57 protein-coding genes and 2 pseudogenes (1 of these 59 cut by a window edge) are annotated in these 55,876 nt (G+C 65.4%); 36 read left to right on the top strand and 23 right to left on the bottom strand.

Going from position 1 to position 55,876, the window contains the following annotated elements; translation table 11 throughout:
• Both Q0L89_RS06410 and Q0L89_RS06405 read right to left on the bottom strand, forming a co-directional pair.
• Positions 1-56, bottom strand: partial view of an ATP-binding protein gene (locus tag Q0L89_RS06410; RefSeq protein ID WP_296763320.1) — the start only. The gene continues 448 nt to the left of window position 1, outside the view; the window shows 56 of its 504 coding nt (coding positions 1-56); it begins with the start codon at positions 54-56; its stop codon lies beyond the left edge, outside the window.
• Positions 46-384, bottom strand: a complete 339-nt coding sequence (locus Q0L89_RS06405) for an STAS domain-containing protein (protein ID WP_296763319.1) — start codon at positions 382-384, stop codon at positions 46-48. The genes Q0L89_RS06410 and Q0L89_RS06405 overlap by 11 nt, the downstream gene beginning before the upstream one ends.
• A 90-nt stretch (positions 385-474) precedes the next feature.
• Between Q0L89_RS06405 and Q0L89_RS06400 the strand changes: the two genes are divergently transcribed.
• From Q0L89_RS06400 to Q0L89_RS06390, 3 genes are all read left to right on the top strand, one after another.
• A complete protein-coding gene (locus tag Q0L89_RS06400; protein ID WP_296763318.1) occupies positions 475-1,647 on the top strand; it encodes an acetyl-CoA C-acyltransferase in 1,173 nt (390 codons plus the stop codon).
• A 322-nt stretch (positions 1,648-1,969) separates the two neighbouring features.
• Complete coding sequence (locus tag Q0L89_RS06395; RefSeq protein ID WP_296763317.1) at positions 1,970-2,428, top strand: GAF domain-containing protein; 459 nt, start codon at positions 1,970-1,972, stop codon at positions 2,426-2,428.
• A gap of 55 nt (positions 2,429-2,483) precedes the next feature.
• On the top strand, positions 2,484-3,131 hold the full coding sequence (locus Q0L89_RS06390; RefSeq protein WP_296763316.1) for an RluA family pseudouridine synthase: 648 nt from the start codon (positions 2,484-2,486) through the stop codon (positions 3,129-3,131).
• A 14-nt stretch (positions 3,132-3,145) separates the two neighbouring features.
• Here Q0L89_RS06390 and Q0L89_RS06385 read toward each other — a convergent pair whose 3' ends face one another.
• Both Q0L89_RS06385 and Q0L89_RS06380 read right to left on the bottom strand, forming a co-directional pair.
• On the bottom strand, positions 3,146-4,204 hold the full coding sequence (locus Q0L89_RS06385) for a serine/threonine protein kinase (RefSeq protein ID WP_296763315.1): 1,059 nt from the start codon (positions 4,202-4,204) through the stop codon (positions 3,146-3,148).
• Between the two features lie 81 nt (positions 4,205-4,285).
• Positions 4,286-5,725 (bottom strand): aldehyde dehydrogenase family protein, encoded by a 1,440-nt coding sequence (locus Q0L89_RS06380; RefSeq protein ID WP_296763314.1) that lies wholly within the window; start codon positions 5,723-5,725, stop codon positions 4,286-4,288.
• 202 nt (positions 5,726-5,927) lie between these two features.
• Here Q0L89_RS06380 and Q0L89_RS06375 point away from each other — a divergent pair, with 202 nt between their 5' ends.
• The 4 genes from Q0L89_RS06375 (at position 5,928) to Q0L89_RS06360 (ending at position 9,208) form a co-directional block, all read left to right on the top strand.
• Positions 5,928-6,581, top strand: a complete 654-nt coding sequence (locus Q0L89_RS06375) for a peroxiredoxin (protein ID WP_296763313.1) — start codon at positions 5,928-5,930, stop codon at positions 6,579-6,581.
• Between the two features lie 161 nt (positions 6,582-6,742).
• On the top strand, positions 6,743-7,246 hold the full coding sequence (locus tag Q0L89_RS06370) for a RimK/LysX family protein (protein ID WP_296763312.1): 504 nt from the start codon (positions 6,743-6,745) through the stop codon (positions 7,244-7,246).
• A gap of 13 nt (positions 7,247-7,259) precedes the next feature.
• On the top strand, positions 7,260-8,165 hold the full coding sequence (gene rimK / locus Q0L89_RS06365) for a 30S ribosomal protein S6--L-glutamate ligase (protein WP_296763311.1): 906 nt from the start codon (positions 7,260-7,262) through the stop codon (positions 8,163-8,165).
• Complete coding sequence (locus Q0L89_RS06360; protein ID WP_296763310.1) at positions 8,165-9,208, top strand: succinylglutamate desuccinylase/aspartoacylase family protein; 1,044 nt, start codon at positions 8,165-8,167, stop codon at positions 9,206-9,208. The genes rimK and Q0L89_RS06360 overlap by 1 nt, the downstream gene beginning before the upstream one ends.
• 10 nt (positions 9,209-9,218) lie before the next feature.
• On the opposite strand, the gene Q0L89_RS06355 is transcribed toward Q0L89_RS06360, so the two are convergent.
• From Q0L89_RS06355 to Q0L89_RS06300, 12 genes are all read right to left on the bottom strand, one after another.
• A complete protein-coding gene (locus Q0L89_RS06355) occupies positions 9,219-9,683 on the bottom strand; it encodes an MAPEG family protein (protein WP_296763309.1) in 465 nt (154 codons plus the stop codon).
• 151 nt (positions 9,684-9,834) lie between these two features.
• Positions 9,835-11,964 carry a polyribonucleotide nucleotidyltransferase gene (gene pnp / locus Q0L89_RS06350; protein ID WP_296763308.1) on the bottom strand — a complete coding sequence of 710 codons (2,130 nt, stop codon included), beginning with the start codon at positions 11,962-11,964 and terminating at the stop codon, positions 9,835-9,837.
• A 558-nt stretch (positions 11,965-12,522) separates the two neighbouring features.
• The gene (rpsO, locus tag Q0L89_RS06345) at positions 12,523-12,792 is read right to left on the bottom strand and encodes a 30S ribosomal protein S15 (protein ID WP_296763307.1); all 270 of its coding nucleotides are present in this window, start codon (positions 12,790-12,792) and stop codon (positions 12,523-12,525) included.
• A 153-nt stretch (positions 12,793-12,945) separates the two neighbouring features.
• A complete protein-coding gene (locus Q0L89_RS06340; protein ID WP_296763306.1) occupies positions 12,946-13,962 on the bottom strand; it encodes a calcium-binding protein in 1,017 nt (338 codons plus the stop codon).
• Positions 13,963-14,020: 58 nt separating this feature from the next.
• Complete coding sequence (locus Q0L89_RS06335) at positions 14,021-14,167, bottom strand: hypothetical protein (protein WP_296763305.1); 147 nt, start codon at positions 14,165-14,167, stop codon at positions 14,021-14,023.
• Positions 14,164-14,712: a DUF1643 domain-containing protein gene (locus tag Q0L89_RS06330; RefSeq protein ID WP_296763304.1), complete on the bottom strand. Its 549-nt coding sequence runs from the start codon at positions 14,710-14,712 to the stop codon at positions 14,164-14,166. Before Q0L89_RS06330 ends, Q0L89_RS06335 begins: the two co-directional genes overlap by 4 nt.
• 46 nt (positions 14,713-14,758) lie before the next feature.
• Positions 14,759-15,667 (bottom strand): tRNA pseudouridine(55) synthase TruB, encoded by a 909-nt coding sequence (truB, locus tag Q0L89_RS06325; RefSeq protein WP_296763303.1) that lies wholly within the window; start codon positions 15,665-15,667, stop codon positions 14,759-14,761.
• A 90-nt stretch (positions 15,668-15,757) separates the two neighbouring features.
• Positions 15,758-17,092 carry an FAD-binding oxidoreductase gene (locus Q0L89_RS06320; RefSeq protein ID WP_296763302.1) on the bottom strand — a complete coding sequence of 445 codons (1,335 nt, stop codon included), beginning with the start codon at positions 17,090-17,092 and terminating at the stop codon, positions 15,758-15,760.
• Entirely contained in the window at positions 17,089-17,907 is an 819-nt protein-coding gene (locus Q0L89_RS06315; protein ID WP_296763301.1) for an ABC transporter permease, read from the bottom strand. The genes Q0L89_RS06320 and Q0L89_RS06315 overlap by 4 nt, the downstream gene beginning before the upstream one ends.
• Positions 17,904-18,794 (bottom strand): ABC transporter permease subunit, encoded by an 891-nt coding sequence (locus Q0L89_RS06310; protein WP_296763353.1) that lies wholly within the window; start codon positions 18,792-18,794, stop codon positions 17,904-17,906. The genes Q0L89_RS06315 and Q0L89_RS06310 overlap by 4 nt, the downstream gene beginning before the upstream one ends.
• A 2-nt stretch (positions 18,795-18,796) precedes the next feature.
• Positions 18,797-19,921, bottom strand: a complete 1,125-nt coding sequence (locus tag Q0L89_RS06305) for an ABC transporter ATP-binding protein (protein ID WP_296763300.1) — start codon at positions 19,919-19,921, stop codon at positions 18,797-18,799.
• Between the two features lie 67 nt (positions 19,922-19,988).
• A complete protein-coding gene (locus Q0L89_RS06300) occupies positions 19,989-21,074 on the bottom strand; it encodes a polyamine ABC transporter substrate-binding protein (RefSeq protein WP_296763299.1) in 1,086 nt (361 codons plus the stop codon).
• A 149-nt stretch (positions 21,075-21,223) separates the two neighbouring features.
• Here Q0L89_RS06300 and Q0L89_RS06295 point away from each other — a divergent pair, with 149 nt between their 5' ends.
• The 3 genes from Q0L89_RS06295 to Q0L89_RS06285 all read left to right on the top strand — a co-directional run bounded on the left by Q0L89_RS06295 (position 21,224) and on the right by Q0L89_RS06285 (position 24,534).
• A complete protein-coding gene (locus tag Q0L89_RS06295; RefSeq protein ID WP_296763352.1) occupies positions 21,224-21,916 on the top strand; it encodes a GntR family transcriptional regulator in 693 nt (230 codons plus the stop codon).
• A gap of 101 nt (positions 21,917-22,017) precedes the next feature.
• Positions 22,018-23,415, top strand: coding sequence for an aspartate aminotransferase family protein (locus Q0L89_RS06290; RefSeq protein WP_296763298.1), 1,398 nt, complete (start codon positions 22,018-22,020; stop codon positions 23,413-23,415).
• Positions 23,416-23,451: 36 nt separating this feature from the next.
• Complete coding sequence (locus tag Q0L89_RS06285) at positions 23,452-24,534, top strand: SMP-30/gluconolactonase/LRE family protein (RefSeq protein WP_296763297.1); 1,083 nt, start codon at positions 23,452-23,454, stop codon at positions 24,532-24,534.
• 85 nt (positions 24,535-24,619) lie between these two features.
• Here the strand turns inward: Q0L89_RS06285 and Q0L89_RS06280 are convergent, their stop codons facing one another.
• Genes Q0L89_RS06280 through Q0L89_RS06270 form a run of 3 tightly spaced genes read right to left on the bottom strand, consistent with a single transcriptional unit; the run spans position 24,620 to position 27,633 of the window.
• Positions 24,620-25,279 (bottom strand): GntR family transcriptional regulator, encoded by a 660-nt coding sequence (locus tag Q0L89_RS06280; protein WP_296763296.1) that lies wholly within the window; start codon positions 25,277-25,279, stop codon positions 24,620-24,622.
• Positions 25,272-26,441 (bottom strand): acetylornithine deacetylase, encoded by a 1,170-nt coding sequence (argE, locus tag Q0L89_RS06275; protein ID WP_296763295.1) that lies wholly within the window; start codon positions 26,439-26,441, stop codon positions 25,272-25,274. Before argE ends, Q0L89_RS06280 begins: the two co-directional genes overlap by 8 nt.
• 7 nt (positions 26,442-26,448) lie before the next feature.
• Positions 26,449-27,633, bottom strand: a complete 1,185-nt coding sequence (locus tag Q0L89_RS06270) for a M24 family metallopeptidase (protein WP_296763294.1) — start codon at positions 27,631-27,633, stop codon at positions 26,449-26,451.
• A gap of 185 nt (positions 27,634-27,818) precedes the next feature.
• Here Q0L89_RS06270 and eutB point away from each other — a divergent pair, with 185 nt between their 5' ends.
• The 9 genes and pseudogenes from eutB to Q0L89_RS06225 form a co-directional block, all read left to right on the top strand.
• Positions 27,819-28,829 carry a hydroxyectoine utilization dehydratase EutB gene (gene eutB, locus Q0L89_RS06265; RefSeq protein ID WP_296763293.1) on the top strand — a complete coding sequence of 337 codons (1,011 nt, stop codon included), beginning with the start codon at positions 27,819-27,821 and terminating at the stop codon, positions 28,827-28,829.
• Positions 28,819-29,811 carry a cyclodeaminase gene (locus Q0L89_RS06260; protein WP_296763292.1) on the top strand — a complete coding sequence of 331 codons (993 nt, stop codon included), beginning with the start codon at positions 28,819-28,821 and terminating at the stop codon, positions 29,809-29,811. The genes eutB and Q0L89_RS06260 overlap by 11 nt, the downstream gene beginning before the upstream one ends.
• 5 nt (positions 29,812-29,816) lie before the next feature.
• Positions 29,817-30,305 (top strand): Lrp/AsnC family transcriptional regulator, encoded by a 489-nt coding sequence (locus Q0L89_RS06255; RefSeq protein ID WP_296763351.1) that lies wholly within the window; start codon positions 29,817-29,819, stop codon positions 30,303-30,305.
• 126 nt (positions 30,306-30,431) lie between these two features.
• A complete protein-coding gene (locus tag Q0L89_RS06250) occupies positions 30,432-31,919 on the top strand; it encodes an NAD-dependent succinate-semialdehyde dehydrogenase (RefSeq protein WP_296763291.1) in 1,488 nt (495 codons plus the stop codon).
• 79 nt (positions 31,920-31,998) lie between these two features.
• Positions 31,999-33,369 (top strand): aspartate aminotransferase family protein, encoded by a 1,371-nt coding sequence (locus Q0L89_RS06245; RefSeq protein ID WP_296763290.1) that lies wholly within the window; start codon positions 31,999-32,001, stop codon positions 33,367-33,369.
• 242 nt (positions 33,370-33,611) lie between these two features.
• Complete coding sequence (locus tag Q0L89_RS06240; RefSeq protein ID WP_296763289.1) at positions 33,612-34,712, top strand: ABC transporter ATP-binding protein; 1,101 nt, start codon at positions 33,612-33,614, stop codon at positions 34,710-34,712.
• Between the two features lie 91 nt (positions 34,713-34,803).
• Complete coding sequence (locus Q0L89_RS06235) at positions 34,804-35,913, top strand: extracellular solute-binding protein (protein WP_296763288.1); 1,110 nt, start codon at positions 34,804-34,806, stop codon at positions 35,911-35,913.
• Positions 35,914-36,057: 144 nt separating this feature from the next.
• Positions 36,058-37,338: an ABC transporter permease gene (locus Q0L89_RS06230; protein WP_296763287.1), complete on the top strand. Its 1,281-nt coding sequence runs from the start codon at positions 36,058-36,060 to the stop codon at positions 37,336-37,338.
• A gap of 26 nt (positions 37,339-37,364) precedes the next feature.
• A pseudogene (locus Q0L89_RS06225) lies at positions 37,365-38,210 on the top strand (ABC transporter permease); the annotation flags it as partial.
• Between the two features lie 200 nt (positions 38,211-38,410).
• On the opposite strand, the gene Q0L89_RS06220 reads toward Q0L89_RS06225, so the two are convergent.
• A complete protein-coding gene (locus tag Q0L89_RS06220) occupies positions 38,411-39,277 on the bottom strand; it encodes a branched-chain amino acid aminotransferase (protein WP_296763286.1) in 867 nt (288 codons plus the stop codon).
• A 165-nt stretch (positions 39,278-39,442) separates the two neighbouring features.
• On the opposite strand from Q0L89_RS06220, the gene Q0L89_RS06215 reads away from it, so the two are divergent.
• The 6 genes from Q0L89_RS06215 to dxs all read left to right on the top strand — a co-directional run bounded on the left by Q0L89_RS06215 (position 39,443) and on the right by dxs (position 44,736).
• On the top strand, positions 39,443-39,940 hold the full coding sequence (locus tag Q0L89_RS06215) for a MarR family transcriptional regulator (RefSeq protein ID WP_296763285.1): 498 nt from the start codon (positions 39,443-39,445) through the stop codon (positions 39,938-39,940).
• The gene (locus Q0L89_RS06210; protein WP_296763284.1) at positions 39,937-40,653 is read left to right on the top strand and encodes a response regulator; all 717 of its coding nucleotides are present in this window, start codon (positions 39,937-39,939) and stop codon (positions 40,651-40,653) included. Before Q0L89_RS06215 ends, Q0L89_RS06210 begins: the two co-directional genes overlap by 4 nt.
• Before the next feature lie 79 nt (positions 40,654-40,732).
• A complete protein-coding gene (locus tag Q0L89_RS06205; RefSeq protein ID WP_296763283.1) occupies positions 40,733-41,659 on the top strand; it encodes a histone deacetylase family protein in 927 nt (308 codons plus the stop codon).
• On the top strand, positions 41,656-41,898 hold the full coding sequence (locus Q0L89_RS06200) for an exodeoxyribonuclease VII small subunit (RefSeq protein WP_296763282.1): 243 nt from the start codon (positions 41,656-41,658) through the stop codon (positions 41,896-41,898). Before Q0L89_RS06205 ends, Q0L89_RS06200 begins: the two co-directional genes overlap by 4 nt.
• Positions 41,899-42,765: a polyprenyl synthetase family protein gene (locus tag Q0L89_RS06195; protein WP_296763281.1), complete on the top strand. Its 867-nt coding sequence runs from the start codon at positions 41,899-41,901 to the stop codon at positions 42,763-42,765. It begins immediately after the preceding gene.
• 21 nt (positions 42,766-42,786) lie between these two features.
• Positions 42,787-44,736, top strand: coding sequence for a 1-deoxy-D-xylulose-5-phosphate synthase (dxs, locus tag Q0L89_RS06190; RefSeq protein WP_296763280.1), 1,950 nt, complete (start codon positions 42,787-42,789; stop codon positions 44,734-44,736).
• Positions 44,737-44,779: 43 nt separating this feature from the next.
• Here the strand turns inward: dxs and Q0L89_RS06185 are convergent, their stop codons facing one another.
• Positions 44,780-45,625, bottom strand: a complete 846-nt coding sequence (locus Q0L89_RS06185) for an SDR family oxidoreductase (RefSeq protein WP_296763279.1) — start codon at positions 45,623-45,625, stop codon at positions 44,780-44,782.
• Between the two features lie 104 nt (positions 45,626-45,729).
• Here Q0L89_RS06185 and paaA point away from each other — a divergent pair, with 104 nt between their 5' ends.
• From paaA to Q0L89_RS06160, 5 genes are all read left to right on the top strand, one after another.
• Positions 45,730-46,713 (top strand): 1,2-phenylacetyl-CoA epoxidase subunit PaaA, encoded by a 984-nt coding sequence (gene paaA, locus Q0L89_RS06180; protein ID WP_296763278.1) that lies wholly within the window; start codon positions 45,730-45,732, stop codon positions 46,711-46,713.
• Between the two features lie 155 nt (positions 46,714-46,868).
• Positions 46,869-47,153: a 1,2-phenylacetyl-CoA epoxidase subunit PaaB gene (gene paaB / locus Q0L89_RS06175; protein ID WP_296763277.1), complete on the top strand. Its 285-nt coding sequence runs from the start codon at positions 46,869-46,871 to the stop codon at positions 47,151-47,153.
• A complete protein-coding gene (gene paaC, locus Q0L89_RS06170) occupies positions 47,153-47,899 on the top strand; it encodes a 1,2-phenylacetyl-CoA epoxidase subunit PaaC (protein ID WP_296763276.1) in 747 nt (248 codons plus the stop codon). Before paaB ends, paaC begins: the two co-directional genes overlap by 1 nt.
• Positions 47,899-48,396, top strand: coding sequence for a 1,2-phenylacetyl-CoA epoxidase subunit PaaD (gene paaD, locus Q0L89_RS06165; protein WP_296763275.1), 498 nt, complete (start codon positions 47,899-47,901; stop codon positions 48,394-48,396). Before paaC ends, paaD begins: the two co-directional genes overlap by 1 nt.
• A gap of 12 nt (positions 48,397-48,408) precedes the next feature.
• Positions 48,409-49,458, top strand: a complete 1,050-nt coding sequence (locus tag Q0L89_RS06160) for a 2Fe-2S iron-sulfur cluster-binding protein (RefSeq protein ID WP_296763274.1) — start codon at positions 48,409-48,411, stop codon at positions 49,456-49,458.
• A 12-nt stretch (positions 49,459-49,470) separates the two neighbouring features.
• Here the strand turns inward: Q0L89_RS06160 and Q0L89_RS06155 are convergent, their stop codons facing one another.
• A complete protein-coding gene (locus Q0L89_RS06155; protein ID WP_296763273.1) occupies positions 49,471-49,917 on the bottom strand; it encodes a VOC family protein in 447 nt (148 codons plus the stop codon).
• Positions 49,918-50,021: 104 nt separating this feature from the next.
• Between Q0L89_RS06155 and Q0L89_RS06150 the strand changes: the two genes are divergently transcribed.
• The 6 genes and pseudogenes from Q0L89_RS06150 to Q0L89_RS06125 all read left to right on the top strand — a co-directional run bounded on the left by Q0L89_RS06150 (position 50,022) and on the right by Q0L89_RS06125 (position 55,182).
• Positions 50,022-51,506: an AMP nucleosidase gene (locus Q0L89_RS06150; RefSeq protein ID WP_296763272.1), complete on the top strand. Its 1,485-nt coding sequence runs from the start codon at positions 50,022-50,024 to the stop codon at positions 51,504-51,506.
• A 138-nt stretch (positions 51,507-51,644) separates the two neighbouring features.
• A complete protein-coding gene (locus Q0L89_RS06145) occupies positions 51,645-51,932 on the top strand; it encodes an HU family DNA-binding protein (protein ID WP_296763271.1) in 288 nt (95 codons plus the stop codon).
• Between the two features lie 82 nt (positions 51,933-52,014).
• Positions 52,015-52,941: a DMT family transporter gene (locus Q0L89_RS06140; RefSeq protein ID WP_296763350.1), complete on the top strand. Its 927-nt coding sequence runs from the start codon at positions 52,015-52,017 to the stop codon at positions 52,939-52,941.
• Between the two features lie 385 nt (positions 52,942-53,326).
• Positions 53,327-53,572 (top strand): hypothetical protein, encoded by a 246-nt coding sequence (locus Q0L89_RS06135; RefSeq protein ID WP_296763270.1) that lies wholly within the window; start codon positions 53,327-53,329, stop codon positions 53,570-53,572.
• A 96-nt stretch (positions 53,573-53,668) separates the two neighbouring features.
• Positions 53,669-54,099, top strand: a pseudogene (locus Q0L89_RS06130) (hypothetical protein); the annotation flags it as partial.
• Positions 54,100-54,435: 336 nt separating this feature from the next.
• Positions 54,436-55,182 carry a hypothetical protein gene (locus tag Q0L89_RS06125; protein ID WP_296763269.1) on the top strand — a complete coding sequence of 249 codons (747 nt, stop codon included), beginning with the start codon at positions 54,436-54,438 and terminating at the stop codon, positions 55,180-55,182.
• A gap of 43 nt (positions 55,183-55,225) precedes the next feature.
• Here Q0L89_RS06125 and Q0L89_RS06120 read toward each other — a convergent pair whose 3' ends face one another.
• Positions 55,226-55,447 (bottom strand): hypothetical protein, encoded by a 222-nt coding sequence (locus Q0L89_RS06120; RefSeq protein ID WP_296763268.1) that lies wholly within the window; start codon positions 55,445-55,447, stop codon positions 55,226-55,228.
• Positions 55,448-55,876 lie beyond the last annotated feature (429 nt).

The raw sequence follows: 55,876 nt of genomic DNA, 5'->3' as shown, positions 1-55,876 counted from the left end.
CGTTGCGTGAAAGGTGCGGACGATGCGTCACCGCCCGGCCCGCCGTCAGCCGCCATTTGCCGCGCGCCCTTCTTCCGGCATGTCGAGAATCGCGAATACCTTGTCCATCCGCGTCAGCCGGAACACCCGCGCCACGTTGGGGGTCAGCCCGGCCAGTTGCATCTTGCGGTCGCTGCCCAACTGCTTCATCGCCGCCACGATCGAGCCGAGACCGCTGGAATCGATGAACGAGACGTCAGACAAATCAAGGATCACGGTTTCCGGTGCGCCATCGCTCAGCGCGCGCATGCGATCCTTGAAGGCGATGGCGACGGCGGCATCAATCCGGTCTGCGGCGACATGCAGCAGCCGGATATCGCCTTCGTCACGACAATGGATTTCCATCTGGTCCCCTCACAGGCTATGCGTAGAACTACAAACTAGACCCGGATCCTTACCATTCGGTATTCGGGAACCGTGAAAGAGGGGGAAGCTATGAGCAAGGTTGTTATCGCCGGAGCGTCGCGCACGCCGATGGGCGGCTTTCAGGGTGTTTTCAACGGTGTCGAAGCATCGGCGCTCGGCGCGGCGGCGATTCGCGCCGCGCTGGACGGGGCCGGCGCCAAAACCGTCGACGAGGTGGTGATGGGCTGCGTTCTGCCCGCGGGCCAGGGCCAGGCGCCGGCGCGGCAGGCGGGCTTCGCCGCCGGGCTAGGCGAAGAGGTGCCCGCCACCACGCTCAACAAGATGTGCGGATCGGGGATGAAGGCGGCGATGGTGGCCTTCGACCAGATCGCGCTTGGCCAGGTCGGCACCATGGTCGCGGGGGGCATGGAGAGCATGTCGAACGCGCCCTACCTGCTGCCCAAGATGCGCGGCGGCGCCCGGCTGGGTCACGCGCAGGTCATCGACCACATGTTTCTCGACGGGCTGGAAGACGCCTATGACAAGGGCCGCCTGATGGGCACCTTCGCCGAGGACTGCGCCGAGAAGTTCCAGTTCACCCGCGAAGCGCAGGACGAATATGCCCTGCGATCGCTGTCGAGCGCGCTGGAGGCCGAGAAGACCGGCGCTTTCGCCGACGAAATCACCCAGGTCGTCCTGCCTTCACGCAAGGGCGAGGTGGTGATCTCCGCCGATGAGCAACCGGCCAAGGCCCGCCCCGAGAAGATCCCGCAGCTCAAACCCGCATTCCGCGATGGCGGCACGGTGACGGCGGCGAATTCGTCGTCGATCTCGGATGGCGCGGCGGCGCTTGTCCTGGCGTCGGAGGAGGCCGCCAGGGAACAGGGCCTGAACGTGCGCGCACGCATCGTTGGCCACGCCAGCCATGCCCAGGCGCCGGGCTGGTTCACCACCGCGCCGGTGCCGGCGGCGCGCAAGCTGCTGGAGGGGATCGGCTGGGAAGCGGACAGCGTCGATCTGTGGGAGGTCAACGAAGCCTTCGCCGTGGTGCCGATGGCCTTCATGCACGAGGTGAACATCCCGCGCGAAAAGGTCAACGTAAACGGCGGCGCTTGCGCCCTCGGCCACCCGATCGGCGCCTCTGGCGCGCGGATCATGGTCACCTTGCTCAACGCCCTGGAAAAGCACGACCTCAAGCGAGGCATCGCGGCGATCTGCATCGGTGGCGGCGAAGGTACGGCGATCGCCATCGAACGGGTTTGATCCGGCAACGCCGTTTTCACATTCCGCGGGTGGGGAGGGGCGCTGCCCCTCTTGGTCCGTGCCGGGCCAATTCACCCCGGGATACTTATCGGCCAGAAGAAGCAACGGTTTCTTAAGATTTTGGAACGACGCTATGAGAGCGGTACAGGCGGGGACGCCGATGACCGCGCCAGGAGAAGCACGGATGTGTTTCGCGACACGGGAGGGCCATCGCGCCTTCCCGTGTTTCTTCTGGCCATAAGTATCCCCGCCGGAGGCACCCGGCATTCGCCATAGGCGCCGTCGGGCTGGCCCTGGGCGCACACGCGTGCAAGATGCCCCGATGAGAATCGATTATGATAGCACTGCCCGCACCATCGCCGCGCTGACCGAGGGTGAAAGCGATTTGGTGGCGCTCATGGCCACGGTGGTGTGCGAATTGCACCACGCCGACGATCGTTTCGACTGGACCGGCTTCTACCGTGTGACAGCGCCCGGGATGCTGAAGATCGGGCCATACCAGGGCGGGCACGGGTGCCTCAGCATCCCGTTCTCGCGCGGGGTGTGCGGGGCCGCGGCGCGCACCGGCGACGTGCAGCGCGTCGATGATGTACATGCTTTCTCCGGCCATATCGCCTGTTCCGCCACGACCCGGTCAGAGATTGTACTGCCGGTACGCGATGCCGATGGCACGCTGATCGCGGTTCTGGATATCGACAGCGATGCCCTGGCCGCCTTCGACGGGCGCGACGCCGACGGGCTGGCACATATCCTGGCGCAGGTCTTTTCCGGTCGCGCCTGAGGGGCCGCCGCGACGGGCGTGGACATTCCCCGCCCTCGTGCGCTATCGGGGCGCGATGCAGACGCCCTATGACCCGCCACACGAGCCGCTGGAGATCCTGCATGAGGATGCCGACGTGGTGGCCGTGAACAAGCCCGCTGGCCTGCTGTCGGTGCCGGGGCGCGGCGCGCATATGGCGGATTGCCTGCTGTCGCGGCTGCAGGGCCCGTTCCCGCAGGCATTGTTGGTACATCGGCTTGACCGCGATACATCCGGCGTCATCGTTTTCGCCCTCACCCCGCACGCGCAGCGCCACCTGTCGGCCCAGTTCGAGGCGCGGCGTGCGCGCAAATCGTACCTGGCGCGGGTTACTGGCCGGCTGGAACCGAAAACGGGAAGCGTCGATCTGCCCCTGGTCGTGGATTGGGAGCGCCGCCCGCGTCAGAAGGTTTGCCACCAGAGCGGCAAGCCGGCCTTGACCGATTGGCGCGTGCTGCGCCACGAGGGCGATGAAACCCGCGTCCGGTTGATGCCGCGCACCGGGCGCAGCCATCAGTTGCGGGTTCATATGCTGGCCATCGGCCATGTCATCCTGGGCGATCCGCTGTATGCCACGGGGGCGGCGGCCGGTTATCCGCGCCTGATGCTGCATTCGCAGGAATTGCGCCTCAACCATCCCGAAAGCGGCCGCGGTATGCGGTTTCGTGCCCCGGCCCCGTTCTGAGCCTGGCTGGCCGGTTATTTTCGCAACACCCGGTCGGTGAGGTTCAGCCGCGCATCTATGATGGGCTGCATTTGCGCGGCCAGATCCGGGTCGGCGCCAACAAGCTGCGCCAGTTCGTCCAGCCGGTTGCTGGCCACCAGATGCAGAAGCTCCGTGCGTGGGGCACCATCGACATCGCGCGGCAGTCGCGCGACCGCTTGCAGCAGGTCGGGGCGCTCCGCATCGCCGAGCGCCGCCTCGATTTCGCCCGCTGTGCGGTCGGTTTCCACGAAAGCGTATATTCCCACCGTGCGCCCGGGCAGGGAAAACGGGCACAGCACCACTGCCCCGACGCCGGGTATCTCATCGAGCGTGGCGCGTATCGCCGGGCCGTCACGCGCGATACGGTTCTCGTCGCCTTCGCTATCGGACCAATGCATGATGCGGCGGGTGACGAACTTGTAGGCCCGCTTGCCCGTGGCCATCCAGATTTGCGTCGGCAGCGACTTGCGACGCAGCATGCGCCATTCCGCCGGTGTCAGCAGGTGACGCGCGAAGTTGCGTTTCTGCTTGAGCAGGTGGCGCAGGTCTTCGCGCGCCTTGAGCCTGAACCACAGGCCCCGGCGACGATGGACCGAGGCCAGTTGGAAGTCGATCACCGCCGCGCGCCCGTCAGGCGTCATCAGCCAGTTCTGCGGCTTGGCGATGTCGTTATGGGTCACGCCGCGGCGGCGCATCTCGCGCAGGATGCGCTTGGCATCGTCGTACCAGGTGCGCTGATCTGGCCGGGCCAGGTGCAGCGGCGTGCCCGCCGCCCAGTCCCGCAACAGGCCCTGCGCATCGGCGCGGATCAGGGTCGGGCAGCCGTCGATGCCGCCGACCGCCGCCAGCCCGCGCACCTCGCGCCGGGCCAGCGCAGCCGAAACCGGGCGCGCGTACCACGGCACCCTGTCAAGGCGGCGCAGCACCCGCTTGTCGGCGGGGTTCCCGGGCGCGTGGCCCAGCCACGTTTCCGAGAACACGTCGCGCTTGAGCACGGTTTGCGGCGTGAAATCAGCGCTTTCGGGGGGGGCTGATGGGGTGGGCTCTGTCATTTGTCCGGCCATGCCTTGTCGTGTCGGACGAGGCACCAAGGCCCGCGCCCGTGGAATGCAAGGGCGCGGGGTGTGGGGCGATTACTCGGAAGTCCAGCCCGAAACGGCCTTGACTTCGAGGAAATCCTCAAGACCCCAGACACCGCCCTCGCGCCCGTTGCCCGACTGCTGCATGCCGCCGAAGGGCGCGCCGGCACCGCGGCTCTGGCCGTTCATTTCGACCATGCCCGAGCGCAGGTTCATCGCCATGCGGTTGGCCTTGGCGCCGTCCTGCGTCTGGACGTAGTTCGTCAGCCCGTAGGGCGTGTCGTTGGCTATCCTGACGGCGTCTTCCTCGGTTTCAAACGGGATAATCGACAGGACCGGGCCAAATATTTCCTCGCGTGCGATGGTCATGTCGTTGGTGACATCGGCGAAAACCGTGGGCCGCACATAGTATCCCTTGTTGAAGTTCTCGGGCCGCCCGGTGCCGCCTGCAACAAGGCGCGCGCCTTCGTCGATGCCTTTCTGGATCAGGTTCTGGATCTTGTTCCACTGCACTTCGTTGACGACCGGGCCGATGTGGCGGCCTTCCTCGTGGTTGCTGCCTACCTTGATGCCGTTGGCGATCTCGGCGGCGGCCTCGACGGTCTGGTCGTAGACGTTTTGCTGCACCAGCATCCGCGATGGCGCGTTGCACGACTGGCCGGAGTTGTTCATCATGTGCAGCACGCCGCGCTTGACGGCCTTTTCGTCGGCGTCGTCAAAGATCACGTTGGCGCCCTTGCCGCCCAATTCCAGATGCACGCGCTTGAGCGTATCGGCTGCGGCCTTGGAAATCAGGATGCCGGCGCGGGTCGAGCCGGTGAAACTGACCATGTCCACCTGCGGGTGGCTGGAAAGTTGGCTGCCGACCCCGGCGCCGTCGCCGTTGACCAGGTTGAACACCCCCGGCGGGAAGCCGGCCTCGTCGATCATTTCGGCATAAAGCAGCGCGTCGAGCGGCGCTTCTTCGGAGGGCTTGAGCACCATGGTGCAGCCGGCGATGGCCGCCGCGATCACCTTGAGGTTGATCTGGTTCATCGGCCAGTTCCACGGCGTGATCATGGCGCAGACGCCGATCGGCTCGTAGATGATGCGATCATTGGGGGCGTGGTCGCCGAGCGGGCGGATAAATTCAAAATCCTTCGCCGCGCGCAGAAAGTTCTTCATGTGCCCGGCCCCGGCGCCGACCTGCTGCTGACGCGCCATGTCGATGGGGGCGCCCATTTCCATGCTGATCGCCTGCGCCATTTCCTCGCCGCGGGCGTTATAGATTTCCAGCAGCTTTTCCACCAGCGCGATGCGCTCGGCCACCGGCGTGCGCATCCAGTCGGGGAAAGCCGTGCGCGCCGCGGCGACAGCCGCGTCGGTGTCGGCCTGGCTACCCAGAGAGATCACCGCGCAGGGCTCTTCGGTGGAGGGGTCGATGACGTGATGATCGTTCGCGCGGGCGGGATCGACCCAGGCACCGTTGATGTAGAACTGGCGTTTCTCGATCATTTCTGACCTCCATATTGTGCCTTGGACAGCGCGCCATTCCACGCTACGCAGCGGCCATGACGCTCGATTCGCGACACTCTGTCACTGCCCGTGAAAAGCTGCAAGCAAGAGGGTGGAACGTGTAGCCACAACTCATATATTGGCTCACGAATACGAGTGCTTCACCATACCGAAAATATCCCAAAACGAAAGGACATGACACATGGGCCTGCGTATCAACGATATCGTGCCTGATTTCACCGCCGAGACCGACCAGGGAACGATCCGGTTCCACGACTGGATCGGCGACAACTGGGCGATCCTGTTTTCCCATCCCAAGGATTTCACGCCCGTCTGCACCACCGAGTTCGGTGCCGTGGCGCAATTGGCCGACGAATGGGAAAAGCGCGACACCAAGGTGATCGGCCTGTCGGTCGATGCTGCCGACGAACACGTCAAGTGGAAGTCCGACATCGAAGGATATGCCGGGGCCAAGCCCGCCTTTCCGATCATCGCGGATGTGGACCTGGCCGTTTCCAAAGCCTTCGAAATGCTGCCGGCCGAGGCCTACATGCCCGACGGGCGCACCGCGGCCGACAGTGCCTCGGTGCGGTCGGTGTTCATCATCAGCCCCGACAAGAAGCTGCAACTGTCGATGACCTACCCGATGTCGGTGGGCCGCAACTTTGCCGAGGTGCTGCGCGCCCTCGACGCGCTGCAAGCGACCTATGGCAATTCGATCGCCACCCCCGCCAACTGGACCGTGGGCGAGGACGTGATCGTCGCGCTCAGCCTCGACGATGACCAGGCGCGCGAGAAGTTCGGCGAAATCGACGTGAAACTGCCCTACCTGCGCATGACCAAGCGGTCGGCCTGAGGACGCACGCACCGGCCCGCCATCGCAGGGCCGTAATGAGCCCCCGCAAAGATGTTGCGGGGGCTCATTTTGTCTGGTGCTGTGTCGCGTTAGGTGTTTCCGCCTGATGCCCGGCGCTGCTAGGCTTTGTCGACGCAAGAACGAGACGAGAGGCGGCACAGGTGCGGAAATCCTCCACGGGGGCGCGGTCGGCCAAGGAAAAGACGACCATCGGCTGGCGCGAGGTGATCGGCCTGCCCGAGCTGGGCATCCCGCGCGTGGTGGCCAAGATCGATACCGGCGCGCGCACCTCGGCCATCCATGCGACACGGGTGAAGCCCTTTCGCCGAGATGGGGCCGACTGGGTGCGCTTTCATATCCCGCATTCCAGCGGCCTGCGCGCCCGCGATGTCGAGGCGCCGCTACTGGGCACGCGCCCGATCAAGAATACCAGCGGCATCCACGAAGAGCGGCTGGTTATCGAAACCGCGCTTGTCATCGGCCGCCGGCGGTGGCGGATCGAGGTGTCGCTGGCCAACCGCACACGCATGGCGCTGCCCATCATCCTCGGCCGAACGGCGATCCGGCGGCACCGCATTCTGGTCGACCCGGGGCGGTCATTCCTGCTGGGCAAACCTGTGGGCGGGGCGCAGAGTATCAATGTGGCCGGCCGTGCCGATTCATGAAAGGATTCCCGCTATGAAAATCGCGATGATGACCCGCAGCCCGAACCTGTTTTCCCACAAGCGCATGAAAGAGGCGGCCGAGGAACGCGGTCACGAGCTGCACATGATCAACACGCTCCGGTGCAGCGTGAACATCGCGTCGCGCCGGCCCGAGATATACTATGACGGCGAACGGCTGCCGAAATACGATGCCGTGATTCCGCGCATCGGGGCTTCGATCACCTATTACGGCCTGGCGGTGCTCAGGCAGTTCGAAATGCAGGGCGTGTTCCCGGTCAACGAATCCGTTGCCATCGGGCGGTCGCGCGACAAGCTGCGCTCGATGCAATTGCTGGCGCGCGACGGTATCGGCCTGCCGGTGACGACCTTTGCCCACGACCCGAAGAAATCCGAAGAGGTGGTCAACCTCGCCGGTGGCGCGCCACTGGTCATCAAGCTGATCGAGGGCACGCAGGGTATCGGCGTGGTGCTGGCCGATACCAACCGGTCGGCCAAGTCGGTGATCGAGGCGTTTCGCGGCGCCGGCGTGAACATCCTGGTGCAGGAGTTCATCAAGGAGGCCGGCGGCACCGACATCCGCGCCTTCGTGATCGGCGGCAAGGTGGTCGCGGCGATGCAACGTTCGGGCGCCGAGGGCGAGTTCCGCTCGAACCTGCACCGCGGTGGCTCGGCCAAGCCGATCAAGGTGTCGCCCGAGGAACGCTCGACCGCGATTCGCGCGGCGCGGGCCATGGGGCTGAACGTGTGCGGGGTGGACATGCTGCGCTCGAACCACGGCCCGGTGGTGATGGAGGTCAATTCCTCCCCCGGGCTGGAGGGCGTCGAGAAAGCCACCGGCAAGGACATCGCCGGCATGATCATCGAGTTCATCGAACGCAAGGGCCGCGAAGGCAAGACCCGGACCAAGGGCCGCGGCTGATGCCGAAGGTCGCGCCGTTCGAGATAGGCGATGTTCGCGTCGCGCCGGGGACGCGGCAGACGGTGGACCTGCCCGTCTCGACGCTGTCGGATCACACCCCCGTCACCTTGTCGGTGCACGTCGTCCATGGGCGCAAGCCCGGTCCGGTGCTGTTCGTCAGCGCCGCGGTTCATGGCGACGAGGTGATCGGCGTCGAGATCGTGCGCCGCCTGTTGCGGGCCGGGCCGCTGAAAACCATGGCCGGAACGCTGATGGCGGTGCCCATCGTCAACACCTTCGGCTTTCTCAACCAGTCCCGCTACCTGCCCGACCGCCGCGATTTGAACCGCTGCTTTCCCGGCTCGGCGCAAGGGTCGCTGGCGGCGCGGCTGGCGCATCTGTTCATGACGCAGGTCGTGGCGCGCGCCGATCTCGGGATCGACCTGCACTCGGCCGCGATTCATCGCAGCAACCTGCCGCAGATTCGCCTGACGCCCGACAACGCGCGACTGGCCGACCTGGGTCGCGCCTTTTCGGCGCCGGTGATGCTGCGGTCGCGGTTGCGTGATGGCTCGCTGCGGGTGGCGTCCGAGGATGCGGGCGTCGATGTGCTGCTCTACGAGGCGGGCGAGGCGCTGCGTTTTGACGAGCTGGCGGCGCGCAGCGGCGTGTCGGGTATCCTGCGGGTGATGCAGAAAATCGGCATGCTGGGAAAAAAGGGCGTGCCCAAACCGCGCGCCAGGCCGGTAACCTGCGATGCCTCGACATGGTATCGCGCGCCCGTGGGCGGCCTGCTGCGCGCCTATCGCGCGCCGGGCGACCTTGTGGAACCGGGCACCGTGCTTGGCGCCATCTCGGACCCGTTCGGCGAGCACGAGGTCGAGGTAATCGCCGATCACCGCGGCATCATCGTGGGGCGCAGCAACATGCCCGTCGTGCACGAGGGCGACGCGCTGTTTCACGTCGCCGAGATCGGCAAACCCGCCCATGCCGAGGCCGCCATGGAGGGCGTCGCCGCGCAGATGGAAGCGGCGCCACTTTTCGACGAGGATGAGATCATCTGAGCGCCACCGCTCAGGCGATCACCGCCACCAGCACATACAGCGCCATCGCGATCACGATGACCGACCCGACCGTGTAGAAGGTGGCGCGCATCTCGTGGCTCTGCTTGGTGGCGTAGGCCAGGAAATGGCAGAGCCGCGCAACAACAAATCCGTATAGAAATATTTGTGCCAGCAGAAGCGACGGATCGACGGTGACAAACAACAACCCGGCGACAAGGAATGCGGGGATGTTTTCAAGGTCGTTTCGATGCATCCTTCGCGACCGGTCGACATAGTCGTTCGGCTTGATCTGATCCGGATCGGGGGCCTTGTTGAGCGGACCGGGACGCAGATCCTCGGGGCTTGCGAACCCCGCGCTGCATTTCATCATGCGGTAGACCGTCATCCATCCCTGTCCCATGATTTTCAGCACCATCAGCGCGGCGGCAATCGCGTAGGTGGCAAAGACCGGGTTTTCCAGCGTCACAAGGTTCATTGTGCCCTCCCTGTTCGGACCACTTCATCGGAATACTATGCGCGACCCTCCGGCGCCGACCAAGCATCCGATCCGCTGCGGCGCAGCAAGAAAAATGCCCGGGCGTTTCCACCCGGGCATTCGATTCCTTGAGAGATGTTCGCGCGACGTATCAGTCGGCGGCTTCTTCCTTGATCTCTTCGCCGGTCTCCTGGTCGACCATTTTCATCGCCAGGCGCACCTTGCCGCGATCGTCGAAGCCCAGCAGCTTGACCCAGACTTCCTGCCCTTCCTTGAGCACGTCGGAGGGGTGGTTCAGGCGGCGGTTTTCGATCTGGCTGACATGAACCAGACCGTCGCGCTTGCCGAAGAAGTTCACGAAGGCCCCGAAATCGACGATCTTGACGACGGTGCCCTTGTAGATCTTGCCTTCCTCGGGCTCGGCCACGATCGAATAGATCATGTCATAGGCCTTCTGGATGGCTTCGGCGTTGGGGCTTGCGATCTTGATGACGCCCTCGTCGTTGATGTCGACCTTGGCGCCCGACACCTCGACGATCTCGCGGATCACCTTGCCGCCCGACCCGATGACTTCGCGGATCTTGTCGGTGGAGATCTGCATCGTCTCGATCCGCGGCGCGTGGATGCTGAAATCAGCCGCACCCGAAAGCGCCTTGTCCATCTCGCCCAGGATGTGCATGCGCCCGGCCTTGGCCTGGTCCAGCGCGCGCTCCATGATCTGCGGCGTGATGCCGGCGACCTTGATGTCCATCTGCAACGAGGTGATGCCTTCGGCGGTGCCCGCGACCTTGAAATCCATGTCTCCGAGGTGATCCTCGTCGCCCAGGATGTCGGACAGGATGGCATATTCGCCATCGTCTTCCAGCACCAGACCCATGGCCACGCCGGCGACCGATGACTTCAGCGGCACACCCGCATCCATCATCGCCAGCGACGAGCCGCACACCGTCGCCATCGAGCTGGACCCGTTGGATTCGGTGATCTCGGACACCAGGCGGATGGTGTAGGGGAAATCCGTCGGCGCGGGCAGAACCGCCTGAAGCGCACGCCACGCAAGCTTGCCATGGCCGATCTCGCGGCGTCCCGGCGGGCCGACGCGGCCGGCTTCGCCCACCGAATAGGGCGGGAAGTTGTAGTGCAGCAGGAAGTTGGAGCGGAAGTTGCCGTGCAGCGCATCGACGAACTGTTCGTCGTCGCCGGTGCCCAGCGTGGTCACCACCAGCGCCTGCGTCTCACCGCGCGTGAACAGCGCCGAGCCGTGCGTGCGCGGCAGCAGCCCGGTTTCGCAGTCAATCGCGCGGATCTGGTCAAGCTTGCGGCCGTCGATGCGGTTGCCTTGCTTTACGACATCACCGCGCAGCACGGTCGATTCCAGCTTTTTCAGCGCCGCGCCAAGGTTCGCATCCTCGAGTTGCTCTTCGGTGAGTTGCGCCCTGATTTCTTCCTTGGCGGCGGAAATCGCATGCGTGCGTTCCTGCTTGTCGCGGATCGCGAAAGCGGCGCGCATCTTTTCCTCGCCGGCGGCTTTCACCGCGTCGTAAAGCGCCGAGTAATCGGGCGGCTGGAAATCGAACGGTTCCTTGGCACAGTCTTCGGCCAGGTCGACGATCAGGTCGACAACCGGCTTGATCTGCTCGTGGGCGAAGTTGACGGCGCCCAGCATCTCGGCCTCTGACAGCTCGTAGGCCTCGGATTCGACCATCATCACCGCGTCGCGCGTGCCGGCCACGATCAGGTCGAGCCGCTGCTCGGGGTTGGTGCGCAGCCCCTGCATGTCGTCGATTTCGGGGTTCAGGATGTAATCGCCATCCACATAGCCCACTCGGCAGCCCGCGATCGGCCCCATGAACGGGGCGCCGGAAATCGTCAGCGCCGCCGAGGTCGCGATCATCGCCACCATGTCCGGGTCGTTGACCAGGTCGTGGCTGAGCACGGTGCACATCACCAGTGTTTCATGCTTGAAGCCGGGCACGAACAGCGGGCGAATGGGCCGGTCGATCAGGCGCGCGGTCAGCGTTTCCTTCTCGGAGGGGCGCGCCTCGCGCTTGAAAAAGCCGCCGGGCACCTTGCCCGCGGCATAGTATTTTTCCTGGTAGTGAACCGTCAGCGGGAAGAAATCCATTCCCGGCTTGGGTTCCTTGGCAAAGGTCACGTTGGCCATGACGCTGGTCTCGCCCAGAGTGGCGATGACCGAGCCGTCGGCCTGGCGGGCAACCTTGCCCGTTTCGAGCGTGAGGGTCTCTTCCCCCCACTGCATGGATTTTGTCGTTACTTTGAACATCTGGCGTATCCTGGCTGGAAGCAATCCCGGGCGTATCCCGGGCCTTCCGTTTCAATGGCGGCCCCATTGCCGCCGACCCCTCCATCATTCCCTCGAGTGCCGGGGTCGGGGCACAGCGTCTCAGATACGCGCGCTATAGAGGAGAAAACCCGCGAATGGAACCCCGAACAGCCGCCCGCCCGAGGGCCCCGGGGCGAATCGGGGTTAACAGCCCGGGAACAGGCGATTTGCCGGGTCGGCACCGCGTCGGTATCACGTCGGTATCGCGTCGGTGGCGAATGCGGCCCCGGGCCGGGTTAACAGGGCGGGCGATTGTCGCGGGAGATCAGGCGATCACGCGGCGGCGCGCAGGGCGCGTTGGGAGGTCGTGTGAAAGGTGTAGGGTGGGCAGTCCTGCCCACCGTGACGTGGCGGTGCCGTGTGGTGGGTGGTGGGCAGGACTGCCCACCCTACGATTGCTACGCTTGCTAGGGTGACGTCCGGACGCCGGCGCGGGGATCGGCGCCGATGTCTTGCGGAAAATGGCAAAACCGCGCCCGGGGGCGCGGTTTCAGAAGCTCAGCGGCGGATGCCCAGGCGCTTGATCAGGTCGCGGTAGCGCGCCTCGTCCTTGCGCTTGAGGTAGTCCAGCAGCTTGCGCCGCTGCGCCACCATCATCAGCAGGCCGCGGCGGCCGTGGTTGTCTTTCTTGTGGGTCTTGAAGTGCTCGGTCAGCGTGCCGATGCGCGAGGTCAGGATGGCAACCTGCACCTCGGGCGATCCGGTGTCGCCTTCCTTGGTGGCGAAATCCTTCATCACGCGGGCTTTTTCTTCGACGGTAATCGACATCGGGGTCTCCTTTGATAGAGGGAATGACAGGGGCGCAAGCCGGGATGTCGTCCAGCAAGGTCCGGAGAATGATGTGCCACGCACCGTGCGGGCACGGCGCGCGTGTAGGGGAGTTTTCCCAGAAGCACAAGAAAAAAGGGGCGTGGGCAGCGATCAGGCCAGCGTCGAGCGCCCAACCAGCGCGATATGATCCAGCGTCAAGCTTCCCGCGTCGGCAAGGGTGGCGATCTGCGCACCGTCGAGCATCACCGCCGTCGCGTCGGGCGCGTCGGGCACTTCGGCCAGCGCCAGGGTCGGCGCCGCGGCGCCGGTGCTGTCGTCGAACACCACGATCAGCCTGTCCTCGTCGGCGTCGTAGTCCGTCACCTGCGCAGGATCGTCGATCCAGTCGCCCAGAAGCATGGTATCGGCGCCGGTCCCGCCGCCCAGGATGTCGCCGCTGCCGGCGATCAGCGTGTCGTCGCCGTCGCTGCCGTTGAGGTAGTCGGGCGACTGCGCGTCACCGCCGGTTTCGCGCCCGTCGAGCACGTCGTCGCCGGCACCGCCGAACAGGGCGTCGCGCCCCGCGCCGCCGGCCAGCGTGTCGTCGCCATAGCCGCCTTGCAGGCTGTCGTCGCCCGCGCCGCCGCGCAGCATGTCGTCGCCTGTCCCGGCCAGCAGTGAATCGTCACCGTCCCCGCCGGACAGGGTGTCATCACCCATGCCGCCGAACAGGGTATCCGCGCCGGTGCCGCCGTCGAGGTGGTCGTCGCCGTCCTCGCCGTGCAGGGTGTCGTCGCCGTCGCCGCCTTCGAGGGTGTCGTTGCCATCCTGCCCGTGCAGGTCGTCGGCTTCGGTGCCGCCGTTGATCGAGTCGTCACCGTCGCCGCCGCCGATCTGGTCGTATCCCGCGCCGCCGTAGATCGCGTCGATACTGTCACCGCCCTGCATGATGTCGTCGCCATCGCTGCCGGTCATGGTTTGTTCCGGCGGAGTCCCGGGCGCAGGCGCGGGCTCGTCGGGTGCCGTTACCAGGTCCGTCAGCGTGGCGCCGTCATCGCCGGTGTCCTCGCTGCCGTCGCCGCCTTCGATGGCGGTGGCCTCCGGGTCGTCCTGCGGCATGATTTCGAGGCCGACAAACGCGGCCCCGGCCATCACGACCCCGAGCATTCCCATCATTGCAAGCATCATCTACCCCATCCCGAAACACCGACCCCCAATCGCATGGTCCGGCAAGGGGTGGCCTGAGTCAAAGCCGATCAAACCGGTTGGTTAACCCCCGTGGCGCGACGGGCGCGTCATTGCGCCGCTTGCCCTCGTGCGTCAGCCGCATGATGGCCTGCCGGTCGGTCTGCGCCCCGGTCTGCCGGGTGTTGTCACGGTCCTGTTCGCTCATGGGCGGGGCTCCTGCTGCCGGGGCGCGGCGCCGGCCGGGGCGGGCCATGGCTCGGGCTGGCGGCTGTAGGCGATGTAAAGCGGGTGGCGCGGGTGGCCATCCTTTGTCAGGCCAAGGTGATAGACCGGGTATCCGGTGCCGTGCAGCAGCCGCGCCACCGCCGGGCCGCGGCCCAGATGCGCCCCGTGCGCACCCCAGGCGGCGATGATCCGGTCGGCCCAGTCGCAGCTTTCGACGATGGCCGCGTCGTTGTCGCGGCCGACGGGGTCGGCGGCGGCGCGCATCGCGCGCGGGTCGGTGTCGCGCCAGGCGAAGATGTTGCAGACCCGGAACGCGCCGAAGCCCAGCGTGCGCGCCCGCCGCTCGCAGCGCTCGACGGTGGGGTCGTTCTGCACCTCGGTCGCGGTCGAGGGGTTGAGCATCACGAACAGCGCCTTGCGCCCGCCCGCGTTCCACACGCGGGTCAGCAGGTAGCGATAGCGTTCGCAATCCGAATAGACGGCGGTCGAGGCGGCATCGCCCTTGAGGTGCTCGCGCGTGATCATGGCCCGTGTTCTGCCCCCGCCCCGCGCGCGATGCAAGCGATGCGCGTCACTGGTGCCGGAACACCCGGTGCGGGTGCAACTCGCCGCCCAGCAGGCGGCCGACGGCCACGGCGCGGCCATCCAGCGCCGCCCAGCATTCGTCGCCATAGGCGATGTCGCTGGCGATGACCGGGGCGGGGTTGCCGTTGCGCAGGCGTGCGGCGCTCTCGAGCGGGCAGACGACGCGTGGCAGATCGGCGAGGCCCTCCTCAAGCGGGCGCAGGTGCGCGTCCAGCTCGGGCGTGCGGGCGAGCGCCTCGATGCGTTCCAGGCTCAGCCCGTCTTTGGCGTCGAACGGCCCCGACCATGTGCGGCGCAGGCTGGCGACATGGCCATGACACCCCAGTACCTCGCCCAGATCACGCGCGATGGCGCGCACATAGCCGCCCTTGCCGCAGGTCATTTCCAGCGTCACATGGTCGGCATCGGGGCGATCCACCATCACCAGTTCCTCGACCCATAGCGGCCGTGCGGCGATCTCGACATCCTCGCCGGCGCGCGACAGCTTGTAGGCGCGCTGTCCGTCGATCTTGACCGCCGAGTATTTCGGCGGCACCTGCATGATCTCGCCCACGAAGCCGTGCAGCGCCTCCTTGATCTGGGCGTCATCGGGGCGGTCGGGCGCGGTGGCGATGACCTTGCCCTCGGTGTCGTCGGTATTGGTCGCCTGTCCAAGCCGTACGGTGAATCTGTACGCTTTCAGCGCGTCGGTGATGTAGGGCACGGTTTTCGTCGCCTCGCCCAGGGCGATGGCCAGCACCCCGGTCGCCTCGGGGTCCAGCGTGCCGGCATGGCCCGCCTTGTTGGCGTCAAGCGCCCAGCGAACCTTGCCGACCACGGCGGTCGACGTAACGCCGGCGGGTTTGTCCACCACCAGCCAGCCGGAAATGTCGCGGCGCTTGCGTTTGCGTGCCATGTCGTGCCGATCCCCGTGGATATCGTGAAAGGCGCCGGGTAGCCCAAGGCCCGGCGGCTGTCAATTTGTCCCGGTACCGGGGATGGGCGCTTACAGGTCGGCCAGCGCCGCGGCGCCATAGGCGGGCCACAGCAGTGCCCGCCGCAGGCGTCCGGGCGGAAACCGGCGCGGGGCCGCGCGCATCACCTGCGGATAAGGCAGGCGGGGCGGCCGGTCCAGCGCCAGGTCGGCCAGCAATGCGCCGGCATAGGTGCCCATGGCCACCCCGTTGCCATGATAGGCAAAGCCGGCGAAGGCGCCGGGCAACCCCGGCACCGGCCCGCAATAGGGCACCGCGCCGGCGGTAAAGCAGACCATGCCCGACCAGTCGTGCGGGGTTTCGACATGCGCCCAGGCGGGGAACATCGTCTCGAAGTGCCGCCGCGCGGCGCGGGCCATGCGCGCATCGGCGCGCGGCCCGCTGACCAGCCCGCCCCGCATCCCGAACAGGAACCGGTTGTCGGGCATCAGGCGGAAATAGTGCAGCAGTTGCCGCGTGTCATAGGCCATCTGGCGGCTGGTCCAGCCCGCTGCGTCGCGCTCGGCCTCGCTGAGCGGGCGGGTGACCAGCACGTTGGATTGCGCCGGCAGGTAGCGCCCGGCCATCCAGCCCGGCACATCTTCGGAGGAATAGCCATTGGTGGCGACGATCAGCCGCTTCGCCGTGATCCGGGCATCGGGCGTGGTCAGGCGGATGCCGCCGGCCTGGGCGGTGACGTCCGTGACCGGGCTTTGGCCGTGCACGCGGGCGCCGGCGGCCTCGGCCGCGGCCAGAAGCCCGGCCAGGTACTTGCGCGGGTTCAGGCCGAACCCCACGGGGATCGTGAGTGCGCCGTGAAACGGCCCGGCCATGCCGTGCGCGGGCAGGTCCGCGCGTTCCAGCACGTCGGGGGTGACACCGTAGTCGCGCGCCACGCGCGGCGCTTCGGCCCGCAGATGGCGCATGTGGCGGGCGGTGTGGGCTACAATCGTCTCACCCTGCGAATGGGTGTCGGCCGCGATCGCGTGCCGCGCTATCAGGTCACCGGCCAGCGCGACGGCGTCCGCCTCGGCCCGGCGCCATTCGCGGCGGGCGTCCTCGCCGTGACGGCGCCGCAGCGCGTCGTCCCCCAGCTTGGCACCGCCGAGGCAGCAAAACCCGCCATTGCGCCCCGAGGCGCCCCAGCCGGGATGCGCGGCCTCCAGAAGCAGCACGTCGGCGCCGGCTTCGGCCAGGTGCAGTGCCGCCGACAGCCCGGTGAAGCCACCGCCAACGATGGCCACATCGGCGGCAAGCGTGCCTTCGGCGCGCGATCGGCGCAGCGCGGCGTCGGGCACGGTGGCGGCCCAATAGCACCCCTCGATCGGCGCCGGGCCGTAGGCATGGGCGGGGAATATCCGCTTCATGTGGTGCGCGCGGCGGCCTGTTCGTCGCGTTGCTGGGCCAGGCTGGCGCGTTTGGAGATCAGCGAAGCGATAATCACGCCCACGGTGACGATGGCGATCATGATCGTCGACAGCGCGTTGATTTCGGGGCTGACGCCCAGCCGGATCGACGAGAATATCTTGATCGGCAGCGTGGTCGAGGACGGCCCTGCCGCGAAGGACGCGATCACCAGATCGTCAAGCGACAGCGTGAAGGCCAGCAACCACCCCGAGATCACCGCCGGCGCGATGATCGGCAGGGTGACAAGGCGGAACGCCTCGAAAGGCGAGCAGCCAAGATCCAGTGCCGCCTCTTCCAGCGAGCGGTCGAAGCTGACCAGCCGCGATGACACCACGACCGAGACGAAGCACATGGAAAATGTCGCATGTGCCAGAACGATGGTCAGCACGCCGCGATCCAGCCCGATGCCGATGAACAACAGCAACAGCGACAGGCCGGTGATGACATCGGGCATCACCAGCGGTGCATAGATCATCCCCGAAAACAGCGTGCGGCCGGGAAAGCGCCCCGCGCGCACCAGCACATGTGCGGCCATGGTGCCCAGCACCGTTGCGACGGTCGATGACAGCAGGGCCACCTGGATGGTCACCCAGGCTGCATCCAGGAACGCTTCGTTGTGCAGCAACTCGCCATACCACTTGGTGGAAAAGCCTGCCCAGACAGTGACCAGTTTCGATTCGTTGAAGCTGAAGACGATAAGGATCAGCATCGGGATATACAGAAACGCGAACCCAAGCGTCAGCGAGGTGGCATTGAACCACGAAAAGCGCCTCATTGCCCGGCCTCCTGTTGTTTTTGCTGATTTCGCTGGAACAGAATGATCGGAATGATCAGGATCAGCAGCAGGACCACCGCCACCGCGCTGGCCACCGGCCAGTCGCGGTTGTTGAAGAATTCCTCCCACAGCACCTTGCCGATCATCAGCGTGCGCGACCCGCCCAGCAACGATGGAATGACGAACTCGCCAATGGTGGGAATGAAGACCAGGAAAGACCCCGCGATGATACCGCTGCGCGACAGCGGCACGGTAATCAGCCAGAACGCCGAGATACGCGAACAGCCCAGATCCTCGGCCGCTTCCAGCAACGATTCGTCAAGTTTCTCGAGCGTCGCGTAGATGGGCAGGATCATGAACGGCATGTAGGTATAGACGATGCCGATATAGACCGCGACAGGCGTGTTGAGGATCGTCAGCGGTGTGTCGATCACTCCTATCCACAGCAATAGCTGGTTGAGATAGCCCTCGTTCGCCAGGATACCCATCCACGAATAGACCCGGATCAGGAAGCTGGTCCAGAACGGCAGGATCACCAGCATCATCAGTGTCGCGCGCCATTCCGGCGCCGCCTGCGCCATGCCGTAGGCGATGGGATAGCCCAGCAGCAATGTCAGCAGCGTCGCGATCGCCGCGATCTGAAGCGATGACAGATAGGCTTTCCAATACAGATCGTCCGTGGTGAGGAAGGTGAAATTCTCGAAATCGAGCTTCGACAGGAAAGTGGTGATCCCGCGCCACCCTTCGGAAATTTCCAGCGTCGGCGTGTAGGGCGGGATCGCCAGCGCGATGTCGGACAGGCTGATCTTGAGCACGATCAGGAACGGCACCAGGAACAGCAGCAGCAGCCACAGATAGGGCGGCACCATGATGAGCAGGCGGCGGATGTTCATCGCTCAAGCACCACCGCGCCGGTCTTGGTCCAGCTCAGCCAGACCTCATCTTCCCATGTCAGGGCGCGGCGCGACAGGCGACGGGTATTGGCCGTTTGCGCCTTGATCATCTGGCCGCCGGGCAATTCCACGTGGTAGGTACTCAGGTTGCCCAGATAGGCGATGTCGATGATTCTGCCCTGAATGGCATTGTCGGCCTCGGCGGGTTTCTCGGCCGAGATGCCGATCTTTTCGGGCCGGATCGCAAGGTAGCATTTCTGCCCCTTCGACAGCGCCTTGTCGGTCCTGGCATGAAACGGCGGCTGGCCTTCGGCCCAGGCGATATCATAGCCGTCGCCCGAGGGGGTGGCGGCGCCTTCGAAGATGTTCACGTCACCGATGAAATCGGCGACATACACGGTTTCGGGCACTTCGTAGATCTCGGCCGGGGTGGCGACCTGCACGATGCGACCATCTTCCATCACCGCCACGCGGGAGGCGACGGTCATCGCCTCTTCCTGGTCGTGGGTGACGATCACGAAGGTGGTGCCGGTCTTTTCCTGGATGTCCATCAGCTCGAACTGGGTGTCCTGGCGCAGCTTTGCGTCGAGCGCGCCCATGGGTTCGTCCAGCAACAGCAGCTTGGGTGCCTTGGCCAGGCTGCGCGCCAGTGCCACGCGCTGGCGCTGGCCGCCCGATATCTGGTGTGGCTTGCGACGGGCGAACTTTTCGAGCCGGGTCAGGCGCAGCATTTCGTCGACCCGCGCGTCGATCTCGGGTTTGGGCATCCTGGCGCGGCGCAGGCCGAACGCGATGTTGTCCCACACGCTCAGGTGCGGGAACAGCGCGTAGCTCTGGAACATCATGTTGACCGCGCGCTTGTTGGGCGGCACATGCGCCATGTCCTGGCCATCAAGCAGGATCTGCCCCTCGCTCGGCGCCTCGAACCCGGCCAGCATGCGCATCATCGTTGTCTTGCCGCATCCCGACGGCCCCAGCAGGGCAAAGAATTCCTGCGCATAGATGTCCTGGGTCAGGTCGTCGATCGCGGTGAAGGCGCCGAACCGCTTGGTCACGCCCTGGAAGCGGATCAGCGGCTTTTCAGCCGGGTCGGACCATGGGGCGAATTCGCTTTGAGCCATGTTGTCACCTGCTGTGATAGGTAAGGCCCGCGCACCGCAATGCGCGGGCCTGTCATATGCCGGCCGTTCAGGTGCCCGACTTGATCCTGGTCCACAGGCGGGTCACCACCCGCTGCACCTTGGCGCCATAGGGCGTGGTGGTGAACAGCTTTTCCATGGTTTCCTGGTTGGGGTAGATCGCCGGATCGTTGATCACGTCGTCCAGCAGGTATTCCTGCGCCGCCTTGTTGCCGTTGGCGAAATAGACGTAGTTCGACGCGGCGGCCATGTTCTTGGCATCGAGGATGAAGTTGAGGAACTTGTGCGCCCCGTCGGGGTTCGGCGCGTCGACCGGGATCGCCATCATGTCGAACCACATCTGCGCGCCTTCCTTGGGCGCGTTGTAGGCGATCTCGACGTTGTTGTCGGCCTCGGCGGCGCGGTCGCGTGCCTGCAGCACGTCACCCGACCAGCCGACCGCCACGCAGATGTCGCCATTGGCCAGCGCGTTGATGTATTCCGAGCTGTGGAACTTCTGGATGTAGGGGCGGATCGCGCCGAACACTTCGCCGGCCTTCTCGATGACCTCCGGGTCGTGGCTGTTGGGATCCTCACCGATATAGTTCAGCGCCGCCGGGATCATCTCGGCCGGGGCGTCGAGGAAATGCACGCCGCAATCGGCCAGCTTTTCCATGTACTCGGGGTTGAAGATCAGTTCCAGCGAATCGATCGGCGCGTCCTCGCCCAGCCGCTTGGTCACCTCGCCGACATTCACGCCGATCCCGGTTGTGCCCCACATGTAGGTGATCGCGTATTCGTGGCCGGGGTCGTATTGCGCGGTCCGTTCGCGGACCATGTCCCACATGTTGTCGAGGTTGGGCAGCTTCGATTTGTCGAGCTTCTGGAACGCGCCGGCACTGATCTGGCGCTGCAGGAAGGTGCCCGAGGGCACGACGACGTCATAGCCCGATCCTCCGGCCAGCATCTTGGTTTCCAGCAGTTCGTTGCTGTCGAACACGTCATAGATCAGGTCGATGCCGGTCTCTTCCTCGAACTTGGTCAGCAGGTCCTCGTCGATATAGTCGGACCAGTTGTAGACGCGCACTTCCTCGGCGGCGGCGGCCCCGGCGACCAGCGCCAGCGTCGCCGTCATCGTCATCAGGTGGTTTCTCATAATGTCTCTCCTGTTGGTTTCGGGTCTTCGGTGCCCTGTGATAATTTGATCAAGTTTTGCCGCGAATGGCAATATGGTAATGTTTTCACGGTGCCGATAAACTGGCAAGGGACAGTGGCGACCGAGAGCCGCGAAGGGGCGATATGATGATGGACGGTGCACGAAAAAAGGGCGATTGGGCGGATCGGGGCGGTCGCGTGCCCGCGCACGAACAGGTCTACAGGAAATTGCGCGCGCTGATCCTGTTCGGAGAAATCGCGCCGGGAGAGGCGGTGACGATCCAGGGGCTGACGGGGCGGCTCGATGCCGGCATGACCCCGGTGCGCGAGGCGATTCGGCGCCTTATCAGCGAGGGCGCGCTGCAGTTCCAGGGCAATCGCCGGGTCATCGTGCCGCAGCTCATGGATGCCAACATATCGGAAATAATATATGCACGTCAGTGGCTTGAATCCCACCTTGCCTTGCGTGCAACGCAACGTGCGACCCCCGGCGACCACCGCCGCCTGACCTTGATGGACGACGCTGTGGATCGCGCGATTACCCAGGGGAACCTGCGCAATTACCTCGAGATGAATTATCGCTTTCACGCCGGGATCTACGATCTGGCCGAGGCGCCGATCCTGGCCGAGATCGCCGACGGTCTGTGGTTGCGATTCGGCCCATCGCTACGGGTGATGATCGGGCGCGTCGGCACCCAGAACCAGCCCGACAAGCACAAGGCGGTTCTGGACTGCATGCGCACCGGGGATGCCGAGGGCGCCGCCCGCGCCATTCGTGAGGATATGTTGCAGGGTATGGAACAGGTGCGCCGCATCTTCTCGGATGCCGGCGCGGATCACTGATTCGATTGACAGCAAGAAATTTGATCATATTCTGTCGGAAAGCACGCGTCGACGTTTGCGCCGCGCCGCATGACCCGCCCTGAATCCCGGAGATACCTGCAATGCCCATGATCACCAACCACATGCCCACCAACGAGCTTCAGGCGCTGGACGCGGCGCATCACATGCACCCGTTCTCGAATCAGCAAGAGCTTGCCGCCAAGGGTGCGCGCGTCATCACGCGGGCCGATGGCGTCTGGATCACCGACAACGAGGGCAACGACTTCCTCGATGCGATGGCCGGGCTGTGGTGCGTCAACATCGGCTATGGCCGCGATGAACTGGCCGACGTTGCGGCGCGCCAGATGCGCGAATTGCCCTACTACAACACCTTTTTCCAGACTACTCATGTGCCTGCCATCGCGCTGGCCGACAAGCTGGCAGAACTGGCGCCGGGCGACCTGAACCACGTCTTTTTCGCCGGCTCCGGGTCGGAGGCGAACGATACCAACATCCGCATGGTGCGCACCTACTGGGCGCAGAAGGGCAAGCCGGAAAAGCAGGTCATCATCAGCCGCAAGAACGCCTATCACGGCTCGTCGGTGGGCAGCGCGTCCCTGGGCGGGATGAGCGGCATGCACGCGCAGGGCGGCTTGCCGATCCCGGATATTCACCACATCGACCAGCCCGACTGGTGGGCCGAGGGCGGCGACATGCCGCGCGAGGAATTTGGCCTGGAACGCGCCCGGCAACTGGAGCGCGCGATCGAGGAACTCGGCGAGGACCGCGTCGCCGCCTTCATCGCCGAGCCGGTGCAGGGCGCCGGCGGTGTCATCGTGCCGCCCGACAGCTACTGGCCCGAAATCCAGCGTATCTGTGACAAATACGACATCCTGCTGATCGCCGACGAGGTGATCTGCGGCTTCGGGCGCACCGGCAACTGGTTCGGCAGCCAGACGGTGGGCTGGCAGCCCGACATCATGACCATCGCCAAGGGGTTGAGCAGTGGCTACCAGCCCATCGGCGGCTCGATCGTCAGTGACGAGGTCGCCGCAGTGCTGGGCGCGTGCGAATTCAACCACGGCTACACCTATTCCGCCCACCCGGTGGCGGCGGCGGTGGCGCTGGAAAACATGCGCATCCTCGAAGAGGAAAACATCGTCGGCCACGTCCGCGACGACATCGGCCCCTACCTGAAGGAAAAGTGGGAATCGCTGGCCGAGCATCCGCTGGTGGGCGAGGCGCGCATTGTCGGCATGATGGGCTCGGTCGCGATGACCCCGGACAAGGCCAGCCGCGCCACGTTCGGCGCCGATGCCGGTACCGCCGGGTATATCTGTCGCGAGCGGTGCTTTGCCAACGGGCTGGTGATGCGCCACGTGGGCGACCGGATGATCATCAGCCCGCCGCTGGTGTTGACGCGGTCCGAGGCCGATACCCTGGTCGAGCGCGCCACCAAATCCCTTGACGAGGCGCATGCCCGCCTCAAGGGTGAAGGCCTGATGGTGGCCGCAGCCTGACCGGAGTGGCGCGGGGCCCCGGCAAGGGAGCAAGCGATGCGCGTCATTCTCAAGGTGCTGGCAGCGGTGATCGTGCTGCTGCTGGCTTATCTGGCCTTCTGGCCCGTCGCGGTGAAACCGGTGGCGTGGAACGCGCCGGAGAACCCCGGATACACAGGTGATTACGCGCCCAACGACCGACTGGCGGCGTTGCAATTCACCGATATCGGCGATCATATCGGCCCGGAGGATGCCGATATCGGCCCCGATGGCATGGTCTACATGGCAACCCATACCGGCGACATCCTGCGCGCCGGGGTGGGCGGCGCCAAGGCCGAGGTTTTCGCCAATACCGATGGTCGGCCGCTGGGGTTGGAATTCGGGCCCGACGGCACGCTTTACGTGGCCGACGCCTATCGCGGGCTGATTGCGGTGGCGCGCGACGGGACGGTGCGCCTGCTGGCCGATGTCACCGAGGGCGGCAGCCCGATCCGTTACGCCGACGATGTCGATGTCGCCCCGGATGGGCGGATCTATTTCTCGGATGCTTCGACGCGGTTCGGCGCGCGCGAGGTGGGCAGCACGCTGACCGCCTCGGTTCTGGACCTGGTCGAGCATTCCGCCAATGGCCGGGTGCTGGTTCATGACCCGGAAACCGGCACCACCCGTGTGTTTGCCGATGGGCTGACCTTTGCCAACGGCGTTGCGGTCAGCCCCGATGGCACGGCGTTGATGGTCGTGGAAACCGGCGAATACCGGGTGCTGCGCTATGACCTGGGCGCGCCGGATTCCGAACCCGACGTGTTGCTGACCAACACCCCCGGCTTTCCCGACAACATAAACAACGCCCCCGATGGCAATTACTGGGTGGGGCTGGTCAGCCCACGCAACCCGGTGATGGACAAGCTGGCCAACAAGCCGCAATTGCGCCGGGTAATCATGCGCCTGCCCGATACGATGAAACCCGCGCCGACGCGGCACGGTTTCGTGTTGCGCATGGCCGCCGATGGCACGGTGCTGGAAACCCTGCAAGACCCGGCCGGTGACTACGCGCTGACCACCGGCGCGGTCACGGCGCCGGATGGCACGGTGATAGTCACCTCGTTGTCGGAGCCGCGGTTGGGATACCTGCGGCGGTGAGCGGTGCCGCGCGGGGCGGCTATCTTGAGTATTTATGGAAAGATGAAGACCTGCCCGGGTCGTGCTGGCAGCGTTGCGGGCGTGGTCAGGCCCTGAGCCGGGCCTCGCACATCGAGATATGCGCCTGCCGGATCAGCGCCGCCGCCAGCAGGTCGTGGCCATCGACCGCCGCGGCGGTCTGTTCCAGTTCGGTGAGGAAAATCCGTACCTCGTCGCCGAGGTCCAGCCGCGAGATGGATTTCAGCCAGATCCGCGCGGTGCGGTAGTAGAGCCGCTCGGAGGCCTCGCGAAGCGCCTCGTTCTCGGTCAGGGCGGCACCGAAATGGAAGAAATCCATGTTGAGCCGGGCGAATTCCCGCGGGTCGGGTGTGCGCGCCAGGGCCCGCCCGCGGGCGACGAAGCGGTGTGCCCGGGCGATGATATCCGGCGTCACCGCGACCGGCGACAAGCGCCCGGCCAGCCCGGCGAGTTCGCGGCGCAGTTCGTAAGTGCGGCCCATCTCGGCCAGGTCGACATCGGTCACGATGGTGCCGACGCCATGCTGGGTCTGGATTAGGCCTTCGTCTTCCAGCCGGGCCAGCGCCCGGCGCAGCGGTGTGCGCGAGGTGCCGAACTCGGCCGCCAGCGGTTCTTCGGACAGGCGCGTTCCCGGCGGGTAATCCAGCAGGCAGATGCGCGAGCGCAAGATGTCGTGCAGCCGCTGGAGCCGGGCGCGCGCATCCTCGCCGGGGTTGCCCTCAGACACGGGCATCCACCCTTTCGCCCAGCCGTTCCAGCATGTCGAGGCAGCTATCAAGCTGCTCCATCGCGAGGAACTCGTCGGCCTTGTGAGCCTGTTCGATGCTGCCGGGGCCGCACAGCACCGCCGACATCCCCATGCGCTGGAACAGGCCCGCCTCGGTGCCGAAGGCCGCCACCTCGGCGCCGTTGGCGCCGGTGAGTTCCGCCACCAGCCGGCGCGCCGCGTTGTCTTCCATCGGCTCCAGGCCCGGTACCTCGCCCACCACATAGGTGGTGATCGCGGCATCGGGATAGGTCGTTTGCATCTGCGGGAGCAGGATGTCGTTGCAATAGTTGGCGATCTTGGCCTTTACGAACTCGGCGTCGCTGTCCTGCACCGGGCGCATTTCCCAATCCACCTCGGCGTGGTTGGCGATGACGTTGTGCGCCACGCCGCCGGCCAGCCGACCGATATTGATGGTGGTCCAGGGAGGCTCGAACAGCCCGCCCACCGGCGCGCGGTGCTTGAGTGCGGCGCTCAGTTCGAGCAACCGGGTGACGTAGGCCACCGCGTATTCCACCGCGTTCACGCCCCGGTCGGGGGCCGAGCCGTGCCCCTCCAGGCCGTGGAAATGGGTGGAGTATTCGCAACAGCCCTTGTGCCCCTCGACGATCTGCATGGCGGTCGGCTCGCCGATGATCGCCATGGCGGGGTTCAAATCGCGCTTTTGCAATTCGGCCACCAGATCCTGCGCGCCGACGCAACCCACTTCCTCGTCATGGGTGAAGGCGAAATGGATCGGCCGGCGCAGGTCGCGTGCGGCATAGTCGGGTGCCACCGCCAGCGCCGCGGCGAGGAATCCCTTCATGTCGCAGGTGCCGCGCCCGTAAAGAAGCCCGTCGCGTTCGACCATGCGAAAGGGGTCGGAACTCCAGGTCTGGTCCGCCACCGGCACCACGTCGGAATGGCCCGACAGCACGATGCCGCCGTCGCGTTCGGGGCCGATGGTGGCAAAGAGGTTCGCCTTGGTGCCGCTCTGGTCATGAAAGATCTCGACATGCGCGCCCACGTCGTAAAGCCGGTTGGCCATGTGGATGATCATCTCGAGGTTGCTATCCGCCGAGATGGTCGGATAGCCGATCAGATCCTCCAGGATCCGGGTCGCGTCGGGCAAGCGGCTGCTCATCGGAGGGTCAGTCCTTTACAAACATCTTCCGGGGCCGGTTACAGAAGGTTTCGGCAGGGCCGTCCGGGGTAATGAGAATCGATTCCGTGATCTCGAGCCCCCACGCCTGCGACCAGAGGCCGGGCATGAAGTGAAAGGTCATGCCCGGTTGCAGCACGGTTTCGTCCTCGGTTCGCAGGCTGACCGTGCGTTCGCCCCAGTCAGGCGGGTAGCTCAGGCCAATGGGATAGCCGCATCGTGCGCCCCGTTCAATGCCCGCGCGTTCCAGCGGTGCCGCCAGGGCGTGCGCGATGTCGCAGGCCCGGTTGCCGGCGCGCGCGGCGTCGAGCCCGGCTTCCAGCCCCTCGACCAGCGCCGCCTCGGCGCGTTTCATCTCGTCGGGCGGGGTGCCCAGGTAGACGGTGCGACAAAACGGCGTGTGATAACGCCGGTAGACGCCGGCCAGTTCGAAGAAGGTGCACTGATCGTTCTGCAACTCGGCGCCGTCCCAGGTGATGTGTGGCGCCGAGGCGTCGGCGCCCGAGGGGCACATCGGCACGATGGCGGGGTAGTCGCCCCAGTTTCCGTCGGTACCGAGGATCGCGTCGCGGTAGATCTCGGCCACCAGTTCGTTCTTGCGCAGGCCGGGGCGGGCGCGCTCGATGGCGCCGTCGATCATCTTCTCGGCGATGCGCGCCGCCTTGCGCATGAAGGCGATTTCCTCGTCCGATTTCATCCCGCGCTGCCAGTTCACCAGCGCCGTGGCGTCGGCGATGTGGGCCTTGGGCATTTCCTCAAGCAGGGTGATGTAGGCCTTGGCGGAGAAGTAATAGTTCTCCATTTCCACGCCGATGCGCGCGCTTTCCAGTCCCATGTCCTTGAGCAGGCCAGCCAGGTGCTGCATCGGGTGGCGCTCTGTCGATTGCACGTACTGGTCGCCGTAGGGGCGCAGGCTGTCCTCGGGCAGCCACGCGGTGCGCCGGGCGCCGTTGGCGTCCATGTTGCGGCCCCACCACACCGGCGCGCCCTCGTGGGTGAGGATCACGCCCTGGTGCACGTAGAATGACCAGCCGTCATAGCCTGTCAGCCAGGCCATGTTCGACGGGTCTTCGACGAACAGGGCATCGAGGCCCGCGCGCGCCATCGCGGCGCGGGCAAGGGCGATTCGCCGGTCGTATTCGGCAGCGGAGAAGGGAACACTTGGCGCTGTCATGGGGTATCCTTCGCAATACGGAGACCCCCCCAGCCTTGGCAAAATGTACACAACTGCGCAGTTCCAAAAACGAACCCGAAAGGTCGCTTTTGGAAAATAATGTAAAATCTTGGTGATACAGAATTCGGCATGGCGCGGCCCGTCAGGGTTGTGCACAACACGCCGTTTTCCGCCCCGAGGTTTTCATGCACCTGACGCTGGCCGACATCCATGCTGCCGCCAACCGGATACGCGGGCTTGCCGATGCCACGCCGCTGGTGCCCTCGGCGGCACTGTCGCGGCTGGCGGGCGCCGAGGGGCTGATGAAGCTGGAAATCGCGCAGCCTACTGGCGCCTTCAAGCTGCGCGGCGCGCTCAACGCCGTGGCGGTGCTGGGTGACGTGGCCGGTGTTACTTGTTGTTCCACCGGCAACCACGGCCGTGCGGTGGCCTTTGCTGCGCGGGCGCGGGGCTTGCGCGCGGTGATCTGCATGTCGCGGCTGGTACCGCAGGCCAAGATCGACGGTATCCGCGCGCTGGGCGCCGAGGTGTGCATCACCGGCGACAGCCAGGACGACGCGCAAACCGAGGCCGACCGGCTGGAGGCCGAGGAGGGGTTGGCGCAGATCCCGCCCTTCGACGACCCGGCGGTGGTGGCCGGGCAGGGGACCGTCGGGTTGGAGATGATGGCCGCCCGCCCGGACATCGCCACGCTGCTGGTGCCGCTGTCAGGCGGCGGGCTGGCCGCCGGCGTGGCGCTGGCGGCCAAGACGATCAAGCCATCGGTGCGCGTCGTCGGCATCAGCATGGACCGTGGCGCGGCGATGTTTGAGAGCCTGCGCGCGGGTCACCCCGTTTCCGTGGTCGAAGTGCCCAGCCTGGCGGATTCGCTGGGCGGCGGCATCGGCCTGTCGAACCGCCTGACCTTTGCGATGTGCCGCGATCTGCTGGACGACGTGGTGCTGGTGACCGAGGCCGAGATCTACCGCGCCATGCAGGCGCTTTACTACGAGGATCGCATCGTTGCCGAAGGCGCCTGCGTGGTCGGGCTGGCGGCGCTGGAGGCGGGCAGGCTGGACGGTCGGTTGCCCGCCGGACCGGTCGCCACCATCATCACCGGGCGCAACCCCGACATGGGGCTGTTCACGCGGGTCATGACGGGGCAGGATGTCACCCTGGGAGACGTGACGGTTGAGGGACAGCGCCATGACGCATGAGATCCGCATCGTGACCGAGGCCGAGCTGCGCGAGATCGCGCAGCTCGACATCGCGCTTGTCGACGTGATCGAGCGCGCCTTTGTTGCGCTGGCGGGCGGCGAGGTGGTGATGCCGCCGGTGCTGTCGATGGCACTGGAGGCGGTCAACGGCGAGGTGGACGTGAAAACCGCCTACATCCCTGGCATGAGCGGTTTCGCGATCAAGGTCAGCCCCGGTTTCTTCGACAATCCCAAGCTGGGCCTGCCGTCGCTCAACGGGCTGATGATCCTGTTCTCGGCGCAGACCGGGATGGTCGAGGCGCTTTATCTCGACAACGGTTACCTGACCGATTTGCGCACCGCTGCCGCCGGCGCGGTGGCGGCGCGGCACCTGGCGCCTGATACCGTGAGCACCGCGGGCGTCATCGGCACCGGCGTGCAGGCGCGGTTGCAGATGCGGGCGGCGCACCTGGTGCGCCCGTTCGACGAGGTGCTGGTCTGGGGCCGCGACACGCAGAAGGCGGCCGCCTGTGCCGCTGACCTGAAGGCGGCGCTGGGGGTGCGCGCGGGCGTGACCAGCGACCCCGCCGACCTGGTCGCGCAAAGCCAGCTTGTGGTGACCACCACCCCGGCGCGGGAACCCGTGCTGCGCGGTGACATGCTGCACCCGGGCCTGCACGTCACCGCGATGGGGTCCGACCAGTCCGGCAAGACCGAGATCGACCCCGCGGCGCTGGCGGCGGCCGATCTTTATGTCGCCGATCGCGTCAGCCAGGCCGAGGTGATGGGCGAGCTGCGCGGCGCCATCGAGGCGGGCGTGTGGACGCGCGGCATTCCCGCCGAACTGGGCCAGGTGATCACCGGCGCCGCGCCGGGGCGGTTCAGCCCCGACGACATCACCATCTGCGACCTTACCGGTACCGGCGCGCAGGACACCGCCATTGCCAGCCACGTCTTTGCCGCCGTGAGCGCGGCTGGCGCCGGCCAGGTGATCGAGGCATGAACGGCATGCTCAGGCTTGATGCGCGCGACATGGCGATCCTGCGGGTGCTGTCGTCCGAGGGGCGGATCACCAAGGCCGAACTTGCTGCGCGCGTCGGCCTGTCGGCCAGCCCCGCGTGGGAGCGGCTGAAGCGGCTGGAAAAGGCCGGGATCATCGAAGGCTACAGCGCCCGGATTTCCCTGCGCGAACTGGGCGCGCATGTCGCCGTTTTCGTCGCGGCCGAGCTCGAGGGCCACACCGCGGCGCACTTCCAGACCTTCGAGCGCGCCGTGCGGGACCGCGACGAGATTACCGGCTGCTGGTCGCTGGGCGGGGGGTTCGACTATCTGTTCCACGTTGTCACCCGTGACATCGACGAATACCAGCGGCTGATCGATTCGCTGCTGGAGGCGCGGGTCGGCCTGGCGCGCTATTACACCTACATCGTCACCAAGACGGTGAAGGAAGGCGCGACACCCCCGGTCGAGATGCTGGCGGGGCTACAGAAGAATTGACTGCCGGTGCCATGCCCGGCAGCAGATTAGCCTGCGCCGGCACTGAAATTCAGCCCCGTTGACGGGCCGATTCGGGGCATCCTGCCGGGCAGCGATACATATCATCCAATTTTGCAGGAGGCTTCCATGACGCAGTCGCAACTCGCGGCCCAGTCGCCGCTGAGCGATCTCGACGACCCCCGCCTTGTGCGGTCGTTTTCATATATCGGCGGCAAGTGGTGCAGCGCCGGCGACGGTGCCACGCTTCCGGTGTACAACCCCGCCGACGGTGCCACGCTGGGCGAGGTAGCCAGCCTGTCGGCCGACGACAGCGCCGCCGCCGTCGATGCCGCGCAGGCCGCGTTCGAGGACTGGTCGATGACCCTGCCGCAGGCGCGCTCGGTCATCCTGCGCCGGTGGTTCGATTTGATGATGGAGCACCGCGAAGACCTGGCGCGCATCATGGTGCTGGAACAGGGCAAGCCGATCAGCGAGGCGCGCGGCGAGATCGACTACGCCGCCAGCTTCATCGAGTACTACGCCGAGGAAACCAAGCGCCCCAACATCGAGGGGGTTACCAGCCACCTGCCCGATGCCGAGGTCGAGCTGTGGCTCGAACCGGTGGGCGTGGCGGCGCTGATCACGCCGTGGAACTTTCCCGCCGCGATGCTGACCCGCAAGGCCGGCGCGGCGCTGGGGGCGGGCTGCACGGTGGTCGCGCACCCTTCGGGCGAGACGCCGTTCTCGGCGCTGGCGCTGGCCGAACTGGCTGAGCGCGCGGGGCTGCCGCCGGGGGTGTTCAACGTGGTGACCGGGCGCGCCTCGACGGTGGTCGAGCCGTGGACGCGCGATGCGCGCGTGCGGGCGCTGTCGTTCACCGGCTCGACCGATATCGGCCGGCTGCTTTACCGGCAGTCGGCAGACACGGTGAAACGGCTGGTGCTGGAACTGGGCGGGCACGCGCCGGTGATCGTGTTCAAGGGCGCCGACCTTGACCTGGCGGTGGAGGAGGCGATCAAGGCCAAGTTCGCCACCTCGGGGCAGGACTGCCTGGGTGCCAACCGCATCTATGTCGAGCGTCCGATTTATGACGAATTCTGCGAGCGGTTCACCAGGGCCACGAAGGCGCTGACCGTTGGCTTCGGCATGGACGACCCCGATATCGGCCCGCTGATGAATGAAAAAGCCGTTCAGAAACAGGAAGAGCACGTCGCCGACGCGCTGAAGCACGGCGCGCGGCTGACCTGCGGTGGTGCGCGGGCCGACAAGCTGGGTCGGCTGTTCTATCAACCCACGGTGCTGGTCGACGTGCCCGACAACGCCGCCATCATGTGTGAGGAAACCTTCGGACCGGTCGCGCCGATCGCGCCCTTCGACAGCGAGAAAGAGGTCGTCGCCAAGGCGAATGCTACCGAGTACGGGCTGGTCGCCTACCTGCACAGCCACGACCCGCGCCGCATCTACCGCGTCACGCGGGCGCTGCAATTCGGCATGGTGGCGGTCAACCGCACCAAGGTCACGGGCGCGCCGATCCCCTTCGGCGGGGTCAAGCAATCGGGTCAGGGCCGCGAAGGCGCGAGGAAGGGCATGGAAGAGTTCATGGAGATCAAGTACGTCTGCCGCGACTGGGCGTGAGATGGCCAGAATCCTGAAAAGATTCTGGTCCTGAATTCTTTGAAAATTCAGGGCCTCGGAACAAACGAAAGGAACGACGATGTTACGCAACGACCAATTGGACAAATGGGATCGTGAAAACTTTTTCCATCCCTCGACGCACCTGGCGCAATTCGCGCGCGGCGAGGCGCCCAACCGGGTAATCCGCACCGGCAGCGGCTGCCATATCGAGGACCGCGACGGCACCCGGCTGCTGGACGCCTTTGCCGGGCTCTACTGCGTCAACGTGGGCTATGGCCGCCAGGAGATCGCCGAGGCGATCGCGGAGCAGGCGCGCGAACTGGCCTATTACCACGCCTATGTCGGCCACGGCACCGAGGCCAGCATCACCCTGGCCAAGATGATCCTCGACCGTTCGCCCGAGGGCATGTCGAAGGTCTATTTCGGGCAGTCGGGGTCTGACGCCAACGAAACCAACATCAAGCTGGTCTGGTATTACAACAACATCCTCGGCCGGCCCGAGAAGAAGAAGATCATCTCGCGCTGGCGCGGCTATCATGGTTCGGGGCTGATGACCGGGTCGCTGACCGGGCTGGAGCTGTTCCACAAGAAGTTCGACCTGCCGCTGGCTCAGGTCATTCATACCGACGCGCCCTACTACTATCGCCGTCCCGCCGACGACATGAGCGAGGCCCAGTTCACCGCCTACCTGGCCGCGGAACTGGAGGCGCTGATCGAGCGCGAGGGCCCCGACACCATCGCCGCTTTCATCGGCGAGCCGGTACTGGGCACCGGGGGCATCGTGCCGCCGCCCGAGGGCTACTGGGAGGCAATCCAGAAAGTGCTGGACAAGCACGACATCCTGCTCATCGCCGACGAGGTGGTGACCGGGTTCGGCCGGCTGGGCACGATGTTCGGGTCGGATCACTATGGCATCAAGCCCGACCTGATCACCATCGCCAAGGGGCTGACCTCGGCCTATGCGCCGCTGTCGGGCTCGATCGTGGGCGACAAGATGTGGAAGGTGCTTGAGCAGGGCACCGACGAGAACGGCCCGATCGGACACGGCTGGACCTATTCGGCGCACCCGATCGGGGCGGCGGCCGGCATCGCCAACCTGGAACTGATCGACAAGCTGGACATGGTGACCAGCGCCGGCGAGGTGGGGGCGCATTTCAACGCCGCGATGCGCGACGCGCTTGGCGATCATCCCAATGTCGGCGATATCCGTGGCGAGGGCATGCTGTGCGCGGTGGAGTTCGCGAAGGACCGCGACACGCGCACCCTTTTCGATGCTGCCGACAAGGTCGGCCCGCAGGTGGCCGCGGCGCTGCTGGGGCACGGCGTGATTGGCCGGGCCATGCCGCAGGGCGATATCCTTGGCTTCGCGCCGCCCTTCTGCCTGACCCGCGAAGAGGCCGAGGAGGTTGCCGCCAAGACCGCCAAGGCGGTGGCCGAGGTGCTGGGCTGATACCATCCGCACCGTCAGCCCGGGGTATTTCCGGGCTGACGGTTGCCGGGGTGAAGGCAGATTTCCTTTTTTTGCCTGTTTGACGGTCAGCGCGGCTTGCTGATGTCGCAAACTGACCAAAAATGTCGCAAGCCTGTTGCAACGATGCCTGTGACGCGCTTTAGTTCAAATCTGCCGGCGTCCAGCGCCGTAATGATAAACGACAAGCGGCATCAGCCGCGCACGATAGACGGGGAGTCACATTGTCCGGAAACAGTAGCACAGACGCATTCGTCGCGTTCGAGCACGTCCAGAAAAGCTATGATGGCGTGCAGTTGGTGGTCAAGGATCTCAATCTCGCGGTACCACGGGGCGAGTTCCTGACGATGCTCGGGCCTTCGGGGTCTGGCAAGACCACTTGCCTGATGATGCTGGCGGGGTTCGAGACGGCCACCCACGGCGAGATCAAGCTCGACGGCAAGCCGATCAACAATATCCCGCCGCACAAGCGCGGCATCGGCATGGTGTTTCAGAACTACGCGCTTTTCCCGCACATGACCATCGCCGAGAATCTGTCCTTTCCGCTGGAAGTGCGCAAGATCGGCAAGTCCGAGCGCGAGGAAAAGGTCAAGCGCGCTTTGGACATGGTTCAGATGGGCGATTTCGGCAACCGTCGTCCGGCGCAGTTGTCGGGTGGCCAGCAGCAGCGCGTCGCGCTGGCCCGGGCGCTGGTGTTCGAGCCCGAGCTGGTGCTGATGGACGAACCGCTGGGCGCGCTCGACAAGCAGTTGCGCGAGCACATGCAGTTCGAGATCACCAACCTTGCGCACGAGCTGGGCATCACCACCGTTTACGTCACCCACGACCAGACCGAGGCGCTGACGATGTCCGACCGGATCGCGGTATTCGACGACGGCCGTATCCAGCAGCTCGCCACCCCCGACAAGCTGTACGAACAACCCGAAAACAGCTTCGTCGCGCAGTTCATCGGCGAGAACAACACTTTCGAGGGCACGGTCAAGGAAATCAGCAACGGTCAGGCGATTGTCGAACTGGACGACGGCGAGGTGATCGACTGCACCCCCGTCAACGTGTCCAAGCCCGGCGAACGCACGCTGATCTCGATCCGCCCGGAGCGGGTGGAAATCGACAAGAGCCGCCTCAAGGAAGGTGTGCACACGCTCAAGGCCGAGGTGCTGGAATTCATCTACATGGGCGATATCTTCCGCACGCGACTGCGCGTCGCCGGGCAGGACGATTTCATCATCAAAACCCGGAACGCCCCGGATCAGGTGCGCCTGAAGCCGGGACAGCAGATCGAGATCGGCTGGCTTCCAGAGGATTGTCGCGCGCTGGATGCCTGACGGCGTCGGGCGTGCGACCAGCCCCCCCTCTTCCAGCCCGTGGATGGGTGGGCATCAAAGAACGGGCCTATAAAACAAGGAGAGTATCCGTATGAAACTCATGAAAACAATTATCGGCACGACCGCCCTGACGGTCGCTGGTGTGGCGGCCCATGCCGACAGCCACAACATGGCCGACAGCATGACCGTCGTGTCCTGGGGCGGCGCCTACCAGAACAGCCAGGTGCAAGCCTATATCGAGCCCTACAAGGAAATGAACCCGGGGCTTGAAGTCATCACCGACGAAAGCTCGGGCGAGGCCGTGACCAAGCTGCGTGCGATGTCCGAAGCGGGCAACGTGACATGGGATCTGGTCGACGTCACCGCCGCCGACGGCATGCGCCTGTGCGACGAAGGCCTGGCCATGGAAATCGACCATGACGAGATGCTGGCGCCGGCGCCTGATGGCACCCCGGCCACCGAGGACTTCGGCGGCTCGATCGTCAGCGATTGCTTCATCCCGCAGATCGTGTTCTCGACAACCTTCGGCTATCGCACCGACATGGTCGATCAGAAGCCCGAAAGCGTCTGCGCGGTTTTCGACACCGAAACCTACCCGGGCCAGCGCGCGCTTGAAAAGCGCCCGATCGGCAACATGGAATGGGCTCTGATCTGCGACGGTGTGGCCATCGACGACGTCTATGACACGCTGGAAACCGAAGAAGGCGTCGAGCGTGCCTTTGCCAAGCTCGATACCATCAAGGATCAGACGGTCTGGTGGTCTGCCGGTGCGGAAACCCCGCAGTTGCTGGCCGATGGCGAAGTCGTGATGGGTTCCACCTATAACGGGCGTCTGTTCTCGGCCATCGCCGAGCAGGATCAGCCGATCGGCATGCTGTGGGATTGGCAGATGTTCGACCTCGACGGTTGGATCATCCCCGCTGACCTGCCGGCGGATCGCCTGGCCCGTGTGAAGGATTTCGTCCGTTTCGCGACCGACACGCAGCGCCTGGCAGATCAGGCTGCCTACATCTCCTATGGTCCGGCGCGCGCCTCTTCGGCTCCGCTGGTGGGCGAGCACGCTGAGCTTGGCATCGAGATGGCGCCGCATATGCCGACCGATCCGGCCAACGCCGAGAACACCTTCCTGTTCAACTACAACTGGTGGGCCAGCTACCGTGACGACCTGGACAGCCAGTTCCAGGCATGGCTGCTCGAGTAATCGGCCAACAATCCGGCGGGCGGGCCATCGGCCCCCCGCCACCCCTTGCGTCTTTGCCGATCTGCCCCGGGGCGGGCAGCTTCGCCAAGACCAACGAATAACGGATCCGACAAACGTGTTCCGAATGACCAACAGGGAAGAATGATGGCCGATACGCATTTTGACGAGAATGGATTGGTTCTGGCGGCCGACGGGACGCCGCTGAAGCAAAGCCTGGCGCGGGCGCTCAGGGCACAGAAAATTCGGGCGCTGTTGCTGATCGCGCCGCTGCTCTTGTTCGTCACGATCAGCTTTGTCCTGCCCATCGGTGAAATGTTGATGCGCTCGGTCCAGAACACGGCCGGCACCGAGTACATTCCCGACCTGATGCCCAACGTGGTCGAAGAGATACAGGACTGGGAACCCGCATCTGGCGAAATGCCCGCCGAACCCGTCTATCGCGCCCTGGCCCAGGACCTCGCGACCGCGTTTGAGAACCGCAACCACACGCAGCTTGGCCGCCGCTTCAACTACGAATCGGCTGGCATGTCGTCGATCTTCCGCAAGTCGGGACGCCGGGTGTCCAACTGGGATATCGAAACCGACGGTCCCTTCCGCGAAAAGTTCCTCGATATCGACGACGATTGGGGCAATATCGAGTACTGGGCCACGATCAAGGCGAACTCGGGCTACTACACGACCAGCTATTTCCTGGCGGCCTTCGACGCGCAGCGCACCAGCGAGGGTATCCAGATGAAGGATCCCGATCAGCGGATCTATTCCAAACTGATGGTCCGAACGCTGTGGTTGAGTTTCTTGATCACCTTCTGCACCTTCGCGCTGGGCTACCCGGTGGCGTGGCTGCTGGCGGACCTGCCGGCAAAGTCGGCCAACATGCTGCTGATCCTGGTGCTGCTGCCGTTCTGGACATCGCTGCTGGTGCGTACATCGGCGTGGAAAATCCTGTTGCAGCAACAAGGCGTGATCAACGATTTCTGGATCGCGCTCGGCTTTACCGAACGAATGTCGCTGATCAACAACCAGCTTGGCGTGGTCATCGCGATGACGCACATCCTGCTGCCGTTCATGATCCTGCCGCTCTACTCGGTGATGAAGACGATCCCGCCATCCTACCTGCGCGCGGCGAAATCGCTGGGGGCGACCAACACGGTGGCGTTCATGCGGGTCTATTTCCCGCAGACCACGCCGGGTATCGGCGCCGGGTCGCTGCTGGTTTTCATCCTGGCGGTCGGCTACTTCATCACGCCCGAACTGGTCGGCGGCGCCGATGGCACGTTCATTTCGAACCGGATCTACTACCAGTTCTCGAGTTCCGGCAACTGGGGGCTGGCGGCGGCGCTGGGCACCGTCATGCTCGTGGTGGTGCTGTTGCTCTACTACATCTACGACAAGCTTGTCGGCGTCGATAACGTGAAGCTGGGGTAAAAGACATGGCTACGAAACTTCCTTCATACGCGACGTTCGGCCAAAGGGTCTGGTTCTATACCTTCCGGGTGATCTGCGGGCTGGTGTTCTTCTACCTGATCTTCCCGATCCTGACGATCATCCCGCTGTCGTTCAACGCGGAGGATTTCTTTACCTTCACGCCGGAAATGCTACGGCTTGACCCGGACGGATACTCGCTCAAGCACTATCGCGATTTCTTCGGTGCCAACGGCGATTATTCCTGGATTCAGGCGTTCATGAACTCGGTCAAGATCGCGCCGCTGGCGACGCTCATAGCCGTGTCTCTGGGCACGCTGGCCGCGATCGGGCTGACGCAGCCGCACGTGCCGTTCAAGAAGGCGATCACCGCGCTGCTGATATCGCCGATGATCGTGCCGCTCATCATCACCTCGGCCGGTATGTTCTTTTTCTACGCCAATATCGGTCTTCAGGGCACGTTCATGGGCGTGGTCCTGGCACATGCGGCGCTGGGCATTCCCTTCGTCATCATCACGGTGACGGCGACCCTGTCGAGCTTCGACGAGTCGCTCACCCGCGCCGCCGCCAATATGGGGGCCGACCCGGTGACGACCTTCTTCAAGGTGCAGATGCCGCTGATCCTGCCGGGCGTTATCTCGGGCGGGTTGTTCGCCTTCATCACCTCGTTCGACGAGGTGATCGTGGTGCTTCTGGTCGGCTCGGCCGGTCAGAAAACCCTGCCATGGCAGATGTTCATCGGCCTGCGCGAGCAGATCAGCCCGACGATCCTGGCGGTGGCGACGATCCTGGTGACGATCTCGATCCTGCTGCTGACAACGATCGAACTGCTGCGCCGCCGCTCGGAGCGCATGCGCGGTATCACGCCGGGCTGACGTGGCTTGCCCGCGCTGGCACATGACCGGGGCGCCCTTTGCGGGGCGCCCCTTTTTGACGCAAGCGGCACCCCGACGATGACTGAGCGAGCGATGACAGAGCAAGGCCGCTCAGCCGGAGCCCCGACCGCGGGCGCGGCGCGCTTGTGCCGGTAGCGGCAAGGGGGCGGGGCCGCTTTGCGGGGCGTGTTGCGCGCGATTCAGGTGCGCACCAGGTCTTCGTAGCCGTGGGCGATGTCGCGGGTCAGCGCGCCGACATCGAACCGGTAGTCACCGATGTGGCCCACCGGCGTAACCTCGGCTGCGGTGCCGGTCAGCCAGCATTGCTCGAAGCTTTCCAGCTCGTCGGGCATGATGTGGCGTTCGTGCACGGTGACGTCGCGCTCGTGCAGCATTTGCAGGACCGTCTGCCGCGTCAGCCCGTTGAGGAACGAATCCGGCAGCGGCGTGTGAACCTCGCCATCGCGGACGAAAAAGATGTTGGCACCGGTCGCCTCGGCCACGTAGCCGCGGTAGTCCAGCATCATCGCGTCGCTGCACCCCTTGGCCTCGGCGGCATGCTTGGACATGGTGGCGATCATGTACAGGCCCGCCGCCTTTGACTGGCTTGGCGCGGTTTCCGGGCTGGGGCGTTTCCACTTGGCGATATCCAGCTTGGCGCCGTGGGTCTTGGCGTCGCCGTAGTAGTTGCCCCATTCCCAGCAAGCGACGGCGAGGTGGACAGGGTTGCGCGCGCTGGCCACGCCCATGTCATCGCCGGCGCCGCGCCAGGCCACGGCGCGGACATAGGCATTGCTCAGGCCGTTGGCGTCAAGCGCCGCCTGTTTGGCGGCCTCGATCTGTTCGACGCTCCACGGGATATGGAAGTCGATCATTTCACCCGACCGGATCAGACGTTCGGAATGATCGCGCGAGCGAAAGATGCGCCCGTTGTAGCAACGCTCGCCCTCGAACACCGACGAGGCGTAGTGCAGCGCGTGCGTCATTACATGCACGTTGGCGCCGCGCCAGTCGATGAGGTCACCGTCCATCCAGATTTTGCCGTCGCGGTCGTCGTAGCCAGCCATTGCCGTATCCTTGCCAACGTTTCCATTTGTTGCGCTTCTTACGTCCGCTTCGGACATAAAATTGCGTCAAAACTGCGATTCGCTACCAGTTGAGTCTTGGAAAGTCAATAAGGCTGACTTATGGTGCCTTTCAAAGATGCAATTCGAAAACAAGGAGGCACGCGGATGGCTGACGCCCCTGTCGGAGAGAACCTGCTGTTTCTCACGGATGAGCAGTTGCGTCAGAGCATCGAGGCGATCTTTTTCGCCTATCGTGGCTTCACGTCCGATCCCGACCGCATTCTCGCGACCATGGCCTACGGGCGCGCGCATCACCGGGCGATCCATTTCATCAACCGCGCGCCGGGGACGACGGTGACCAACCTTCTGGAACTGCTGGGCGTGACCAAGCAATCGCTGAACCGGGTGCTGCGCACCCTGATCGAGGATGGGCTTGTCGAAAGCCGGGTGGGCACCAGCGACAAGCGCGAACGCCACCTCTACCTGACCGAGGCCGGCAAGGCGCTGGAAGCGCGGCTGTCGGACGCGCAGCGCGCACGCATGCGCGCCGCATTCCGTGCCGCGGGACCCGAGGCTGTCGCCGGTTTCCGCCAGGTTCTCGAAGCAATGATGGACCCCGAGATGCGCCGCCGCTACAACGCCTTCAGGGAGGCCGGATCGTGACCGAGATAGACGCGCATATCCTTATCGTCGACGACGATGAACGCATCCGCGGCTTGTTGCAGAAATTCCTGATGCGCAATGGTTTCCTGGTCTCGACCGCGCGCGATGCCGCCCATGCCCGCCGGGTCTTGCAGGGACTCGATTTCGACCTCATCGTGCTGGACGTGATGATGCCGGGCGAGGATGGCGTGACGCTCACGCGCGAGTTGCGCAAGACAAGCCAGACGCCGGTGTTGCTGCTGACCGCCAAGGGCGAGACCGAGGATCGCATCGCCGGGCTGGAGGCGGGCGCCGACGACTACCTTGCCAAGCCGTTCGAACCCAAGGAGCTGTTGCTGCGGATTAACGCGATCCTGCGCCGACTGCCCGAGGCGGAACCGGCCGACCTGACACCCAAGGTGCTGCGCCTCGGCGATATCCGCTATGATATCGACCGCGGCGAGATGTGGCTCGGCAACGCGCCCGTCCGCCTGACCGCGACCGAAAGCCAGTTGATGCGGATATTTTCCGCCGCACCCGGCGAGCCGATCAGCCGCGCCCGCCTAGTCGAGGAACTGGGTCGCAGCGGTGCCGGCGCCGATGGCGGGCAGGCGCAGGACCGCGCTGTCGACGTGCAGATCACCCGCCTGCGCCGCAAGATCGAATCCGACCCGCGCCAGCCCCGCTACCTGCAGACGGTGCGCGGCGCCGGCTACATGCTGGCCCCCGACTGACACCCCCACCCGGCACCGATGGACAAGGCCGCGCCGGCGCCCTAGGGTCCGGCCCGACCGCCACCAATGGACCGACGCGATGACAACCGCCCTGCTGACCCATGCCGACTGCCTCGATCATCACACGCCGCGCCGCCACCCGGAACAGGTGGCGCGGCTGGAACACGTCCTCCACGCGCTGGAGCCGCTGGACCTCAAGCGCGTCACCGCGCCGCTGGCGGCCGAGGACGACGTGCTGCGCGTGCACCCCGCCAGCTACCTGGCCGAGTTGCGCGCCGCCCTGCCCGAAGAGGGCATCGCCAAGCTCGACGCGGACACGTTTATCTCGGCCGGCTCGCTGACGGCGGCCTATCGCGGCGCCGGGGCGGCGGTGCGCGCCGTCGACATGGTGCTGGCCGGCGAGGTGGACAACGCATTCGCCGCCTGCCGCCCGCCGGGGCATCACGCCGAACGCGCCACGCCGATGGGGTTCTGCCTGCTGGGAAACGCGGCGATAGCGGCGAAACACGCGCTCGACCATCACGGCCTGTCGCGCGTCGCGGTGGTCGATTTCGACGTTCACCACGGCAACGGGACGCAGGACCTGCTGTGGGACGAGGCCCGCGCGCTGTTCGTCTCGTCGCACCAGTCGCCGCTGTGGCCGGGCAGCGGTTCGCCCGACGAGCGCGGTGCTCATGGCAACGTGGTCAACCTGCCCTTGCCGCCGGACAGCGATGGCGCGCATATGCGTGCGGTCTACGAAACGCAGGTCTTTCCACGCCTGCGTGCGTTTGCGCCCGAACTTCTGATCGTCTCGGCGGGGTTCGACGCCCATGCCGACGATCCGCTGGCGCAACTCGAATGGAAAACGGCCGATTTCGACTGGCTTACCCGACAGCTTTGCGACCTGGCCGACGAGCTGTGCGGGGGGCGCGTTGTCTCGACTCTGGAGGGCGGTTATGATCTGTCGGCGCTGGCGGCCAGCGCGGCGGCCCATGTTCGGGTTTTGACGGAGGCAGGCGCATGAGCGACAAACCGGTCGGCGAAATGAGTTTCGAGGAGGCGATGGCGGCGCTGGAAAAGGTCGTTGGCGATCTTGAACGCGGCGACGTGCCTCTGGAGCAGTCGATCAAGCTTTACGAACGCGGTGCGGAACTCAAGAAACGCTGCGAGGAAAAGCTCAAGGAAGCCGAGGAAAAGGTCGCCGCGATCACCCTTGATGGCGACGGCACCCCCACGGGCAGCAAGCCGGTCGAAGGTCTCTAGGTGTTTCGCGCCCGTTTGAAAGAAGCCGCGGCACAGGTGCAGGACCACCTGCGCGAGGTGCTGGCGCCGCTTGATCCGCCGGTGGGCGCGGCCATGCAGCATGCCTGCGCGGGCGGCAAGCACATGCGCGCCTTCCTGGTGCTGGAAGGCGCGCGACTGCACGGCATCGGACCTGAGCGTGCGATATGGCCCGCCGCCGCGATCGAGGCGATGCATGCCTATAGCCTGGTGCACGACGATTTGCCCTGCATGGACGACGACGACATGCGCCGCGGCCGGCCCACCGTGCACCGCAAGTGGGACGAGGCCACCGCGGTGTTGACCGGGGATGCATTGCAGGCGTTGGCGTTCGAGTTGCTGGCCGACCCGCGCGGGTGCGCCGACGCGGGCGCGCGCGCCGACTTGGTGCTGGCGCTGGCGCGGGCCGCCGGGGTGCGCGGCATGGTCGGCGGGCAGGCGATGGACATCGCCGCCGAGGGCGCCGATGCGCCGCTGACGCTGGACCAGATTACCACGCTTCAGGCCGGCAAGACCGGTGCGCTGATCGAATGGGCCGCCTGTGCCGGGCCGAGCATGGCCGGCGACGAGCCGGGGGCGTTGCGGCGCTACGCGCGGGCGCTGGGGCTTGCCTTCCAGATCGCCGACGACATCATTGACGTAACCGGTGACGAGGCGCGCGCCGGCAAGCGGTTGAACAAGGATGCCGAGGCGGGCAAGGCGACTTTCGTGTCGCTGCTGGGTCTCGACGGGGCCCGCGCCCGCGCCGCCGAACTGGCCGACGAGGCCTGCGCCGCGCTTGACGGCTATGGTGGCCAGGCCGAAACCTTGCGGCAGGCCGCGCATTTCGTTATCGCGCGCGATAGCTAGGGCGCCACCGCGGGAGGGGGCATGACCGATCAACCGATGACACCGCTTCTGGACGAGGTGCACAGCCCCGCCGACCTGCATCGCTTCAGCGACGCGCAGTTGGAACAGTTGGCGCGCGAGCTGCGCACCGAAACCATCAGCGCCGTCTCGGCCACCGGCGGGCACCTTGGCGCAGGTCTGGGGGTGGTGGAACTGACCGTGGCTCTGCACGCGGTGTTCGACACCCCGCGCGACAAGCTGATCTGGGACGTGGGCCACCAAGCCTATCCGCACAAGATACTGACCGGGCGCCGCGACCGCATCCGCACCCTGCGGCAAAAGGGCGGGCTGTCGGGCTTCACCAAGCGCAGCGAATCCCCCTACGACCCGTTCGGCGCGGCGCATAGCTCTACCTCGATCAGCGCCGCGCTGGGTTTTGCAGCGGCGCGCGACCTGGGCGGCGCCACGCCCGAAGGCATGGGGGATGCCATCGCGGTGATCGGCGACGGGGCCATGTCGGCCGGCATGGCGTTCGAGGCGATGAACAACGCCGGCGCGCTGGGCAAGCGGCTGTTCGTGGTCCTCAACGACAACGAGATGTCCATCGCGCCGCCGGTGGGCGCGCTGTCATCGTATCTGTCGCGCCTTTACGCCGGCGAGCCGTTCCAGGAATTCCGCGCCGCCGCCAAGGGCGCGGTGGGCTTGCTGCCCGAGCCGTTCCGCGAAGGCGCCAAGCGCGCCAAGGACATGCTCAAGGGCTTGGCCGTGGGCGGCACCTTGTTCGAATCGCTGGGCTTTTCCTATATCGGCCCGATCGACGGGCATGACCTGGATCAGCTTCTGCCGGTGCTGCGCACGGTGCGGGCGCGCGCCACCGGGCCGGTTCTGCTGCATGTGCTGACGAAAAAGGGCAAGGGCTATGCCCCGGCCGAGGGCGCGCGTGACGGCGGCCACGCCACGGCGAAGTTCGACATCGCCACCGGCGAGCAGAAGAAGGCGCCCTCGAACGCGCCAAGCTACACCAGCGTGTTCGCGCGCGCGTTGCTGGCGCAGGCGGCCGACGACCCGCGCATCTGCGCGGTGACGGCGGCGATGCCCGATGGCACCGGGCTCAACCTCTTTGCCGAACGCTACCCCTCGCGCCTGTTCGACGTGGGCATTGCCGAGCAGCACGGCGTCACCTTCTCGGCCGGGTTGGCGGCGGGGGGTATGCGACCATTCTGCGCGATCTATTCCACATTCCTGCAACGCGGCTACGACCAGGTCGTTCACGATGTCGCCATCCAGCGGCTGCCGGTGCGCTTTGCCATCGACCGGGCCGGGCTGGTGGGCGCAGACGGGGCCACCCATGCCGGTGCGTTCGACGTGGCGTTCCTGTCCAACCTGCCCGGGTTCACGGTGATGGCGGCCGCCGACGAGGCCGAACTGGTGCACATGGTCGCCACCGCCGCCGCGCATGACGACGGGCCGATCGCCTTTCGCTATCCGCGCGGCGAGGGCGCCGGCGTCGAGATGCCCGAGCGCGGCGAGGTGCTGGAGATCGGCAAGGGCCGGCTGATCCGGCAGGGCAGCCGGGTTGCCATCCTGTCGCTCGGTACGCGACTGGGCCCGGTGATGGATGCGGTCGAATCGCTGTCCGCGCGGGGTATCTCGCCCACCGTGGCCGACGCGCGTTTCGCCAAGCCGCTGGACCGTGACCTGATCCTGGACCTGGCCGCGGGGCACGAGGCGGTGATTACTATCGAGGAAGGTGCAACCGGCGGCTTCGGTAGCCACGTCGCGCAGCTTTTGGCAAATGAAGGCGTGTTCGACGCAGGGCTGAAATTCCGCATGATGACACTGCCCGATACCTTCATCGACCAGGCCAGCCCCGAGGACATGTACGCCACTGCCGGCCTGTCGCCGGCCGATATCGAGGCGAAAGTGCTGGAGGTTTTGGGGGTGGCCCAGATCAGCGGCAAGCGCGCAGCGGTCGGGCCGCGCGAGTCGTAAACTGCGGCGGCTGACGCGCACGAACCATGCGGCTTGCCGGGACTCAACGCAGCAGCGCCCACAGCCCCTCGCGGTAGCCGGGGTAGATCAGATCAACGCCCAGATCGCGCTTGATGCGGTCGTTGCGCACGCGCTTTGATTCTGCGTAGAAGCTGCGCGCCATGGGTGACATATCTGCGCTGTCGAAGGGCACTTCGGGCGGCAGTGGCAGCCCCAGAAGCTCGGCCGCGTGGGCGATCACGTCCTGCGGCGGGGCCGGGTCGTCGTCGCAGACATTGTAGACCGCGCCGGGGTTCGGGTGGGTCATGGATGCCTCCAACACCTGGGCGATGTCTTCGACATGGATGCGGCTGAAAACCTGGCCGGGCTTGACGATGCGCCTCGCGGTGCCGGATTTCACCTTCTCGAACGGGCCACGGCCGGGCCCGTAAATGCCCGCCAGCCGAAAGATGTGCAACGGCAGTCCGGGGATGGCCTGCCATTGATTTTCCGCTGCAACGCGCGCCTTGCCGCGCGCGGTCGTGGGAGTTAGCGGCGTGGTCTCGTCCACCCATTCGCCACCGTGATCGCCGTAGACGCCGGTGGTGGACAGATACCCCGCCCATGTCAGCCGCGGCGCGGCGGCGGCGATGTCGTCCGCCATCTCGGCAAGAATCGGGTCGCCGTCGGCGCCCGGTGCGGCCGAGATCAGGATGTGGCTGGCGCGGTCCAGTGCCGCGCGCACTTTGCCGTCGGGCCAGTGGATCGGGTGGATGCCTTCGTCGTGCAAGGCATTGATCTTGCTGTCGTCCCGCGTGGTGCCGTAGATCGTCCAGCCCTGCGGCAACAGCCGTCGCGCCAGCGCCCGTGCCGAATATCCGTGGCCGAAGGACAGAAGTGTTTTTTCCATATCATCGTGATGAGTTAGGCTTGGAGAAAATTCAAGTGTTACAAAAAATACTTTGCGATTTGTCTTTCGTAACGTATAACATGTTAAGCGACAGGAGGTGACCCATGTATTCACAAGGTTTGATCGGGGCCGACGGCCAGACGAACGAAACGCCGGAGTTCCTGGAGACGTTCCAGAAGCGTATCGACGCCGAGGAAAAGGTCGAGCCGACCGACGCGATGCCCGAGGGCTATCGCCGCACGCTGGTGCGCCAGATCGGTCAGCACGCGCATTCCGAGATCGTCGGCATGCTGCCCGAGGGTAACTGGATCACCCGCGCGCCGTCGCTCAGGCGCAAGGCGGCGCTGCTGGCCAAGGTGCAGGACGAGGGCGGCCACGGGCTTTATCTTTACTCGGCGGCCGAGACGCTGGGCGTCAGCCGCGAGGAGATGACCGAGGAGTTGCACTCGGGCAAGGCCAAGTATTCCAGCATCTTCAACTATCCCACGCTGAGCTGGGCCGATATCGGCACCATCGGCTGGCTGGTGGACGGCGCCGCGATCATGAACCAGATTCCGCTTTGCCGCTGTTCCTTCGGGCCCTATGCGCGCGCCATGATCCGGGTCTGCAAGGAGGAATCCTTTCACCAGCGCCAGGGCTACGAGATCATCATGACGCTGGCTCAGGGCACGCCGGAGCAGAAGGAGATGGCGCAGGACAGCCTGAACCGCTGGTGGTGGCCGTCGCTGATGATGTTCGGCCCGCACGATGCCGACAGCGAACATTCCGACCAGTCGATGACGTGGAAGATCAAGCGGTTCACCAACGACCAACTGCGCCAGAAGTTCATCGACGCCACCGTGCCGCAGGCGGAATATCTGGGCCTGAAGGTGCCGGACCCGGACCTGAAGTGGAACGAGGAAAAGGGCGGCTACGACCACGGCGAAATCGATTGGGACGAATTCTGGCGCGTGGTCAAGGGCCACGGCCGCATGAACCGCGACCGGATCAAGGACCGCAGGGCGGCATGGGAGCGCGGCGCATGGGTTCGCGAGGCTGCCCTCGCCCACGCCGAGAAGCGCCGCGCGCGCAAGATCGCGGCGGAGTAGTGCGGGACGGCGGGGCGACGCTCGCGGGCGGTGCCCGCATCACCCCGCCCGCCATCCCGCAAGCGCGGGGTACTGTTGTCGGCGCCAATGCCTGAAATGGTGGCGCTTGAGAGCGGGCAAGATGAGTATTGTCAGAAAGATGAAGGGATGAGGCCATGACGCAATCGATGCCTCTTTGGGAAGTGTTCATACGACCGCGCAACGGGCTTGCGCACAAGCACGCGGGGTCGCTCCATGCCGCTGACGAGGTGATGGCATTGCAGGCCGCGCGCGATGTCTACACGCGCCGGGGCGAGGGCAATTCGGTGTGGGTGGTGCCCTCGGCTGCGATCACCGCCAGTGACCCGGACCAGGCCGGGGAGAACTTCGAGCCGACCGGCGACAAGATCTACCGTCACCCGACGTTCTACGAGATTCCCGAAGAAGTGGGGAACATGTGATGACTGTCTATCACGCGCTTCTGGAACTGGCCGACGATCATCTTGTGCTGGGCCACCGGTTGAGCGAATGGTGCGGCCACGCGCCGATGCTGGAAGAAGACCTTGCCATGCCCAACATGGCGCTCGATCTGATCGGCACGGCGCGCACGCTTTACGACCGCGCGGCCGCGCTGGAAGGCAAGGGCCGGTCCGAGGACGACATGGCGTACCTGCGCGACGAGCGCGCCTATCGCAACTGCCTGCTGGTCGAGCGCCCGAACGAGGATTTCGCCCACACCGTGTTGCGCCAGCTATATTTCGCGGCGTTCATGCACCCCTACTGGATAGCGGCGCAGGACAGCACCGACGGGGTGGTGCGCGGCGTGGCCGGCAAGGCGGTTAAGGAAATGGCCTATCACATCCGCCATGCCGGCGAATGGGTGATCCGGCTGGGCGACGGAACCGAGGAAAGCGCCGCGCGTATGCGCGACGCGGTCGAGGCGCTGAGCATCTATGTCGACGAGTTGTTCGACAGCTCGCCCGCCGCGCGGGAAGCCGAGGCCGCGGGCGTGTTGCCGGTGCGCGCCGATCTGCGCACCCAGTGGGACAAGACCATCGCCGACATCTTCGGCGAAGCGGCGCTGACCCTGCCCGAGGCACCTTATCCGCAGCGCGGTGGCCGCGAGGGGTTGCATGGCGAAGGGCTGGGGCACCTGCTGGCCGAGATGCAATCGGTCTATCGCGCGCATCCGGGGGCGCAGTGGTGATGTCCACCGCGCGTGGCGATAGCGACGAGGCCCGCGCGTGGGAAGCCGCGGCAGCCGTGCCCGACCCCGAAGTGCCCTGCGTCAACGTGGCCGAACTGGGCATACTGCGCTGGGTGCGGCTGGAGGACGGCGTGGCGGTGGCGGGTGTCACCCCCACCTATTCGGGCTGCCCGGCGACGCTGGCCATCGAGATGTCGATCGAGGCGGCACTGCGCGAGGCGGGTTTTGATGCACGCACCGAACGCATCCTGTCGCCGGCCTGGACCACCGACTGGATCAGCGACGCGGGCCGCGAAAAGCTGCGCGCCTACGGGATCGCGCCGCCCGAGCAGGCGGCCGGGTCGGTGCGGGCGCTGTTCGGCGAGGTCAGCGTGACCTGCCCGAAATGCGGCAGCACCGATTCCGAGCGGCTCAGTGAATTCGGCTCGACCCCGTGCAAGGCGCACTACCGCTGTCGCGCCTGCGCCGAGCCGTTCGACTACTTCAAGTGCATCTGAAAGGAACCGGCGATGTTTCATGAACTGACAATCCGCGACGTGCGGCCCGAGACGGCAGGGGCGGTGGCGATCACCTTCGACGTGCCCGACGCGGCGGCGGCGGATTTCGCATGGCAGCCCGGCCAGTACCTGACCCTGCGCGATACCGTCGACGGGCAGGACGTGCGCCGCTCCTATTCCATCGCGTCCCTGCCCGGCAAGCCGCTGACGGTGGGCGTCAAGCGGCTGGAGGGGGGCGTGTTCTCGCCCCATTGTCAGGGGCTCAAGCCCGGCGACAGCTTGCAGGTCATGCCGCCCGAGGGGCGGTTCACCCCGCGCGGCGAAGACCGCCTGGTGCTGATCGCGTCCGGGTCGGGCATCACGCCGATGGTGTCGATCGCCGCCGATGCGCTGGCGCGCGGGGCCGAGGTGACGCTGATCTACGGCAACCGCAGCCACGACACGATCATGTTCCGCGACACCCTCGAAGGGCTCAAGGACCGCTATCTCGACCGCTTCACGCTGATCCACATCCTGTCGCGCGAGACGCAGGATGTCGCGTTGCTCAATGGCCGGATCACCGGCGACAAGATCGCCGCCCTGGGCCGTGCCGGTGCGGTCGATCTGGACGGCGCCGAGGGTATCTATTTGTGCGGCCCCGGCGACATGATCGACGATGTTGCCGCCACGCTGGAGGGGCAGGGCATCGCGCGCGAGCGGTTGCATACCGAACGCTTCTTTCAGGACGGTGAGGCGCCGCGCAAGCCGCGCTCGGCCGAGGCCGAAGCCGCTGCCGAGGCCGGTGTCAGCGTCGAGGTCGTTCTTGACGGTAGCCGCCGCAGCTTCAGCGTGCAGGCCGAAGACGAGTCGGTGCTGGAAGCGGCCGAGCGGCAGGGGCTGGAACTGCCCTATAGCTGCCGTGGCGGCATGTGCTGCACCTGTCGCTGCAAGGTGACAGAGGGCAGCGCCGAGATGGCAGTGAACTATTCGCTGGAGCCATGGGAGCTGGAGGCCGGGTTTACCCTGGCGTGCCAGTCGCGCCCGACCAGCGAGCGGCTGGTGCTGGATTTCGACGCCGCCTGATCGGCGCGCCCGCTATTGCAGCGCCGCGCGTTCAGCCGCATCGAGCGGCCGGGCCGGTGTCCAGGCATAGCCTTCGGGGCACAGGATGCAGGCCTCGCGCAGGCCGTGGGGTTTGTCTTGTGGCGGGTGCAGGACGGTGCCGCCCGCGCTTTCGGCCTGCGCCGCGGCGCGGTCGGGGTCGGCATTGAACAGGTAGATCGCCGCCCCCGCGCCACGCGGCGGGTTGTCGGGCACCAGGCCCAGAAGGGGATGGGTGCCGTAGGTATGATCGGCATGCAGTTGCAGCAGGTCGCCGCCATGGGTCATGATCGCGAAGTCGGCGCTGAGGCGATGCGGTGCCATGCCCAACACCGTTTGCAGGAACGCCGCCTGCGCACGCACGTCGCGCACCAGCAGGTTCAGCCCGATACCGCGCAGCGCGGCGCTGAAGTCGGGTGCTGGCACGGTTTCGTAATCCATCGGCTGGCTCCTTGTCGGGCGGGCGCAATGCGGCGTTCAGGTTGATCCGCCCCTGGCAAGCTGTCAACCTGCGGGCTTGGTGCGATACGAAGGATGCCCGCCGCATGCCCGGAGACAGCGAATTCCTGACGGTCCATATGCCCGATCTGCCGGGGGCGGAGGCGTTTGACGATGCGGCGGCCGCGGTTGCGCGGATCGAGGAGATCTATACCACCGCGACCGGCTATCTTTCCGAGAGGTTCCACGAGGCGATGCGCGGCGGCCATCCCGGCTGCCGATTCCGGGCCTGCTATCCCGAGCTGCGCGTCACCACCAGCAGCTTTGCCGAGGTCGACAGCCGCCTGAGCTATGGTCACGTCACCGGGCCGGGCACCCATGCCGCGACGATCACCCGGCCGGACCTGTTCCGCCGCTATCTCGAACAGCAGATCGGCCTGCTGATCCGCAATCACGGTGTGCCGGTAACGGTGGCGGTGTCCGACACCCCGATCCCGGTGCATTTTGCCGTGACCGCGTCCGAGGCGGCGGTCATGCCGCAGGACGGTGGCGGCGGGTTCATCCTGCGCGATGTCTTCGATGTGCCCGACATCGCCAGCACCAACGACGACATCGTCAACGGCACCTACACCCCGCCGCCGGGCGGCCCCGCGCCGTTGGCGCCGTTCACGGCACAGCGGGTCGATTACTCGCTGGCTCGGCTGGCGCATTACACCGCCACCGATCCCACGCATTTCCAGAACCATGTGCTGTTCACCAACTACCAGTTCTACGTCACCGAGTTCGAAGCTCACGCGCGGCGCATGCTGGCCGATCCCGAGAGCGGCTACACCAGTTTCGTCAGCCTTGGGAACGCCGAGATCACCACCGCCGACGCGCCGCTTTCGGCGCCGTTGTCGATGCCGCAGATGCCGGCATATCACCTCAAGCGCGCGGACGGGTCGGGCATCACGCTGGTCAATATCGGCATCGGGCCGTCGAACGCCAAGACGGCCACCGATCACATCGCGGTGCTGCGCCCCCATGCCTGGATCATGGTCGGCCACTGCGCGGGGCTGCGCAACTCGCAGGCGCTGGGCGACTTCGTGCTGGCACATGCCTACCTGCGCGAGGACAAGGTGCTGGATGACGACCTGCCGGTCTGGGTGCCGATCCCGCCACTGGCCGAGATCCAGATCGCTTTGCAGGAGGCCGTCGCCGAGGTGACCGAACTGGAGGGCTACGAGCTGAAGCGGGTGATGCGCACGGGCACCGTGGCCAGCGTCGATAACCGGAACTGGGAGTTGCGCGACCAGACCGGCCCGGTGCAGCGCCTGAGCCAGTCGCGCGCCATCGCGCTGGACATGGAAAGCGCCACCATCGCCGCCAACGGATTCCGCTTTCGCGTGCCCTATGGCACGCTCCTGTGTGTCAGCGACAAGCCCCTGCACGGCGAGTTGAAGCTCCCCGGCATGGCGAGCGAGTTCTACCGCCGCCAGGTCGGCCGGCATCTGATGATCGGTATACGCGCGATCGAGCGTCTGCGGCGCATGCCGCTGGAGCGCATCCATAGCCGCAAGTTGCGCAGTTTCGAGGAAACCGCCTTTCTCTGAGCGGCAGAACCGGAACATTTTTCCAACAAATTCCGAAATCCTCCTTGTTTCGCGCCACTATTCGTTGTGTTCATGTGTTCGTTACCGTTAAATGCGGCGCATGAGGCCCAATTATCGGGCGAGTGAAGGAGACCATGAATGGCAAAGCCGATGACCAAAACCCAACTTGTCGCCGCTCTGGCAGAGGAAATGGGCACCGACAAGAAATCCGCCAACGGCGCGCTTGAGGCGATTACCACCCTGATCACCCGCGAGGTGTCGAATGGCGGCGCCGTGACCTTGCCCGGCGTTGGCAAGATCTACTGCCGCGAGCGCCCCGAGCGCATGGTTCGCAACCCGGCCACCGGCGAGCAGATCAAAAAGGACGCCGACAGGGTGGTCAAGATGACCATCGCCAAGGCGCTCAAGGACAGCGTCAACGGCTGATCTTGCAGCCGCTGCGAATTTGCTGAAGGGTCGCCACTTGTTGGCGGCCCTTTTTCATTTCCGGGCCCGAATGGAGGCGACATTGGATATTCGCGCGATAATGATGGGGCTGGCTTTTGCGGTGATGTGGTCGAGCGCGTTCACCTCGGCGCGCATCATCGTCGCTGCTGCGCCGCCGCTGTCGTCGCTGGCGCTGCGGTTCCTGATCTCGGGGCTGATCGGGGTGTTGATCGCGCGCGCGATGGGCCAGACATGGCGCCTGACGCGCGGCCAGTGGCGCGCGACGATCGTTTTCGGGATTTGCCAGAACGCGTTGTACCTGGGCCTGAACTTCGTGGCGATGCAGACCATCCAGGCGTCGCTGGCCGCGATCATTGCCTCGACCATGCCGCTGCTCGTGGCGCTGGCCGGGTGGCTGGCGTTTGGCGACAGGCTGCGCCCGCTGGGCCTCGTCGGGCTGCTGGCCGGTGTGGCGGGCGTGGTGCTGATCATGGGCGCGCGGCTGCAAGGCGGGGTCGATCTGTTCGGGCTGGGCCTGTGCGTGGCGGGCGTCCTGGCGCTGACGCTGGCGACGATGGCGGTGCGCGGCGCAACCTCGGGCGGCAATTTCCTCATGGTCGTGGGATTGCAGATGCTGATCGGCAGCGTGGCGCTGGCCGGCGTTGCCGCGGCCACCGAGACCCTTGTCATCGACTGGAGCTGGACCCTGATCGCCGCCTTCGCCTACACCACTCTGGTGCCCGGGCTGGGGGCGACGCTGGTGTGGTTCATGCTGGTCAACCGCATCGGCGCGGTCCGCGCGGCGACCTTCCATTTCCTCAACCCGTTCCTTGGCGTCGCGATCGCGGCGCTGGTGCTGGGCGAGGCGCTGCGCCCCCTCGACGTGATCGGTGTTGCGGTGATCGCGGCCGGCATCCTGGCGGTGCAGGTGTCGCGCCAACGCCAACAGCAGGCCATGGCTGCGAGGATTTCCCGCGACCGTCAGGGTTCGCCGAATGACGCGCGGTAGGTAAAAATCGGGCCGGACGAGTCGACCGACAACGAGATCGCCTGGGTGGAGTTCCGGCGGATGATCGGCAATGGCCGCGACCTTCGCCCGCGCCTGGTCTATGGCGTTGAAAGACGGTTGCTGGCGACGTGATGATGGTGCGCACGTCCATACAAGGGGGCGTGCGCCCCCTTTTCATACAGGTTGGAGGATGCGCGCGCCGCGAGTCGCATGTGCGTCCGCCAGTTCGGATGTGAGCGACTGCGCAACCATCGGGGCGCGCGTGCCAGACGCACAAAGGCTGCTTTTGGGAGTCGGTGACTGCCGGGTTGACCCTCACGACGTCCATCGTCAGCTTGGACTCACAAGATACATATGGCGAACCAGCCGACGGGGAGGATGAGGGATGAATAGCGCAGTCGATATCTTCGTGGCGGTGATCACGATGGCCTGGGTCGTGCCCGAAGGGCATCCGGGTCACGAGTATCTGGCCATGCCGGAAGAAACTGTCGTTACAATGGAAATCATGGCTTTCCAAGACGCGACGAGTTGCAAGGACTTCGTCTCCGAAGTTGCAAAGGGCGACGCGGGTAGGATGCTGCCTGTAAAGGAGGCACGCGTCATGGAAGCGGAATGTCGTCCAAATCGGTAAAGGTCACGTCCGTCGTATTGTCATGATCGAAAAATGACACCATCACCTCCCCGCTACCGCGACCAACTGGTCCGGTTATAATGCCGCGCTGCGCAAGCGGGGCTGGACCGGCCCGTGCCTGACTTTTCCATTTTGTGCCGCAGGCAGAAGACCTTGACCGTCCTCCCCTATCGCCGTGCCGACGGGCCCTACGATACGCGCCGCTGCCACACCGCCATCATCGAACGTGGCGCCGTCCCGATCATCCTGATCCGCAAGAACGGGCGCCCGTGGAAGCAAGACAATCCGGCGGCACGCGTCCGAAGCGAAACCCTGCGGGCGACCCGGCACCATGGCAGGGCGTTCCGGAAGCGGCGGGCAGGGTGCCACGCTCGCAGCCGGATCGCGGCAAAGATGCGCGGCCTCAAAGCCGTTGGCGAGCGTATCGCGCGCCAAGAGATTCCGACCGCCAGACCACCGAAATCCACATTCGCATCGTGCTCATGAACCGCGTCAACGCCCTCGGCGAGGTCGTTCGCGTGGTATGACGTCAGTGGGCCAAGGGGACGTCACGCCCCAGGCTTGAGTTCTGCAGCAATGCCGTGCGCCACGGGTGTTGCCTTGAAACTTGAGCCGAAAGACGGCCAAGAAAATCGTCCAATTCCTCGATGAATAAAACTTCGATCGTGCTGCGAGAATTCGCGCGCGGCTAGCCGTTTGGCTAGCCCATCAGGCCCAATGGAATCAAGCCAGCGGCGTTCGTACCTTCATATCATGGTTGAGGCGGCCATCCGAGGAGCCATCAACGGCGCCTTTCGAACATCATGTGCCGGGTGGCGCTTTCCCAAGACACCTAATCGAGAACCCAGATCGGAATTTCAAAAATGCAGATGCCTTTCCTTTCCAAGAGTACTGCACTGTCAGAGGGTGATCCGCAAGCCATGGCCAATCTGGACAAGGTGGCACATGGACAGCTCGGTATCGCATTGGCCGGGATTTTTCTGGGTTACCCCGTCGCGATCATCACGGTTGTTTTGCTTCTCATCGCAGGGCGCCCGCTGCCCGAGACATTGCTGATTGCCTTCAGTTTGCAGATCCTGGCATTCGGCGTCGTTCCCATAGTGGACCTATTTCGAGCAAGAAATCCTGATCTTCCCCCGCCCAGCGACTCGGATGCCGGTTTTACGCCGCCCGAAACACCGGATATCTGGCGATTTTACCCGAGCCATGGCGAGGCCGGAGCCTCTCTCCGGATCGCCCTGATCTCCCCTGACCTTGGACAGACCCGCGATATCGCGATCAGTCTCGCCGAACTTGGCCGGGAAGTTCACCATTCGACGGACCGCGATGCGATGCTTGCGAGCGTGCAAACCAGCCCGGAAGACTGGGGACTGGTGATTTACGACTTCGACTCGGCGCCCGACCTCGAAACCGGCGTAGACGATTTGATGGACTTCCGTGAGGGATGCCCCGCGCTACCGGTTCTGCTCCTCTCCGGCTCAGCCCAGCGCAATGATCTTTCGTCCCATCGTCGATCAATCGGGGATGCGACCTTGCGCAAACCGGTGTCGCCCAAGCATTTGAGCGAAGGCCTTGAAGCCGCGACGCTCAATTTTGCTGCGGGACACTGAGGTGCTGACGCATCAATCCGGGCGGCGGCAGCCATGTGATTAGCTAATGGCCGTTCCTTGCGTCTTGTTCGCGCTTCGCGAGACCGAAGGGCGTGTTCACCCTGGCGACGTCCCGACAGCGATTACCAAGCGTATCAAGCGCGAGCACCGCCAGCAATTTCAGCGCAAATACGCGACCTCCCCATCCATCCTTCTTGGTGCTGGTGGCCACCACACTGGATGTGCCCGAGGCGAGATTGCCGAGGGTGCGCTCGGGACGTTTCACCGGTCAAACACGGCGGTCCAAGCACCCGCCCGGAGCCTGCCAACCGCGGGCGTTATTGATCTGACATTAGCCAAATTCCCGAAGCGTCGCGCTGACTGCGCAGCGCGGATCATAGGATAAGCGGATGAAACATACGCTTCCCGAAGCTGACAATACGATCCAGGATGATTTTACAACAGACAAGATCACAGGTGGGCCTGGAAATGATCACCTCATCCATCATCGGGACCCCAGCGTTGAGGGGCACGCCAGTGTCGGATTAGTTGGCTTCGCCGGGGACGACATACTCGTAAGCGCGATCTGGGGCCCACCTTCTTCTGATCGAGGATTTCTGGGAATCCGTCCCTGTTTTGGAATAGGGAAGGAGTTTCTCCGTGGAGGATACGCTGGAGTTTTTCCGGTCGGGCGGAGCGGATAGCTCCGCTGCGG

It is taken from the genome of Sediminimonas sp. (assembly GCF_024637375.1).
GTDB lineage: Bacteria > Pseudomonadota > Alphaproteobacteria > Rhodobacterales > Rhodobacteraceae > Sediminimonas.
The sequence above is the reverse complement of the archived record's forward strand: the minus strand, read 5'-3'. Positions and strand labels throughout refer to the sequence as shown.

Coding starts and splice junctions, on each gene's coding strand:
- Q0L89_RS06215 (WP_296763285.1), top strand. CDS start 39,443: ATGGCTGACGCCCCTGTCGGAGAGAACCTGCTGTTTCTCACGGATGAG.
- Q0L89_RS06300 (WP_296763299.1), bottom strand. CDS start 21,074: ATGAGAAACCACCTGATGACGATGACGGCGACGCTGGCGCTGGTCGCC.
- Q0L89_RS06355 (WP_296763309.1), bottom strand. CDS start 9,683: ATGAACCTTGTGACGCTGGAAAACCCGGTCTTTGCCACCTACGCGATT.
- Q0L89_RS06360 (WP_296763310.1), top strand. CDS start 8,165: ATGCCGAAGGTCGCGCCGTTCGAGATAGGCGATGTTCGCGTCGCGCCG.
- truB (WP_296763303.1), bottom strand. CDS start 15,667: ATGGCACGCAAACGCAAGCGCCGCGACATTTCCGGCTGGCTGGTGGTG.
- Q0L89_RS06395 (WP_296763317.1), top strand. CDS start 1,970: ATGAGAATCGATTATGATAGCACTGCCCGCACCATCGCCGCGCTGACC.
- Q0L89_RS06250 (WP_296763291.1), top strand. CDS start 30,432: ATGACGCAGTCGCAACTCGCGGCCCAGTCGCCGCTGAGCGATCTCGAC.
- Q0L89_RS06260 (WP_296763292.1), top strand. CDS start 28,819: ATGACGCATGAGATCCGCATCGTGACCGAGGCCGAGCTGCGCGAGATC.
- Q0L89_RS06405 (WP_296763319.1), bottom strand. CDS start 384: ATGGAAATCCATTGTCGTGACGAAGGCGATATCCGGCTGCTGCATGTC.
- Q0L89_RS06160 (WP_296763274.1), top strand. CDS start 48,409: ATGTTTCATGAACTGACAATCCGCGACGTGCGGCCCGAGACGGCAGGG.
- Q0L89_RS06375 (WP_296763313.1), top strand. CDS start 5,928: ATGGGCCTGCGTATCAACGATATCGTGCCTGATTTCACCGCCGAGACC.
- argE (WP_296763295.1), bottom strand. CDS start 26,441: ATGAGCAGCCGCTTGCCCGACGCGACCCGGATCCTGGAGGATCTGATC.
- Q0L89_RS06220 (WP_296763286.1), bottom strand. CDS start 39,277: ATGGCTGGCTACGACGACCGCGACGGCAAAATCTGGATGGACGGTGAC.
- Q0L89_RS06385 (WP_296763315.1), bottom strand. CDS start 4,204: ATGACAGAGCCCACCCCATCAGCCCCCCCCGAAAGCGCTGATTTCACG.
- Q0L89_RS06380 (WP_296763314.1), bottom strand. CDS start 5,725: ATGATCGAGAAACGCCAGTTCTACATCAACGGTGCCTGGGTCGATCCC.
- Q0L89_RS06145 (WP_296763271.1), top strand. CDS start 51,645: ATGGCAAAGCCGATGACCAAAACCCAACTTGTCGCCGCTCTGGCAGAG.
- paaC (WP_296763276.1), top strand. CDS start 47,153: ATGACTGTCTATCACGCGCTTCTGGAACTGGCCGACGATCATCTTGTG.
- Q0L89_RS06290 (WP_296763298.1), top strand. CDS start 22,018: ATGCCCATGATCACCAACCACATGCCCACCAACGAGCTTCAGGCGCTG.
- Q0L89_RS06330 (WP_296763304.1), bottom strand. CDS start 14,712: ATGATCACGCGCGAGCACCTCAAGGGCGATGCCGCCTCGACCGCCGTC.
- Q0L89_RS06230 (WP_296763287.1), top strand. CDS start 36,058: ATGGCCGATACGCATTTTGACGAGAATGGATTGGTTCTGGCGGCCGAC.
- pnp (WP_296763308.1), bottom strand. CDS start 11,964: ATGTTCAAAGTAACGACAAAATCCATGCAGTGGGGGGAAGAGACCCTC.
- Q0L89_RS06295 (WP_296763352.1), top strand. CDS start 21,224: ATGGACGGTGCACGAAAAAAGGGCGATTGGGCGGATCGGGGCGGTCGC.
- paaD (WP_296763275.1), top strand. CDS start 47,899: ATGTCCACCGCGCGTGGCGATAGCGACGAGGCCCGCGCGTGGGAAGCC.
- rpsO (WP_296763307.1), bottom strand. CDS start 12,792: ATGTCGATTACCGTCGAAGAAAAAGCCCGCGTGATGAAGGATTTCGCC.
- dxs (WP_296763280.1), top strand. CDS start 42,787: ATGACCGATCAACCGATGACACCGCTTCTGGACGAGGTGCACAGCCCC.
- Q0L89_RS06335 (WP_296763305.1), bottom strand. CDS start 14,167: ATGAGCGAACAGGACCGTGACAACACCCGGCAGACCGGGGCGCAGACC.
- Q0L89_RS06390 (WP_296763316.1), top strand. CDS start 2,484: ATGCAGACGCCCTATGACCCGCCACACGAGCCGCTGGAGATCCTGCAT.
- Q0L89_RS06150 (WP_296763272.1), top strand. CDS start 50,022: ATGCCCGGAGACAGCGAATTCCTGACGGTCCATATGCCCGATCTGCCG.
- paaB (WP_296763277.1), top strand. CDS start 46,869: ATGACGCAATCGATGCCTCTTTGGGAAGTGTTCATACGACCGCGCAAC.
- Q0L89_RS06125 (WP_296763269.1), top strand. CDS start 54,436: ATGCAGATGCCTTTCCTTTCCAAGAGTACTGCACTGTCAGAGGGTGAT.
- Q0L89_RS06315 (WP_296763301.1), bottom strand. CDS start 17,907: ATGAGGCGCTTTTCGTGGTTCAATGCCACCTCGCTGACGCTTGGGTTC.
- Q0L89_RS06340 (WP_296763306.1), bottom strand. CDS start 13,962: ATGATGCTTGCAATGATGGGAATGCTCGGGGTCGTGATGGCCGGGGCC.
- Q0L89_RS06200 (WP_296763282.1), top strand. CDS start 41,656: ATGAGCGACAAACCGGTCGGCGAAATGAGTTTCGAGGAGGCGATGGCG.
- Q0L89_RS06235 (WP_296763288.1), top strand. CDS start 34,804: ATGAAACTCATGAAAACAATTATCGGCACGACCGCCCTGACGGTCGCT.
- Q0L89_RS06400 (WP_296763318.1), top strand. CDS start 475: ATGAGCAAGGTTGTTATCGCCGGAGCGTCGCGCACGCCGATGGGCGGC.
- rimK (WP_296763311.1), top strand. CDS start 7,260: ATGAAAATCGCGATGATGACCCGCAGCCCGAACCTGTTTTCCCACAAG.
- Q0L89_RS06305 (WP_296763300.1), bottom strand. CDS start 19,921: ATGGCTCAAAGCGAATTCGCCCCATGGTCCGACCCGGCTGAAAAGCCG.
- Q0L89_RS06270 (WP_296763294.1), bottom strand. CDS start 27,633: ATGACAGCGCCAAGTGTTCCCTTCTCCGCTGCCGAATACGACCGGCGA.
- Q0L89_RS06135 (WP_296763270.1), top strand. CDS start 53,327: ATGAATAGCGCAGTCGATATCTTCGTGGCGGTGATCACGATGGCCTGG.
- Q0L89_RS06205 (WP_296763283.1), top strand. CDS start 40,733: ATGACAACCGCCCTGCTGACCCATGCCGACTGCCTCGATCATCACACG.
- eutB (WP_296763293.1), top strand. CDS start 27,819: ATGCACCTGACGCTGGCCGACATCCATGCTGCCGCCAACCGGATACGC.
- Q0L89_RS06185 (WP_296763279.1), bottom strand. CDS start 45,625: ATGGAAAAAACACTTCTGTCCTTCGGCCACGGATATTCGGCACGGGCG.
- Q0L89_RS06255 (WP_296763351.1), top strand. CDS start 29,817: ATGCTCAGGCTTGATGCGCGCGACATGGCGATCCTGCGGGTGCTGTCG.
- Q0L89_RS06245 (WP_296763290.1), top strand. CDS start 31,999: ATGTTACGCAACGACCAATTGGACAAATGGGATCGTGAAAACTTTTTC.
- Q0L89_RS06320 (WP_296763302.1), bottom strand. CDS start 17,092: ATGAAGCGGATATTCCCCGCCCATGCCTACGGCCCGGCGCCGATCGAG.
- Q0L89_RS06285 (WP_296763297.1), top strand. CDS start 23,452: ATGCGCGTCATTCTCAAGGTGCTGGCAGCGGTGATCGTGCTGCTGCTG.
- Q0L89_RS06155 (WP_296763273.1), bottom strand. CDS start 49,917: ATGGATTACGAAACCGTGCCAGCACCCGACTTCAGCGCCGCGCTGCGC.
- paaA (WP_296763278.1), top strand. CDS start 45,730: ATGTATTCACAAGGTTTGATCGGGGCCGACGGCCAGACGAACGAAACG.